This is a genomic window from Mycolicibacterium chubuense (assembly GCF_001044255.1).
Lineage (GTDB): Bacteria > Actinomycetota > Actinomycetes > Mycobacteriales > Mycobacteriaceae > Mycobacterium > Mycobacterium chubuense.
Genome location: NZ_JYNX01000017.1, coordinates 1 through 55,192, shown reverse-complemented (window position 1 = coordinate 55,192; position 55,192 = coordinate 1). Strand labels below are relative to the sequence as shown.

Below are 55,192 nucleotides of genomic sequence, written 5' to 3'. Positions count from 1 at the left end.
GGATTCGTTGGTGCCCTGCAGATCTGGCATCTGGCCGTGGCGGCGGGCGCCCTGGGCGTCGCGGCGGCGTTCTTCTTCCCCGCCTACAGCGCACTGCTGCCGAGGATCCTGCCCGCTGAGCAGTTGCTGGCCGCCAACGGCGTCGAAGGCGTGGTACGGCCGGTGTTCCAGCGCGCCGCCGGGCCGGCGATCGCCGGGCTGCTGGTCGCTGCGACGTTCCCGGCCGTGGGCGCGGTCGCGGTGGCCGCGCTCTTCGCGGTCGGCCTGGTGCTGCTGCTGGCCACCCGTCCGGCAGCGAGACCCGTTGCTGTAGAGGCTGTTCCGTCCCAGCGGCTGCTGCGCGATCTGCGGGAGGGTTTCGACTTCGTGTGGCGCACACCGTGGCTGCTGTGGACCTTGCTGTTCGCGAGCATCTTCGTGCTGGTGGTGCTGGGCCCCATCGAGGTGCTGCTGCCGTTCGTCGTCGCCGACCGGTTCGCCGACGGCGAGCGCACCTACGGGTTCGTCCTGGCGTTCTTCGGCATCGGCAGTGCGCTGGGCGCGCTGGCGGTCTCGTCGCGGCGGCTGCCGCGCCGGTACCTGAGCGTCATGATGGTGATGTGGAGCGTCGGCTCGGTCCCGCTCGCGGTCGTCGGCGTCACCTCGTCGTTCCCGGTGATGGCGTTGGCCACCTTCGTCATCGGCGTGACCGACGGGGCAGGCATGGTCATCTGGGGCACGCTGCTGCAGCGGCGGGTTCCCTCCGACATGCTGGGCCGCGTGTCGAGTCTGGACTTCTTCGTGTCGCTGGCGTTCATGCCGGTGTCGTTCGCGATCGTCGGTCCGCTGTCGAAAGTCGTTTCGATGCAGACGATCTTCCTCACCGCAGGTCTGGTCCCGCTGGTGTTGGCCGCCGTCGCGATGTGGGCGGCCGGGATGCGGCGCGACGAGGTCGCGAACCCGCTGCGCTAGACGCCGAACATCGGGGGCAGTGCGAGCACCATGACCAGACCCCAGAAGAAGTGGGTCAGCATGGGGGCGAGCACTCCCCCGGTGGCGCGGCGCTCCAGCGCGCAGACAGTGCCCAGGACGATCGCCGCGAACCCGAGCATGGGGTTGCCGGTGGTGGCGGCCGTCGCGATCACGTACAGCACGGTCGACACCAGCACCGGCCTGTACTTCCACAACGCGGTGTAGAGCGCGCCGCGGAAGAACATCTCCTCGGCCAGCCCGTTGACCACGGTGATGAACACGATCAGCCACAGCGGTCCGGTGTTGACGTACTCGAGCACGCTGGTGATGTAGTCGCGCACCGGCGGTATCTGACGGGCGATCAGCGCGCCGAGCACGAACACCGCGCCCAGGCCCAGCCCCACCCCGGTGCCGGTGATGACGGGTCGCTGGTTGCGGCCGCGGAAGCTGACGTGTCCGAAGTGCAGCGGGCCCGACAGGAACGCGCCGATGGCCCACACCGCAGCCAGCGCGAGAGTGAGCCACACGAACGAACTGTCGCCGGGCGGGCGACTCAGCGAGTATCCGAGAAGCGCGGCGCCGATCAGCAGGAACACCCCGACGACGAACTTGCGCCGGGTGATCATCGACGGTGGCTCGTTGAACGCCGGCGCCTTGGTGCGCGCGATCTGCTTGATCTCGCCCGACAGCGGCGTGTGCTCCGAGTTGTTCACGCAGGGCTTCCCTTCGGCACCAGTCCGATCACATGATCCAGTCCGGTGCGGACGGCGGCGGCAACGGGTCCCGGAACCAGACCGAGGAGGCCGAGGACCGGTTGCACGGCATTCGGGGTGACCTTGCAGGCGAGTTGGCGCAAGCGCAGCGCGTCCCCGCCCGCCCAGTCGGGGTCGGTGTCGGCGAGGTGGTGAGGATCGGCCAGCTTGTCGACGGGCCGGCGCCGCGGACTCGTCACCGCCGCGCGGATCGCGTCCTCGACGGAGGTGCGCCCGCCCGGCGGTTCGGGCACGACGCCGTCCAGTCCGTCGTTGGTGGCCATCATCGGGAAGTCCAGCGACTCGACGAGGTCCGCGGCCAGCCCGCCCGGGACTGGCAGCACCACGCCGGTGACCATCGAGACGAGGCTGGTGTCGATGCCGTAGACGGGCACCGGTGCGCGCCAGATCCCGGCGATCCGCGCGTAGGTGCGGAGCAGATCGCCGTAGGTGGTGGTCTGGGGCCCGCGGATGTCGTAGGACCCGGCCAGCACGGTCTCGTCGGCCGCGGCGACGAGGTAGTACAGCACGTCGCGGATCGAGATCGGGTCGATCGGGTTGGCCGACCATTCCGGCATCGGCAGCACCAGGAACCGGTCGGCGACGTAGCGCAACATCTCGAACGAGGTCGACCCGGCGCCCAGCACGATCGCCGCCCCCAGCCACACGACGTCGGGTCCGCCGTCGATCTGCAGCGCGCAGGCGACTTCGGCGCGGCTGGTCAGGTGTTCGGACAGCGGCCCGCCGTCGGGGCTCTCGGGGACGAAGCCACCGAGGTAGACGATGCGGCGCACGCCGGCGGCCTTCGCCGCGGCCGCGACGTTCGCGGCGGCCCGGTTGTCGGCCTCCCGGAAGTCGGGCTGTCCGATGCCGTGCACGAGGTAGTAGACGACGTCGACGGGGCCGGCGTCGGCGAACGCCTGACGCGCCGAGTCCTCGTCGTGCGCATCGAGCGCGACGGTCGAAACCCGGTCGTGCCACCCGAAATCGGCTAGCCGGCCGGGGTTGCGGCTGGCGGCGACGACGCCATGGCCGTCCGCCAGCAGAGCCGTGACGAGGCGGGAGCCGATGTATCCCGTCGCGCCGGTGACCAAAGTCCGCACGTTAACCACGGTACGGCTGTACCCCAACCGCCTCGATCAGAACCCGTCGGCGGCGTTGCCTACGTCACGGCTCCGTCACTGCCCGCGTCGCGGTGCAGCTTGACCAGCTCCTGGTAGAGCAGCGCGTTCGTGCGGATGCCCTCCTTCTCGGCGTCGCCGAGTTCGCGACGCACCTTGGCGGGCACCCCGGCGACCATGTGCCCGGGCGGGATCACCGCACCCTGGGACACCACCGCCCCGGCGGCGATCAGCGATCCGGCGCCGATCGTGGCGCCGTTGAGGATCACCGCGCCCATCCCGATGAGGCAGTCGTCGCCGACCGTGCACCCGTGCAGGACGGCGTTGTGGCCCACCGTGACACCGGCGCCCACGCTGACCGGGAAGCCGGGGTCGACGTGGACGGTCACGCCGTCCTGGATGTTGCTTCCGGCCCCGATGGCGATGGTCTCGGCCTCGGCGCGCAGGATCGCGCCGTACCAGACGCTGGCCGACTCGGCCAGCACCACCCGGCCGATCAGCGTCGCATTCGGCGCGACCCAACTCTGGGCGTCCAACTGCGGCGCGTGTCCGGCGAGGGCAAGGATCAGGGGCTCCGGCATGGCGCCATCGTAGGGCGGCCCGTCCGCGCCGCGGCGACGCGTGCGATCCTCACGTCGTGACAGCGACGTCAACCCCCACGGCTCTCGACATCGTCGAGGGCATCGACCTGACCGGCAAGACCATCGTGATCACCGGTGCCTCGTCCGGGCTGGGCCGCGAATCGGCCCGCGCCCTCGCGACCACCGGGGCGCGGATCATCCTGGCGGCGCGCAACAGCGCCGCCCTCGTCGACACCGAGGCGTGGATCCGCGAGCAGGTGCCCGCGGCGGTGCTCTCCAGCGTGCACCTCGACCTCACCTCGCTGGAGTCGGTGGCCGCGGCCGCCGCCGAGATCAGCGAGCTGACCCCCGCGGTGCATGTGCTGATGAACAACGCCGGCGTGATGTTCACCCCACCTCAGCGCACCACCGAGGGTTTCGAGATCCAGTTCGGCACAAACCATCTCGGCCACTTCGAGTTGACCCGGCTGATGTTCCCCGCACTGGTGGCCGCCGACGGTGCGCGGGTGGTGGTGCTGTCTTCGGAGGGGCATCGGCTCAGCGACGTCGATCTCGACGACCCGAACTGGGAACGGCGCGACTACGACAAGTTCGCCGCCTACGGTGCGTCGAAGACGGCCAACGTGCTGCACGCGGTCGAGCTGGACCGCCGGCTGCGCGACAGCGGCGTGCGCTCGTACGCGGTGCACCCCGGCGTGGTGGCGACGTCGCTGGCCCGCTACATGGACGAGGACGACTTCGCCGCCCTGGCGCAGCGCGGCCGCAGCAAGCTGGCGTTCACCACTCCCGACCACGGCGCGGCGACCCAGGTGTGGGCCGCGGTCAGCGATGAGGTGGCCGAGCTCGGCGGCGTCTACCTGTCCGACTGCGCGGTCCGCGACGCCGCCCCGTACGCCGTCGACGAGACCCGCGCGCTGACGCTGTGGGATCTCTCCGAACGCCTCTGCACCCCGAGCGCGACGACACTACGCTCGTCGGTGTGACCCCGGACGCGTCCGAGAACGTCGTCTATCTGCGGTCCTACGGCGAGCACGACCGCGACGACCACGAGGTGGTGCGCCGCGTGCTGGACGCGACGGCCGAGATGCTGCGCGAGCGGCCGTTCGCGGACCTGACCACCCGGCGGGTCGCCGAGCGGGCCGGCGTGCCGCACAGCGATGTGTGCGCGTACTTCCGCTCCCCCGACGCGATCGTCGCCGAGCTGTATCTCGGAGTGCTGCGCGACGCGCCGCTGTCGGTGGACGTGGAACTGCCGGCCCGGACGCGGGTGGTGGCGCTGTTCGGTCAGTTGGTGATGCTGCTGGCCGACGAACCCGGTTTCGCGGCGGCCTGCTCGAGCGCACTGATCTCCACCGAGCCGTCGGTGCGGGCGATCCGGCGCCGCATCCACGCCGAACTGCAGCGCCGCGTGCGCACCGTGCTGGGGTCGGGCGCATGGCCGGAGGTGGCCGAAACGCTCGAGTTCGGCCTCGTCGGGGCGATGGTGCAGGCCAGTTCCGGAGCGGCGACGTTCACCCAGACCGCCGACGATCTGGCCGGTGTCGTGGCCGCGGTGTTGCCTGACGAACACTGAGCGACGAAAGACCTGCTCAGAGCCGGTTCTGTAACGGTTGACCACCGGTTCGCGACACATTCTCGACTTGGTCGTGACCAATTCGTGCGCATAGCATGCCAGGCGACCTGACAAGCATGAGGAGCAGAACGTGAAGACCCGCCCCAGCAAGGCCATCGGCATCGCTGCGAGTGCCGCCGCGATCGCCCTGTCGGTTCCGCTGGCTGTGACGGCATCCGCCGAGCCGACGACGACCACCGTGACGGCCGAGATCCCCGACCCGCAGGGTCCGCAGTGCGATCCGTTCAAGAAGGCCGTGCCGAACTGGAAGAGCCTGGCCAACGTTCCCGTCAGCAAGGTGCTGGCCAGCATCCCGGACATCAGCTCGTTCAACGCCGCGGTGTCGGGCCAGCTGAACCCGGCCGTGAACATCGCCCCGGTGCTCGACAACGGGCCGTTCGTGGTGTTCGCCCCCACCAACGAGGCGTTCGCCGAGCTGCCGCCCGAGCAGCAGGAGGTGCTGCGCACCGATCCGGCCGCGCTGACCAGCCTGCTGTACTACCACGTGTTCCTCGGCCTGCTCGGCCCCGACGACGTGAAGGGTCAGCGGCCCACCCAGGAGGGCACCGAGATCGAGGTGACCGGCTCTGGCGGCGACATCAAGATCAACGAGACCACCAAGGTGCTCTGCGGTGGCATCCAGGCGCAGAACGCGCGGATCTACCTCGTCGATCACGTGCTGAACCCGGCCGAGGCGCCGGCGCCCGTGACGCCGAAGTCGACCAGCTCCACCGCCACCACAAGCGCCACGGCCACCACCGAGCCCGCGCCGCTGCCCGCGGAGACGTCGGCCGCACCGGCCGCCGAGGCTCCGATCGGCTAGTCCCTTTGCGATTTCGGTGTAGTTGGTCAACGCACGCGTGACCAACTACACCGAATTCGCGTTTACAGGCCCAGGTCGCGGCCGATGATCTCCTTCATGATCTCGGTGGTACCGCCGAAGATCGTCATGATGCGACCGTCGACGTAGTCACGGCAGACGCGGTACTCCATCATCCAGCCGTAGCCGCCGTGCAACTGCACGCACTGGTCGACGACCTTCTTGGCGACCTCGGTCGCCCACCACTTCGCCTTGGCGGCTTCGACCGCGGTCAGTTCGCCGTCGACGATGGCCTGCAGGCACCGGTCCACGTATTGCTCGGTGACGTCGAGCTCGGTGTCCATCTCCGCGAGCAGGAACCGGTTGTGCTGGAAGCTGCCGATCGGCTGACCGAAGGCCTTGCGATCCTTGGCGTATTGCAGTGTCTGACGCCATGTTTCGCGCGCCCCGGCGATCGCGGAGATCGCGATGGACAACCGCTCCGAGGGCAGGTTCTGCATCAGGTGGTAGAAGCCTCCACCCACCTTGCCCAGCACGTTGGCGTTCGGCACCCGCACGTTCTCGAAGTGCAGTTCGGCGGTGTCCTGGGCGTGCATGCCCATCTTGTCGAGCTTGCGGCCGCGGCTGAACCCGGGCATGTCCCGCTCGACCACCAGCAGCGTGAAGCCCTTGTGACCGGCCTCGGGGTCGGTGCGCGCGACGACGACGACGAGGTCGCTGTTGATTCCCGAGGAGATGAACGTCTTGGACCCGTTGAGGATCCAGTCATCCCCGTCGCGCACCGCAGAGGTGCGGATGCCCGCGAGGTCGCTGCCCGCGCCCGGTTCGGTCATCGCGACCGCGATGATCGTCTCGCCGCTGGCGATCCCTGGCAGCCAGCGTTCCTTCTGCTCGTCGGTCGTCAGATCCTTGAAGTAAGGCGCGACGACGTCGTTGTGCAGACTCAGCCCGGGTCCGGGCACGCCGGCCCTGGCGATCTCCTCGTCGATGATCGCGTTGAACCGGAAGTCGTCGGTGCCGCCGCCGCCGTACTCCTCGGGCATGTTGAACCCGATGAGACCGTGCTTGCCGGCCGCGACGTAGGCCGAGCGGTCGACCAGCCGGTCGGCCTCCCACTTCTCGGCATTCGGCACGAGTTCGCTCTCGATGTATCCGCGGACGGTGTCGCGGAAGGCCTCGTGCTCGGCGTCGTAGATGGTGCGCTTCATGGTTTCTCCCTCACTTTGGCTTACCGCGCCTTCCATACCGGCTGGCGCTTCTGCGCGAATGCCAGCGGCCCTTCCTTGGCGTCTTCGCTGCCGAACACCGCGACAGCCTCGCGCATGGTGCGTTTCCAATCGGGCTCTTCGTCGGTGACGACGCCGTCGTCGGCACCGCGGGCGACCCGCTTGCTGGCCTGCACGGCCAGCGGCGCATTGACGGCGATACGGTCGGCCAGCGCGAGCGCGGCGTCCAGCACGGTCCCGTCGGGCACGACCTCGTTGACCAGGCCCCAGCGCTGCGCGTCGGCGGCACTGATCGGCTCGCCGGTCAGCATCATCTGCATCGCGACCTTGCGCGGAATCTGCTCGACGATCCGGAACACCCCGCCGGCGCCGGCGATCAGGCCCCGTTTGACTTCGGGCAGACCGAATTTCGCGCTCTCCGCGGCGACGACGAGATCGCTGGCCAGGGCCAGTTCGGTGCCGCCGCCCAGGGCGGTGCCGTTCACCGCCGCGATGGTCGGCTTGTCGATGAAGTGGCGGACGTAGCCGGCGAACCCCCACTTGGGGTGGTCAGGGTGGCCGATGTTCTCCCCGCGCGAGAGCGCCTTGAGATCCGCTCCGGCACAGAAGGATTTGTCCCCGGACCCGGTGACCACCACGACCCACACATCGGGATCGTTCTGCGCCTCTTCAAGAGCGTCGCCGAGCCCGATCGACACGGCGGCGTTGATCGCGTTGCGCGCCTCGGGCCGGTTGATCGTCACCACCATGACGTGGCCCCGGCGCTCGACGAGGGCACCGCTCGACGACGACGAAGGAGTCGAGCCATCCGGCCCGGGGGCTTCGACTGCCGTCACAGCAGTTCCAGGATGGTGGCGTTGGCCTGGCCGCCGCCCTCGCACATGGTCTGCAGGCCGTACTGAATTCCGTTGTCGCGCATGTGGTACAGCAGCGTGGTCATGATGCGGGCGCCGGACCCGCCGAGGGGATGGCCCAGCGCGATCGCGCCGCCGTTGGGGTTGAGCTTCTTCTCGTCGGCGCCGATGTCCTTCAGCCACGCCATCGGCACGGGGGCGAACGCCTCGTTGACCTCGAACGCGCCGATCTGGTCGATCGACAGCCCGGACCGCTTGAGCGCCTTCTGCGTCGCGGGGATCGGGGCGGTCAGCATGATGACCGGGTCGGCGCCGGCCAGCACGGCGGTGTGCACCTTGGCCAGCGGCTTGAGCCCCAGCTCCTTGGCCTTCTCGGCCGACATGAACAGCAGCGCGGCCGACCCGTCGGAGATCTGCGAGCTGTTGCCGGCGTGGATCACGCCGTCCTCGCGGAACGCTGGCTTGAGCTGGGCCATCTTCTCCAGCGTGGTGCCGCGGCGGATGCCCTCGTCCTTGAGCACGGGATTTCCGTCGGCATCCTTGATTGCGACGATCTGGTCGTCGAAGGCGCCGGAATCCTGTGCTGCGGCCGCTTTTTCGTGGGAGTCGAGGGAGAACTGGTCGAGTGCGGTGCGGTCGAGGCCCCACTGCTCGGCGATCATCTCGGCGCCGATGCCCTGGTTCGGGGTCTTCTGGTAGCGGTCCTTGAAGCCGGCCGGGTACGGGTTGCCTCCACCGGCCAGCGACGAGCCCATGGGGGTCCGCGACATCGACTCGACGCCACCGGCGACGACGACGTCGTAGTGGCCGGCGACCACACCGGCGGCGGCGAAGTGCACCGACTGCTGGCTCGATCCGCACTGGCGGTCCACGGTCACCCCGGGCACCGATTCCGGCCATCCGGCGGTCAGCAGCGCGGTGCGGGCGATGTCGAGCGCCTGCTCGCCGGCCTGCATGACACAACCCCAGATGACGTCGTCGACCAGCGCGGGATCGACGCCGGCGCGCTCCACGAGGCCGTTGAGCACCTGCGCGGACAGCTCGGCCGGGTGCACTCCCGACAGCCCACCGTTGCGCTTGCCGACCGGTGACCGTACGGCTTCGACGATGACGGCTTCAGGCATGGAGATACTCCTTCATTGAGATGGTGCCTCGAACGTAAACGAACAAGGTTTACTAGGTCAACCTACTGGTTGGTAGACGTCACGACCGCGTCAGAGCACCGGTCAGCGGCCGCGCGCGGCCCGGTCGGCCGCGTCGGCCAGCTCGTCGCGGAACTGCGGATGGGCGATCGCCGCGAGCGCCTCCCCCCGCTCCCGCACCGTCAGCCCCTCGAGCTCGGCCGCGCCGTACTCGGTGACGATCACGTCGACGTGATGACGCGGTGTGGTGATCACCGCCCCGGCGTCGAAGCGCGGCACGATGCGCGACCGCGCCACCCCGCCGTCGTCGTAGGTCGATGGCAGGCAGATCAACGACCGGTCCGACAGTTCCAGGCCGACACCGGCCACGAAGTCCTCGGCGCCGCCGATGCCGCTGAACTGGTCGCCGCTGATGGTGTCGGCGACCACCTGACCGTGGACGTCGACCGCGAGCGCCCCGTTGATGGACACCATGTTCGCGTTGGCGGCGATGACCTCCGGGGCGTTCACCACGTCGACGGGCAGGAACGCGACGTCGTCGTTGTCGTCCAGCCAGGCGTAGAGGTCGGCCGATCCCAGCGCGAACGTCGTCACGCTGACCCCGTCGAACTGGCCCTTGCGCGCATTGGTCACCTTGCCCGCGCGGTGCAGCCGCAGACAGCCGTCGGTGAACATCTCACTGTGCAGGCCGAAGTCGCCGTGGTCGCCGTCGGCGAGCAGCGCGGCGATCTGACTCGGGATCGACCCGATGCCGGTCTGCAGCGTGGCGCCGGAGCCGATGTACGCGACGGCGTTGCGGGCGATCGCGGTGTCGGTGTCGGTCGGCGGCGGCGACGGAAACGCCAGCGGCGCGTCCGTCGAGGCGACCAGCACGTCGATCTCGTCGACGTGCAGCGCGTGCCGGTACCGCTCGCCCAACCCGGCCGTGCGCGGATAGGCGTCGGACACCTCGACGACGAGCACTCGGTCGGGATCGGCACCGGCACGGCGCAATTCGGCGACCGTGCCGCCGGCGTGCAGTGACAGCGAGCACCATCCGTCGGCGTCGGGCGGGGTGGCGACGGTGGTCATCACGCGCGGCGACTGGCGTTCCAGCAGCGGCCCGAAGCGGCGGAAGTCGGCGGGCATGAACTCCACGCCGGCATCGGTGTCGCGCAGCGCGCGCTCGAGTGGCCCGAAGAAGCCGGACAGGTAGCGCACGCCGGGGCGGGTGAACAGCTCGGTCCCGACGGTCAGCAGCGCACCGTAGACGCACAGCGCCGTCCAGTCGGTCCGCTCGCCGAGGGCGCGCAGGAACGCCGGCGGCTGTCCCGGGCCGAGAGGAATGCCGAGCGTGTCGGCGGGATGCAGCCGCGCCGCGGCCTCCTCGGCGGTCAGTTCCTCCGGCATGGCCGTTACCCTGCCATGCGATGTCGCGATGCCGGCACAAAAGACCACCGCGCGTCGACATGGTTTACTGAGTTGCACAGCTCACCGTGACGTTCGGTGGCCTTCTCAGGAGTTTGTCGTGACGCGGAGTACCCGGCTGGCGCCGATGATCGGCCCGGACTCGACCGGTTCGGGTACTGCCGTGCGCTCGCCGAAGACCGCGGAGCTCGTCGCGGGCACGCTGCGCCGGATGGTCGTCGAGGGCCAGCTCACCGATGGCGACTTCCTGCCCAACGAGGCCGAGTTGATGGCGCACTTCGGCGTCAGCCGTCCGACGCTGCGCGAGGCGGTGCGGGTGCTGGAATCCGAGCGGCTCGTCGAGGTCCGCCGCGGATCGCGGACCGGCGCCCGGGTGCGGGTCCCCGGTCCCGAGGTGGTCGCCCGTCCTGCGGGGCTGCTGCTCGAGTTGTCCGGCGCCACGATCGCCGATCTGCTCACGGCGAAGGCCGGCATCGAGCCGCTGGCGGCGCGCCTGCTCGCCGAGTCCGGCTCTGCCGAGGCCTTCGAGGAACTCGACGCACTGCTCGAGGGACTGGTCGCCGACGGCTGGCAGTCCGAGCGGCTGGCCGAGAACACCGGCGCGTTTCATCTGCGGGTGGTGCAGCTGTCGGGCAACGCGACGCTGGGCATCGTCGCCGGCATGCTGCACGAGATCACGGTGCGGCACACGGCTTTCGTGTTCAACGAGCGCCGCCCGGTGTCCAAGGCGGACTACGAGAAGCTGATGCGCTCCTATCGCAAGCTGATGGCGTTTCTGCGGGCCGGTGACGCCGCGGGCGCCGAGGCGCACTGGCGCAAGCACCTCGACGTGTCCCGCGAACTGTTGCTCACCGGGCTGGAGAACGTGCCCGTGCGTGACGTGATGGGGTAACTAGGACGCGTCGACATCATGGTGGTCGTGGCGTTGCCAGGTCACGTGCACCGGGACCGTGTCGTCCCACGGCTGCCGGGTGACCATGTCGGCCACCATGATGTAGCCGCGCTCGAACTCCCCGGTGGCCGCGTCGACGAGGCGGTACTCCTGGCGCTGCTTGTGGATCGGCTGCGCATCGAGCAGCAGCACCCGCACCTCCCCCGGCTCGAACCGGCAGCGCTTCTGCAGCGCGGCGATCAACTGCTCGTTGTGCATGTGACCGTCGCCGAAGTTCCAGCCGATCGCGGTGCTGCAGATGCGTTCCCCGTCGGTGAGCACGTACTCGGCCTCGTCGTGGCCGGCCATCAGCCGGTGCGCGAGCGTGAACATGGCGCGGCCGTGGGTGTTGAACGAGCGGAACGCATATCCCATGTACTGGTACATCTCGGCGGTCTCCCGGCTGCCGTAGAACTTCTCCATCTGGGCGGCGGGCATGCTGGCGATCGCGACGATGCCCGCGGCGATCTTCGCGTCCGCCGACGGCTTGATACACCACAGCGAGGTGTCCCAGTTGCCGGCGTAGTACCGCATCCCCGGCAGGAAGGAGACCTTGCGCGGGAACAGGTTTCCGATCGCGACGGTGCCGGCGGACACCGCGAAGAGCACCAGCGGCCACGGGCTGTGCAGATCGCCGAGACCGATACCGGCGTTGCCGACGAACAGCGCCAGCACGCTGAACATCATGAAGACGTTCCACTCCAGCGGCACCCCCATCGGGATCGCGGACAGGATCCCAAAGTGGAAGCACAGCATCACGACCGCCGCGACCGCGGTCACCCAGCCGCCGTGGGAGAAGAACAGCACCAGCGGCACGAGCATCTCGATGGCGGTGGACACGTGCGCGAGCCACCGCGATGCGCGGCCGGGCCGCAGATCGTCCGGGAAGTGCTCGAAGAACCGGCGCTTGATGGCCCGCGGCCGGATGACCGGGTTGTTGCTCATCATCGTCGAGATGACGAACGGGAAGTGCTTGTTGAGTTTGGACGTCGCCGCGCCCATCCAGATGACCAGGCACACCAGCTTGGCGGCGATGACGATGTCAGCGCCGGTGAACAGGAAGCACACCGCCAGGGCGCCGTAGACCTCACCGCGGGCCGCCAGGAACAGCACCTTGTCGCGCAGGCCGGCCAGCGCGAGCAGGCCGAGAATGGTCGCGGTCTGCCAGACCGGCAGTACCCCGACGTCGGAACCGAGCTCAGGAATGGGACCGGTGCCATCGGAAAAGAGAGCGACAACCAGCATCACCAGCAGCGCGCCGTAGAGCACGACGTCGAACGGTGTGCGCGCATCGCCTTTGGTCAACGGGATCCGGTTCGGCCATGGCGGCAGCCGAATGGTCTTGGGCCGCAACCAGTACAGCACCGAGCCCATCGGCGGGAAGAACCGGTTGTTAAGCGGGCCGAAGCCGCAGCCCAGGCCGACGATCTCGAACAGCATCGTGTAAAAGACGACCTTCTGGTACACGATCGGTTCGTGGTACCAGGCCGCCACGTCGGTGAACCCGTCGATGCCCCGGGTCGTCAACACCACCAGCCACGCGAACAGCACGTACAGCAGGATCTTGACGACGTAGAACAGGTGCATCACGACCGGTGTGCCGAAGCCCACCTCGGCCCAGTGCCGGGCCATCGGAACGATCCGCTCCGCGCGAGTTCCCTTGCTCCATTCGGCGTAGTCGACGACCGGCGCGTCCTGTTTGAGAAACCCCATGGGCATCAAGACTAGAACGTGTTCCAGTTCCCCTTCACCCGAATGTGCGGTTTCCTCCGCGACACGCCGCCGCGCGGGGCGTACCCCGATGCACAGTCTGCGTCACTCAGGCGCCGGTCTTGGCAGGTGGACGGTAGAAGATCACCAGTTGGCCGATACCGCCGGCCAGCCCCAAGACCAGCGCGATCAGCAGGCCCCACCACCCGTGCAGGAAGTCGTAGAACCCGGTGCCGGAGAACAGCGCGTAGTCGAGGCTGATCCTGCCCGCGCCGATGGTCGCGATGCCGACCGCCGAGGCCGCCAGCACCAGGTTGTACTCCCAGCCCTCCTTGACGATGAAGAACCCGTTCGGCTTGTGCACGGTCCACGCCGCGACGAGCATCAGCGCGACGAAGCCGGCGGCGGGGATCGGGGTGAGCAGACCGACGGCCAGACCGAGGCATCGCTGAGGGCAGCCGCGATCTCCGGCGTGGCATCCGACACCGACGGCCCCNCCCGCAGCCATCTCGGTGGTGGCCGCGATGCGGGCGTGGAACATGCCCGGCTTCATGCCCATGCTGTCGAACCAGCCGGCGGTCCCGGCCAGGCCGCCCTTGCCGAAGAACTTGTTGTAGCCGTGCGCGGCCATCGTCAGGCCGAGGACGACCCGCAGGATGAGCACTCCGACGTCGTAGGCAGTCATGCAACAAAATCTAGAACATCTGTCACGTCGGCGCGCCCGCCGGGGACCGTCAGGCAGGCACCCAGCTGCCGTGGAAGCCTGCGGGGACCCGATGCGGCAGCTTGACAGCGGCCACATCCTCCAAGGTCTGCGCGTCGAGGATCGCGAGTTCGCTGCGGTCGGCCTGCCGGTCGTAGACGAAGCCCATCAGCACGCCGTCATCCTCGTCGGCATCGGGTGAGGACGGATGAAAGACGAACTCTCCGACCGCCTTTCCGTCGCCGAACGACCGGGCCACGGAGTTGTCGCCGATCAGGTCGTGTTTGAGTAGCGTCTCGGCTCCGCTCCCGTCGCCGAAGCAGGGCGCGTACCCGTAGCGGTGCCGCTTCCCGACGAGCCGTTCGTCGACGCGGGGGAACTCCTGGGGACGGTCGTCGACGCGCGACTCCCGCACCTTGCCGTCGACGAGGTCCACGGTCCAGCGCTCGAGGGTCGGGGGGCCCTCGTTGGGCCCCAGGTGGTCGGTGTCGAACATCTTCGGATGCCGGATGACGTCGAGCACCACGGTGTCCCCCGAGTCGTAGGCGTTCATCGGGTGGAAGACGTAGCAGGGTTCGACGTCGAACCATCGCACGTCGTCGCCGGTGCCTTCACGCGGCATGACGCCGATGCGCGCGGGATAGTCCGGATCCCACGAGTACGGGAATCGTCGATCCGCCGACGCGGGAGTGGGCATCCGGGCGGCGATCGGATCGGGGATACGCACCCGGCCGATCAGGGCGCTCAGCATCAGACGGGCCGGCAGCCGGAGCCCGCGCGGCACCGTCATCTCCACCGCCTGATGGACGTCGAAGGTGACCGGCAGGTCGTAGAGGATCACGTGGCGTTCGGTCAGCGAGAAGTCGTGCATCATCGGGCTGCCCGTCACCGCGATGTCGACGGTGCGCCGTGCCCGTCCGTCGGCGCCGATCACCGAGTACTGCACGCTGTCGGCGCGATTCATGCTGTAGGAGACGGCGTGTAGTTCGCCGGTGTCGGGATCGCGCTTGGGGTGTGCGGTGTATCCCCCGGCCAGGGTGCCGTCGAAATCGCACACGCCGACGGTGTCCAGTTCGTCGGTCAGTTCGTAGTTGGCGACGCCGGACTCGATGAGGGCCAACGTCTTTCCCGCGTGACCGATGACGTTGGTGTTGGCGCCGATCGAAGACACCCGGAAATCACCGGCCGGCGCCGGCTCACCCAGCGCGCGGGCCGTGGCCGGTCCGCGGACCCACCGGTTGCGGTACCACTCGGCCCTGCCGTCGCGGATCCAGATGCCGTGCACCATGCCGTCGCCGACGAACCAGTGGTAGAGCTTCGGATCGATCTCCCCGATCGGATTGGGCCCGTTGCGCAGATATCGCCCGTCGAGGAAGTCGGGAATGGTTCCGGTGACCTCGAGGTCGGTGAGCGTGTACTCCTGCGCCAGTGGCGCGAAGGCGCCGCTCAGATAGCGGTTGTCCATGACACTCCCCTGATAACAGCGTTATAGCGCTCTCTGTATAACACCGTTATGGCAGCATGGCAATCATGAGCGCGGTGTCGGCAGAGGTGATCGCGGCAGGCGTCCGCCTGCTCGAGCGTGACGGCATCGGGGCGCTGAGCGCGCGCAACGTGGCCACCGAGGCCGGCACGTCGACCATGGCCGTCTACACCCATTTCGGTGGGATGACGGGCCTGCTCGACGCGATCGCCGTCGACGTGTTCGAGCGATTCGCCCAGGCGCTCACCGAGGTGCCCCAGACCGACGACGCGGTCGCCGACTTCCTCGCGATGGGCCTGGCCTATTACCGGTTCGCGCAGGCGAACCCGCAGCGCTATCAGTTGATGTTCGGCACGACGGCGCCTGCGTCGATCGCGCGGTTTCGGACGGACCTGACCGTCACGGGCAGCGCGAGTAACCGTACCGAGTGGGCGCTGTCGTTCGGGGCGCTGCACCGGGCGGTCCACCGGATGATGGCGGCCGGACGGATCCGGGACGACGACGAACTCGCGGTGGCCGGCCGGTTGTGGAGCCTGAACCACGGCGCGGTGATGCTCGAGATGGTGGGTTTCTTCGGGCATGAGGGCCATGGCCTCTCGCAGATCCTCGGCCCGCTGGTGATCGACACTCTCGTGGGCATGGGCGACGACCGCGGCGCAGCGATGCGGTCTCTGCAGTCAGCGCTGACCAGGGCCGCCGAAAGCGTCTAGCGCAGCGCGTGATCCAGCCGGTCGAGGTAGGCGTCGACGTCGCCGATCGCCGACTCGGCGGCGTGCACGCTGACCGCGACGGTGTCGCCGATGCCGTGCACACCGTGCGTGAGGCCCATCATCGGCGAGAGCGCGGGGAAGCCGGCGGTGAGCACGACGGGCGCGCCCGCGAACGACAGATCGGCGGCGCCGCGGTGGACGCTGGAGACGACGGTGTTACCGGTGACGGTGTCGGACCGCCGGTCCGGATCGAAATGGCCGACGCCCCAGCGCAGCACCGGCGCGGGGATCGCCGCGAATGCCGCTGCCTCGGCCGCCAGCGCCGGATGCGACGCGCGTCGCCTGCGACCCTGCAGGTCGGCAGCGATCGCCTGGGCGCGACGGTCAGCCGGCAGATGCGGGTGCAATCCGACGCCGACGTTGCCGTAGTGGTTGTTCGCCCAGCGCACACCGGGTGTGGCCATCGGCACCTCCGCACCCAACAGCGTCGGGTCGTCGCCGAGTTCGCGCAGGTACCCGGCGAGCGCCGACGAGACACCGGTCAGCACGCCGACGGTCACCGTCGGCCCGGGCACCCGGTCGCGCCGCCGGATCAGCGTGCGCACCGACAGCGCGCCGGCGGGCCGCATGTTGCTGCGCAGGGCCGGGCGCGAAAGCGATTGCGGCGGAACCAGTCCCGCATCGGTGTCGCGGACCAGCCGACGGTGCGCCCGCGCGGCGGCGAAGGACCGGCGGACGAACCCGCCCCCCGTCGGCGGTGGCACCGCCGGCACGGCGCCGGGCCGGCCGAACAGCCACGCCGCCAGCGCCGAGGACCGGGCGCCGTCGGCGAGGGCGTGCGAGATCTGCAGGATCGCAACACATCCCGCACCCGCTCCGGGTACGTCGTCCACGACGGGGAAGACGTGGAGCCGCCAGGGGTGCGTCCACGGATCGAGCTGGTCGGCGACCAGCCCCGCGACGGCGACCAGGCACCCCTCCCACGTGTCGTCCGGGTAGATCACGAACTGCTGAGCGTCGACGGCGCACCTGTCCCACACGGGGTAGCGCCCGCCGCCGGTGTCGCGCACCCGCATGGTCAGGTCGGTGCACGTGTCGGCCCGACGCCGGAGCTCGTCGAGCGCGTTGCCGGGATCGGCGACCGTGCCGCCGAACCCGTAGAGCAGGAACTGGTCGTTCGGGACGACCGCCGACATCCACAGCGTCTGCGCGTCGACCGGGGCGAGCCGGCGCATCGTCATACGGCCAAGGCTAGGCTGTGCCGCATGTCGCTGCTGCCGTCGGTGTCGAAGGCCGGGGCGGTGCTCGTCACCGGCGCCTCATCGGGCATCGGCGAGCAGATCGCCCGCGAATTCGCCCGCCGCGGCTACCCCGTCATCCTGGTCGCGCGGCGCGCCGACAAGCTCACCGAACTCGCCGCCGCGCTGGGCACCCAGGCCCATGTGCTGCCCGCCGACCTCGCCGACGCCGCCCAGCGGGCCGCGCTGCCCGACCAGGTGGCCGCGCTGGGGCTGACCGTCGACATCCTGGTCAACAACGCCGGCCTGTCCAACCTCGGTGCGGTCGCGAAGGTGGATCCGGCCGACGAACTGCGGCTGATCGAAGTCGACGTCGCGGCCGTGGTGGACCTGAGCACCCGGCTGGTGCCGGGCATGGTGGCGCGCGGGCGCGGCGCGGTGCTCAACGTCGCCTCCGTCGGGGCGTTCGGGCCGGTGCCGTTTCAGGCGTCCTACGGCGCAGCCAAGGCGTTCGTGCTGTCCTACACCGAGGCGATGCGCGAGGAGTTGCGCGGCACCGGGGTGATCGCGGCCGTGGTCTGCCCCGGCCCGGTCCGCACCGGATTCGGGGCGGCGGCAGGCATTCCCGACGAGGAGGCCGAGAAGATGCTGCCGCCGTTCCTGTGGGAGCAGGCCGATACCGTGGCCCGCGTCGCGGTCGACGGCCTCGCCGGTGGGCGCTCGGTCATCGTGCCAGGCACGCCCAACCGGGCGGCGGCCCTGCTGTACCGCTATGCCCCCCACCGGCTGCTGCTGCCGCTGCTCGGCCGCAGCCATCCCGGCCGGTCGGCGTAGCGCTACACCGGGTCGAACGCGGAGATCAGCCAGCGGTCGCCGACCTTTTCGAGGGTGACGCGCACGCTCGAGTTGGTGTCGGTCGGAGCGTCCGCGCCGACGGTCACCGTCTGGTTGACGAACACCAGCACGACGGCCTTCTGCGGGGTGGCCGACACCGACGCCGCGGCGGGCACCGTGGCGACCGCGGAGATCTGCTTCTGCTTGGCGCCGGGGATCACCACATCGTTGGTCAGCGAGGTGTACGAGTCGCGGAAGTCGCCGGTGAGCAGGTTGCGGGCCTCGCCGAGCTGCTGGTCCACCTTGTCGGGCGTGTACGACAGCAGCGCGATGGTGCTGTCCTTGGCCGCCTGCACCGACGACACGGCCGCGATCTCCCCGTCGCGCACGGTGTTGTCCCGCCACTTCAGGTATCCGGCGCCGAGGGCGAGGCCCAGGGCGATGGCCGGCAACACCGCGAACGCGACGACGCGCGTCCATGTGCTGCGCCGCTTCGGGGCATCCCCGGGCTCCTCGGCCGACTCGAAGTCCGCTGACTCGGTGTCGTCGGCGGCCTCGGTCTCCTCGGCGGTCTCGGTCTCCTCGATGGCGTCGGCCTCGGTGGCGTTCGTCGTCTCGTCGGTGACGTCCGTGCTCACGTCTGCGCTCATGTCGGTGGGCTCGCTGACCTCTGTCTTGTCCTTGCTCACGGCACGAACTCCACGTTCGACACCTTGGCCTCGTCGCCGAGCTTCTCCACCGAGATCCGCATCCGCCAGGCCCGCGGTTGCTGTTCGGGGGCGCCGGCATTGGTCGTCTTCACCGTCACCGCAACCAGCACCTGCGCCTCGTCGTCGGTCGAGGTCTCCAGGCCGGCCTCGGCGATGGTGCCCTCGGACTTCGACTTGGCCTGCTTGACGACCTCGGCGAACGGCTGGGCCCGCTTCTGGAAGTCGTCGTAGAAGGTCCCCGTCGCCGAATCGAGGATGCGCTGCACGTCGGCGTCCGCCTGCTCCCAGTTGATCGTGGTCAGGTTCAACGCGCCCTGCCTGCCCACCTGGAGGAACAGCTCGCGGGTCGACTCGGCGCGCTGCGACTCCCACGTGCGGTAGCCCAGCCAGCCCGTCAGCCCCGCCAGTGCCAGCACGCCGACCAGGCCCGCGACGAGCGCGATCTTGACGTGCGACCAGGGCGCCCGCCGCGAAGCCGCCACCTCGGCGTCGTCCGCGTCCTCCGCGTCGTCGACGTCGGTGTCCTCGGTGTCATCCGCCTCGAGGGCGGTCTCGTCGGTGGCGGTCGGCTCGACGGTGGTGTCCGGCTCCGGGGTCGTCTCCGTCAGTTCCCCTTCGGGGGCAGCAGCATCGTCTGCCATGTTTTCTCCTCTGCGGCACCGTTGGCCAGGTTGGACTGTGTGTAGACACGTCCGTCCGGTCCAACGTACGTGCCGCTCGCCGGATCGTATTCGGCGGCCGCTATGGGTGGCGGCGCGGGTCCCGGCGGCGGAGAAGACTGTGTCGGTGAGATGTTCGGCGGGATGTCCGGAACGGCCTGACCGGACGCCGTCGCGTTCGGGTCGCCCTTCCAGTTGTAGCCGTCGTTGAGCGGCACGTAGTTCTCGTTGCTCAAACACTCCTGCCACGTCGGGGCGCGCTTGCCGGGCACCTCGACACACGGCAGGTTGCGGGCACCGCGCACGTTGAACGGCGCGTCCTGGGGCACCCGGCAGTACACGTCGCCCGGCGGCCGGTCCGGGTAGTCCTCGAAGGTCGGCACCCGCCGCTGCTGGGCCGGCAGGAAGCCGGTGGTGCAGGGCGGCGGGATCGCCTGCGGGGGCAGCGGGATGGGCGCCGGCAACAACGGGATCGCCAGGTTCAGGTTGAAGTTCAGGGCATCGCCCATGTAGTCCTGCTTGGTGTTGCGCTTGTGCACACCGACCGCCTGCGTGACCGCGGTGCCCTGCGGCAACAGCACCAGTAGCTGCTCGAGGCTCGGCTGATAGGTGACCAACACCTCGCCGACGCTGACCAGGTTGGCCAGCACGATCGGCAGGGTGGGCTGCAGCCGGTCGAACAGCGCGCGCACCTCTTCGGCGGCGCCCGGACCCTTGTCGAGGATGCCCCTCAGCGCCGGATCCTGCCGCTGCAGCTGACCGGAGACGTTGGCCAGGTTCGCCGCCCACGCCTGGATCGAGTCCGCGGTGTCGATCTGGCTGTCCAGCACCGGCTTCGACTCGTCCACGAGGGTGATCAGGGAGTCGAGGTTCTTGCGGGCGTCGATGGCGAGGGTCGAGCTCCCGGTGACCAGGCGGCGCAGGTCGGGGCCGAGCCCGCCGACCGCGGTGTACGCCTCGTCGACGACCGTCTGCAGGTTCTCCTGCGGGATCGCCTCCAGTCCGCGGTTCGTGGCGTCCAGCACGGTGTTGATGTCGGTCGGCACCGTCGTGCGGTCCTCGGGGATCACGTCGCCGTTGCGCAGCATCGGGCCGTCGGCGCTGCGCGGCAGCAGTTGGACGAACTGCTCGCCCACGGCGGAGACGCTGTGCACCTCGGCGTCGACGTCGGCGGGGATCTTGACGTCGGAGTTCAGCGACAGCACCGCCGACACCCCGGTGTCGGTCAGCGAGACGCTCTTCACTTCGCCGACCTCGACTCCGCGGTAGGTGACGTTGCCGCGCGGGTACAGGCCGCCGCTCTGGGCCAGCTTCATGGTGACCTGGTACTGCCCGACGCCGAAGAAGGCGGGCAGCCGCATGTAGGCGAACACCATGATCCCCAGCGCGGTCGTCGCGATGACGCCGAAGATCAACATCTGGATGACGATTCGACGGGTTATCCGCATGTCACCGCCCCTGGTCGAATCGGTACGGAGCGACCAGCGGGTTGCCCGCCGTGCCGGGGCCACCCGCGTTGCACGGGCTGGGGAACTGCCCGATGGTCCGGCCCCACTGCAGTTCCAGCCACGTCAGGTCGCATTCCCACCGCGAGCCGGTGAAGATGCCCTGATCGATGCGGCTCAGCGTCAGGTCGAGGACCAGCGTGAGGTTGGCGTAGTCGCCGCGCATCCAGTTGGTCAGCGTCTCCTTCGGGAAGGGGAACGTCGGCAGGAAGCTGAGCGCGCGGGTGAGCGCGGGGCCGGCGTTGGCCAATTGCTCCACCGTCGGGCCGAGGGCCTTGAGTTCGGCGACGAGGGCTTCCTTGGTCTGGTTGACCGAGTCGGCGGCCAGCGCGCTGAACCTGCCCAGCTGGGTCAGCGCCTCGGCCAGGTTCTTGCGCTGGTCCTTGAGCACCGAGAGCGCATCGGGGATCGTCCTGAGCGCCTTGTCCACGACGGGCTTCTGGTCGGCGAACTGACNGCCTCGGCCAGGTTCTTGCGCTGGTCCTTGAGCACCGAGAGCGCATCGGGGATCGTCCTGAGCGCCTTGTCCACGACGGGCTTCTGGTCGGCGAACTGACCGACCAGGTTGTTCAGGCTCTCCGTCGCGGCGATGATGTCCTGCTTCTGGTCGTCGAGGTAACCGATCGCGAGGTCGAGCTGCTCGATGAGGCTGCGCAGGTCGCCTTCACGGCCGGCGAACGCGACGCTGAGCGCCTCGGTGATGTCCTGGATGTCGCCGATACCGCCGCCGTTGAGCAGCATCGCCACTGCCGACAGCGCCTGCTCGGTGGTGGGGAACGACCCCGACGACGACAGCGGGATCAGCGAGCCGTCATGCAGTCGGCCCGCGGGGGCCACGTCGGTGGGCGGCGCGAGCTCGATGTGCTGCGACCCCAGCAGGCTGGTCTGCCCCAGGGTGGCCGTCGCGTTCGCGGGCAGCACGACGTTGCCGTTGAGCTCCATCGTCACCAGCGCATGCCAGCCCTGACGCTCGATCTTGCGGACGTGGCCGACGTTGACGTCCCCGACGCGCACGCGCGAGTTCGGCTCGATCGCGTTGACGTCCGGCATCTGCGCCTCGATGGTGAACGCCCCCGGCCCGCCGCCCTCGACGCCGGGCAACGGAATCGTGTTCAGCCCTCGCCAACCCGCGCAGCCGGACAGCAGCCCGACCGACACGACCGCGACGGTCACGCCGCGCACCGCGCGCCTCATGGCTTCCCTCCCGGGGGCACCATCAGGCCCTGCAGCCCGTCAGCCGGATTGGGCGTCGTGGGCACCGCCTCGGCGGGCAGCAGGGGACCCATCGACGGCGGCAGTGGCGCGGCCTGCGCCGGCGCCGGCCCGGGGCCGGGCCCCGGACCCGAGGCCGGGGGTGGCGGGGCCGAAGCACCTTGCGGCGGAACGTAATCGGGCCGCAGCCAGTCCTCGCTGTAGGTGAGTTCGTTGGGCCGGGTACTGGCGCCGACGAAGACGTTCTGCGCCACCGGCAGGAAGTTGTACTGGCGGTTCTTGATGATCGGCGCCAGGTACTGGACGCACAACTTGGCCGACTCCTCGGCGCCCAGGCGGGAGGCCGCCTGAATGGCGCCGCACAGGAACGAGATCGGATCGGAGAAGTTGTTGATCATCGGCACACTGCTGACGGCGCCCTGGGCGGGCTGCCAGATGTTCACGTAGTTCTGCAACGTGTTCGGTCCGACGTGCAGGAACTGCTTGAGGTCTCCGAGGCTGTCGTTGAGCGCCTGGGTCACCCCGGCCAACTTGTCCGATGTGGTGCCCAGCGCTTCGCGGTTGTCGGCCACGAATGTCTGGACCTCGCCGACCACGTTGTCGAGATCGCGCACGGCGTTGGCGACCTCGTCGGGATCGTCGGCCAGCAGGTTCGTCACGCTCGCGAGGTTCTGGTTGAGCTGACGCATCACGTCGGTGCTGTCCTGCAGCGCCGAGACCAGGATCGCCAGATTCTTGACCGTGGAGAACAGGTCGGTGCTGTGATCACCGAGTGCCGAAATCGCCTGGGAGAGCTTGATGACGGCGTCGCGGATGTTGGCGCCCTGGCCCCGCAGGTTGTCCGCAGTGGTGTTGATCGCCGAGCCCAGCGGGCTGACGCCGCCCGGCTCGGTGGGCTGCAGGCTGTCGGCCAGCTTCGCCAGTTGCTCGCGAACCTGATCCCATTCGACCGGTACCGCGGTGCGTTCCCGCGGGATCACCGCGTCGTTGCCCAGCACGGGTCCATCGGTGTAGGCGGGGGTGAGCTGAATGTTGCGCGCGGTCACCAGCGTCGGGGACAGGATCGCGGCCTTGACGTCGGCCGGCACCTTGTACTTGCTGTCGTACCAGAAGGTGACCTTGACCGACTCCGGTTGCGGCTCAATGGATTCGATCCTGCCGACGGGCACTCCGACGATGCTGACGTAGTCGCCGGCGTAGATGCCGTTGGTGTTCTCGAAGTACGCGGTGACGTGGGTGCGGTTGACCCGGTCGGTGTTGCGCAGCAGCACCACCACACCGCCGGCCAGGATGACCACCAGCGCGGCGATGAGGAGGTAGCGCGGGACTCGCGTCATTGGCCTCCCTCCGTGGGTGCGACGGGCGGGGCTTCACCGGGCGCGGGCACCACCTGCGGCAGCGGGGTGGGTCCGGGAACCGACTGCAGGTTCGGCGGCGCCTCGGCGGGCGGCCCGGGCGGCGGACCGCCCGGGGGCGGCGCCGGCGGCGGCTCGCGGTACGGATAGCAGCCGGTGGGTCCGGGCAGCGGCAGCCCCGGCGGGCCGCAGCCCTGATCGCCCGGATTGCCGGTGATGGCATCCGGAATGGTCAGCCGCGGCTCGCCGCCCTGCCCGGTGCGCGGGAACGGCACCGGCAGCGCCGGGGTCCCCGGCTGACCGACCTGCGGGTCGGTCCGCTCCGACGGCAGCAGCACGTTCGGATCGAGGCCGAGGTCGGAGAACGCGGCGTCGACGAACGGCTGCACGAACTGGCCGGGCAGCAGGTTCGCCACATAGGTCTTGAAGAACGGGCCCGAGGACACCGACTCCCCCAGCGACATCGAGTACTGCTGCAGCAGGTGCAGCGACTTCTGCAGGCGCTCCTTGCGGTTGTCGATCATCGTCAGCACGCCGTTGAGCTTGTCCAGCGCAGGCCTGAGCGTCGCGCGGTTGTCGTTGATGAACCCGAGCAGCTGGTCGCTGAGCGCCGAGATGTTGCCGGAGATCTGATCCAGCGCCGCACTCTGATTCTGCAGTTCGGCCAGCAGCGCGTTGCTGTTGTTGACCAGGCCGACGATCTGGTTGCTGCGCTCGGCCAGCACCGTCGTCGCCTTGTTGGCGTTGCCGAGCAGGCCGCGCAGCTGGGCGTCGCGTTCGTCGAGGGTCTGGGAGAACCGCGCGACGCCGTCGATCGCCACGCGCAACTGCGGCGGGGTGTCGGCGAACGTGGCCGACAGCACCCGCAGCGACTCCGACAACTGGTCGGTGTTCAGGCCGCTGATCGTCGACGCCAGATCCCCCAGCGCGTCGGGCAGCTGATACGGAGACGTGGTGCGGTCCAACGGAATCTGGGTGTTCAGCTGGCCGTCGCCCCGCGAGGTGATCTCGAGCAGTTTGGTGCCCAGGAGCCCCTTGGTCTTGATCGCCGCCTCGGTGCGGTCACCGAGCCGGATGTCCTTGGCGACAGTGAACGTGATCCGGGCGCGCGAGTTGTCCAGATCGATGGACTTGACGGTGCCCACCTTGAAGCCCGACACGAGCACGTCCTGACCGGTGGTGAGGCCGCCGGCGTCGGCGAACAGGGCCGAGTACTCGCGGCCCTGGAAGAACGGCAGCCGGTCGTAGTTCAGCGAGCCGACCACGATGCCGATGGTCACCAGCAGCCCGATCGTGCCGATGACCAGCTGATTGCGTTCACTGAAGGACCTCACCGCGGCGCACACCTCCCCGTCGACTGGCCGGCCACCTTGACGTACACGGGTTGGCCACCTTTGCCGTTGAGTTTGAGCACGATGTCGCACAGGTAGAAGCTGAAGAAGTCGCCGTAGATGCCCTGGCGCGCCAGCGCCTGGTACGCGTCGGGCAGTGTGTTCAGCAGGTTGTCGAAGTAATCCTTGTCGGCCACCACGATGGCGGACGCGCGGTCGGTTTCCTTGACCGTCTTGGTGAAGGGCTCACGCGACTGCGCCAGCAGGTCCTCGATGCTCGACGCCGCCGCGTTGGTGTAGGCGAGCCCGCTGCTGATGTCCTGCCTGCGGTCCTTGAGGGTCTCCACCAGTCCGGACAGCCCGTCGACCGCCTTGCCGAGCTGGTCGCTCTGGTCGCCCAGCGAACCCAGCACCACGTTGAGGTTGGTGACGACCTGCCCGATCAGCTGATCCCGGTCGGCCAGCGTGCTGGTCAGCGCCGCGGTCTGGGCCAGGAACGAGTTGATCGTCCCGCCCTGTCCCTGCAGCGCCGAAATCAGTTGCCCCGACAGCGCATTGACCTGGTCGGGGTCCAGCGCCCGGAACAGCGGCCGGAAGCCACCGATCAGCGCGTCGAGGTCCAGCGCCGGCGCGGTGCGGGCCATCGGGATGGTGCCGCCCGGCTTCAGCGTCGCGGTGCTCCCGGCGCCCTCCTCCAACGCGAGGAACCGCCCACCGATCAGGTCGTCGTAGCGGATCACCGCCCTGCTGCCCTCGGTGAGCACCACCGTGTCGTCCGCACTGAACTCCACGAGTGCCGTCGTATCCGGTTGAATGGCAACCTTTTCGACCTTGCCCACTTCGACACCGGCGATCCGGACGAAATCGCCGTTCTCGAGTCCACTCACGTTGGTGAACTCGGCCCGGTAGGTGTGTGTCTTCTCCCCGAAGCGCATCTGCCCGAAGACGGCGAACAACCCGAACACACCGAGCAGGCACACGACCAGGAACACGGCGAGACGCCACGCGTCATGCCGTATCGAGGTCGTCAGGCCTGGCATCGCAGGTCACCTTTCCGTGCTGAGTCGATGGTGGTCATGGGGACGGCGCAGCCTCGCGCGGAAGCGGAACCGGCGGCAGCGGGGTCGGCTGCATCTGCGCCGGGTTGGCGACGATGAAGGGTTCGGAGCCCGGCGTGGGTCCCGGCTCCCGCGGCGCGCCCGGAGGCGGGGCCGGGGGCAGCCCCGGCCACAGCGGGGAGCCGTCGGGGGCGTAGAGGTCCGCACCGTAGGCGGGGGCGCCCGGATACGGAATGGGCCCGGGGGCCGGTCCGCCGAACAGGTTGCGAATGCTGGGCGGTTCGGGCACGGCGCGGGTGGTCGGCAGGTAATTGGCCCAGGCCGGGAACCCGATGCCCGGATTGGGCCGCCAGTCGATACCGGTGCCCCACCCGGTGTTGGTCACCAGGTTTCGCACCGGCCAGTTCTTGGCGACATCGGGCAGCGAGCCGCACGAGGGCTTACCGCCGGGCCCACCCTTGGCGCCGATGACCGGCAGATTGTCCGGGTAGTGGTACGGGTCGTCGCCGAGCGACAGCCCGACGTCGAGCACGAGGGTGCGGCCGTTGCCGCCCGGCCCCTCGTAGCCACCGGTGTCGAGCAGCGTCTTGGCGCCGGTCAGCAGGCAGGTGTACTCCGGGCTGTACTTGTACAGCAGGTCGGTGGTGGGCCGCAGGACGTTGATGCCCTTGATCAGGTTGGCCTGATTCGGCGCCAACAGGCTGATCCCGCTGTTGGACAAGCCGATCGTCGACATCAGCAACGTGTCCAGCTGCGTCGCCCGGTCGGAGATCGTCGTGCTGGTGGTGCTCAGCGCGTCGAGTGTGGTGACGATGTCCCCCGCCGCGGCGCTGTAGGTGTCGTTAAAGCGCTTCAGCGTGCGCCAGTCCTCGGCGATCGTGTCGCTGCGCGGATTAAGCTGCAGCAGAACCTGATTCGCGGCGGTGGTGGCCTCTCCGATCTGCGGGCCCAGACCCCGGACCCCGTCGGCGAGCGCGGACAGCGTGCTGTTGAGCTTCGCGACGTCGACGCGGTCGATGAGGGCGACCACGTTCTGGAACACCGTGTTCGCCTCGACGGTGACGTTGCGCGACCGGATCACCTGGCCGGCCTGCAACTGCCCCTTCGGATCGGAGGGATAGACCAGGTCGACGTACTTGGCGCCGAACACCGTGGTCGCCCGGATCTGGGCTTCGACGTTGCCCGGGATGTGGTCGATCTTGTCCTTGTCGATCTCGAGCTTGAGAGCCACCGGCTCGCTGCCGCCCTCGATCGCGGAGACCCGCCCGACCTGCACGCCGCGCAGCTTGACCTTCGAGTTCGTCTCCATCACCAGACCGGCGCGGTCAGAGGTCAGCGTCACCGTCTCATGTGACTTGAAGGTGCCGAAGAACAGTGCGAACGTCAGCCACAGGGCGACCGCGATCAGCAGGAGCAGGATCAGCGTGTACCACGCCGGGTGCAGTCCTTCGTCGTGAGTGTCCATGTCAGCCCGCCAGATTGAAGTTGCCGGACTGGCCGTAGACGGCCAGGGAGAGCAGCACCAGCACGGATGCCGAGATGATCAGCGAGGATCGGACGGCCCGCCCGACGGCCTCGCCCACGCCTGCCGGCCCGCCGCGCGCGGTGTAGCCGTAGTACGTGTGCACGAGCATGATGATCACCGACAGCACGATGCACTGCCCGAACGACCACATCAGGTCGGTGGGGTTGAGGAACGTCTTGAAGTAGTGGTCGTATACGCCGGTCGACTGGCCGTAGAGCACGGTGGTGCCGAAACGCGCCGCCCAGAAGGCCATCAGCACACCGACGCAGTACAGCGGGATCACCACGAGGAAGCCCGCGATCACCCTGCTGGAGGCGAGGAACGCGATACTGCGGATGCCCATCACCTCGAGGGCGTCGATCTCCTCGTTGATCCGCATGGCGCCGAGCTGCGCGGTGGCGCCGGCGCCGATGGTCGCCGACAGCGCGATGGCGGTGGTGGCGGGCGCGATGAGCCGCACGTTGAAGTAGGCCGAGACGAATCCGGTCAGTGCTTCGACACCGATGGTGGAGAAGTCGTTGTACCCCTGCACCGCAACCAGCGCGCCGGTGGTGACCGTCAGGAATCCGACGATGGCCACGGTGCCGCCGATGACGATGAGCGCGCCCGCGCCGAGGCCCATCTGGGCGATGATCCGGATCAGCTCGACGCTGTAGTGGGTGAAGACGTAGCCCACCGAGCGCAGCGTGCGGCCGAAGAACTTAGCCTGCGTGCCGATGTCGTTCCACGGACCGGCCACGCTCTGGTACCGGGCCTTGAGCCACGGGAACTGGGAATGGGGCCGCGAGACCGTCATAGCGTGATCTTGATCGCTACGGCCGTCGCGACGATGTTGATCGCGAACAGCGCCATGAAGGTGAACACCACGGTCTCGTTGACGGCGTTACCGACGCCGGCCGGGCCGCCGCGCACGGAAATGCCTTTGTAGCAGGCGATCAGACCGGCAGAGAGGCCGAACAACGCGGCCTTCGCCAACGCGATGATGACGTCGGTGGTGCCGATGAGCAGCGTCAGGCCTGCCGCGAACGCGCCCGGGGAGACGTGCTGGATGTAGACGACGAAGAAATAGGCACCCGTCAGACCGACGAGGATCACGGTCGCCGACAGCGCCAGCGACACGACCATCGCGGCCAGCACGCGGGGAACCACAAGAGCCTGAATGGGATTGATCCCCATCACCCGCAGCGCGTCAAGTTCCTCGCGGATGGTGCGGGCGCCCAGGTCGGCGCACATCGCGGTGGCCCCCGCGCCGGCGACCACCAGCACGGTGACGATCGGCCCGATCTGGCGGACCGTGCCGAGCGCGGCTCCCGTCCCGGAGAAGTCAGCGGCGCCGATCTCGGTCAGCAGGATCGTCGTGATGAACGTCAGGAGCACGGTGTAGGGAATGGTCAGCAGCAGCGTCGGCAAGATCGACACGCGGGCGACAAACCAAGACTGGGCGATGAACTCACGCCACGCGAACGGCGGCTGGAACAGCGCCACGAACGTGTCGAGGGCCATCGAGAAGAAGCCGCCGAAAGCGCGTACAGGCTTGGCGAGAGCATCGGAAGCGACCATTCAACCGGTCCTTCCTCGAATGCAGTTCACCGCCACGGCCCTCCGACTGACCAACCCCCTGTTGTGTGTGGGCTGACCGTACATCTGCGAGGACGCCGGCAGACCGTATATCACCAAAATGTGGTACGGCAACACGAACCGTTGTCGCTGCATGGCGACAAGCCACTTCACACAGCTGCCACCGCCTCCTCGAGTTCGGCGATGACGATCTTTCGCATGCGGAGCATCGCTTTCGTCGCCGCGCCGGCCCGCGCGGGATCGGGGTCGGCGGTCAGCTCCACGAGCCGGTCCGGCACGATCTGCCAACTCAGCCCGTACCGGTCCTTCAGCCAGCCGCACGCCGACTCCTCTCCCCCGTCGACGAGTCGCTCCCAGTAGAAGTCGACGTCAGCCTGATCGCGGCAGTGCACCGTGAACGACACCGCCTCGGTGAACCGGAACGCCGGGCCCCCGTTGATGCCGATGAATCGTTGACCGTCAAGGGTGAAGTAGGCCGCCAGCACGTCGCCCGGTGTGCCGGGCCCGGCGTCGGTGCAGCGGTCGACACGCTCGATCGAGGAGTTGGGGAACACGGCGGTGTAGAACGCGAGGGCGTCCTCGAGGTCGTCGTCGAACCAGAGCGACGGGGTGATGGCGGGCATGGCGGCCTCCTGTGGATCGGGTTGCTGTCCCCATGGAGACCGTCGATCCGGCGAGCAGTCATCGCGGCAGGCTCACCCACGTGGGACCGCTCCCACCGCGCGCAACGCGAAGTCGAGCAGCCGGCTCTGGGCCTGCTTGACCGCCTGCAGATCGTCGGACGTCACGCTGGTCATGATCCGGCTCACCAGCGCGCTGATCGCGACCGCGTCGTGGTCAGGGTCGGCGAGCGGGAACGAGCCGTCGGCCCGCCCGCGTCGCAGGATCTCGGTCAGCGAGCGTTCCCGGCCCGCGTGCGACTGCTCGCGCAGCTCCCGGTAGCCCTGGGCGGTCCGGACCTCCTCGGAGTCGATCACCGACATCTGCATCCGTTGCCGTGGATCGACCATCAGATCGAAGACCTCGCCGATCCACGCGGCGAGCTGATCGGCCGGACTGCCGACGGCCTCGGCGGCGACCCGGTCCACCCGGGCGGCGATGTCGTCGGCCCCCTGCCGGAGCAGAGCCAGGAACAGGTCGTCCTTCGACCGGAAGTGACGGTAGAACGCCCGGCTGGACACGCCCGCCGTCCGCAGGATCACCGACATCCGGATCGGGCCCCGGTGCGGCTCGGACAGGCACCGGTAGGCGGCCTCAATGATGCGGTGACGATCGTCGTCGTGGCCGGCATCAATTTGCACAAACGAAAATATTAGGGACATCATCGGCCATCTGGACCCGAGATCGGCGCAACTCGTGTGCTCGCCTACCCTCACATCCGGGGCCAGTGAGAGGACGCCTGTGAGCATGACCAGCAGCGATTCGACGATCGCGACGTTCCGCGGCGCCGACGGACTCAGCCTGACCGCCGACGAATGGAACCACCCGACCACGACCGACGGCTTCGATTCGTCGCAGCCCTCGGTGCTGATGCTGCACGGCGGCGGGCAGAACCGGTTCTCCTGGAAGAAGACGGGGCAGGTGCTCGCGTCCCGCGGGCTGCACGTCGTCGCCCTCGACAGCCGCGGTCACGGGGACAGCGACCGCTCCCCCGACGCCCGGTACACCGTCGAGGCGCTCTGCGCGGACACCCGGCGGGTGCTCGAGCAGATCGGCCGCCCGACCGTGCTGATCGGGGCCAGCATGGGCGGGCTGACCGGCATCCTCGCCGCCCGCGAGGCCGGCCCCGACACCGTGACCCGACTGGTCCTCGTCGACGTCGTCCCGCGGTACGAGAAGGACGGCAGCGCGCGCATCCGCGACTTCATGTTCAGCCACGTACACGGGTTCGGCTCGCTGGACGAAGCCGCCGACGCGGTGGCGGCGTATCTGCCGCACCGTCGACGGCCGAGCAATCCCGAGGGCCTGAAGAAGAACCTCCGGCACCGCAACGGCCGGTGGTACTGGCACTGGGATCCGGCGTTCCTGACCGCGCCCGACGACGATCCGTTCGTCCGGGTCGAGCTGCTCGAGCAGGCGGCCATCGAGCTGACGATCCCGATTCTGCTGATCCGGGGGAAACTGTCCGACGTGGTGAGCGAGAAGGCTGTGGCCGACTTCCTGGAAAAGGTGCCGGGCGCCGAGTTCGTCGAACTGTCCGGGGCGGGGCACACCGCCGCCGGCGACGACAACGACGCGTTCTCCGACGCCGTCGTCTCGTTCGTGCTGCGGCCGTGAGCGCGCACGACACGGCGGGCTTCAATTTCCTGCAGCAGCAGGAACTTCCCGCTCCCCAGGTCACCGAAGCGCAGGCCGAGGAACTCGTGGCCACCCACTACGGCCTCGTCGCGCGGGCCACCTCGCTGGGCAGCCAGCAGGACAAGAACTTCGTCATCAGCACCGGCAGCGACGACGATCACGCCGTGGCGGGCGTGCTCAAAATCGCCAACCCGGCGTTCACGGCGACCGAGCTGGCCGCCCAGGATGCGGCTACCGCCCACATCGTCGACGCCGAACCGACGCTACGGGTGTCGGTTCCGCTGCCCAACACGTCCGGCAAATTGTGCACTCCCGTCGAAGGATTGGTCGACGGAATCGCCTATGTGCGGCTGCTGCGTTACCTGCCCGGCGGCACGCTCGTCGACGCCGGGCATCTGACGCCCTCGGTGGTCGCGGGACTGGGCGACGTTTCGGGCCGGGTGAGCCGGGCATTGGCAGGCTTCAGCCATCCGGGTCTGGACCGAATCCTGCAGTGGGACCTGCGGTTCGCCAAAGAGGTGGTCGACAGGCTCGCCCGTTACGTCGACGACGCCGACCTGCGCGCACGGCTGGAATCCGCGGCGGATGCGGCCTGGTCGCGCATCGCACCGCTCGATGCCTCGCTGCCGCGCCAGGCGGCGCACATCGATCTGACCGATGCCAACATCGTGGTGTCGTGGGTCGACGGCGTCCCCCGCCCGGACGGCATCATCGACTTCGGCGACCTGTCGCACACCTGGGCGGTGTCCGAACTGGCGATCACCGCGTCGTCGGTACTCGGCCACGTCGGCGCCTCTGCGGCATCGATCCTGCCCGCGGCGCGTGCCTTTCACGCGGTGCGGCCGCTGTCGGAGGCCGAGTGCGACGCGCTGTGGCCGATGATCGTGCTGCGCGCCGCGGTGCTGATCGTCAGCGGGGCGCAACAGGTCGTGCTCGACCCCGGCAACGACTACCTGACCGAGCAGTCCGACGCCGAGTCCCGGATCTTCGAGGTCGCGACGTCGGTGCCGATGGACGTGATGAGCGCGACGATCAAGGCCGACCTGGGCTTCTCGCGGACGACGACGCCGCTGCCGGTGACGGTTCCGATGATCGCCGCGCCGCCGGAGCAGGTCGTCACGCTGGATCTGTCGACGACCTCGGACGTCTACGACGACGCGTTCGACACCGCCGGGGTGCTCAGGTCCGATGTCGAGGACACCGCGGCCCGCGCCGCGCTGCGCGGCGGTGCGGCACTGGCCGTCACCCGCTTCGGGGAGGCGCGACTGAGCCGCGCACCACGGCTGAGCCAGGACAGCCCCGACGTCGTCGCCACCGGGATCAGCGTGTGGACCGCCCCCGATGCCGGGGCCACCGCCCTCGTCGCGCCGTGGGACGGCGAGGTCGAGACGTCTGCCGATCGGATCACACTGCGCGGCAACGGGTTCGAACTGCACCTGATCGGAGCACACCCTGCGGCGTCGGGTAGCGTCCGCGCCGGGGACTCCCTCGCGTCCGCCGACGGCCGCACCGAGGTGAGCGTGCGGCCGCTCGGAGCACCCGATGCGCCGCCGTTCGTGAGTACGGATCTGGCGCCGGGATGGCTCGCCCAGGTCCGCGACCCGAGGCCACTGCTCGGCCTCGCGCCGCTGCAGGGCGGTGCCGACACCGGTGATCTGCTCGCCCGGCGGGATGCGAGTTTCGCTCCGGTGCAGGAGTTCTACTACCGCCGGCCACCGCAGATCGAACGCGGCCGCCGCCACTTCCTGATGTCCACGGCGGGGCGCAGCTACCTCGACATGGTCAACAACGTCACCGTGCTGGGCCACGCGCATCCCCGGATCGCCGAGGCCGCAGCCCGCCAGCTGCGCAGGCTGAACACCAACTCGCGGTTCAACTACGAGGCGGTCGTCGAGTTCAGCGAGCGGCTGGCCGGCCTGCTCCCCGACCCGTTGGACACGGTGTTCCTGGTCAACTCGGGTTCGGAGGCCAGCGATCTGGCGATCCGGTTGGCCACCGCGGCGACGGGGCGCCGCGACGTCGTCGCGGTCCGGGAGGCCTACCACGGGTGGACCTACGGTACCGACGCCGTGTCGACGTCGACCGCTGACAATCCGAATGCCCTTGCCACCCGCCCGGATTGGGTGCACACCGTGGAGTCGCCCAACAGCTTCCGCGGCAAGTACCGCGGCGCCGAGGCGACCCGCTACGCCGGCGAGGCGGTCGCCCAGATCGAGGCGCTGATCGCCGAGGGCCGGCCACCGGCGGGGTTCATCTGCGAGAGCGTGTACGGCAACGCCGGCGGGATGGCGCTGCCCGACGGCTACCTGCAGCAGGTGTACGCCGCGGTGCGCGCCGGCGGCGGACTGGCGATCTCCGACGAGGTCCAGGTGGGTTACGGCCGCCTCGGCGAATGGTTCTGGGGCTTCCAGCAGCAGGACGCGGTGCCCGACATCGTGTCGGTGGCCAAATCGGTGGGCAACGGCTATCCGCTGGGAGCGGTGATCACCAGCCGCGCGGTGGCCGAGGGCTTCGCCAGCCAGGGCTACTTCTTCTCCTCCACCGGCGGCAGCCCGCTCTCGTGCGCGATCGGCATGACGGTGCTGGACGTGCTGGCCGAAGAGGCACTGCAGGACAACGCCCGCCGCGTGGGTGCGCATCTGAAGGCGCGTCTGGAGGGGCTGCGCGACCGGCATCCGCTGATCGGCACCGTGCACGGTGTGGGGCTCTACCTGGGTGTCGAGATGATCCGCGACGCCGAGACCTTGGAGCCCGCGACGGCCGAGACGGCGGCGATCTGCGAGCGCATGCTCGACCTCGGCGTGATCATCCAGCCGACCGGCGATCACCAGAACATCCTCAAGACCAAACCACCGCTGTGCATCGACGTCGAGGGGGCCGACTTCTACGTCGACGCACTCGACCGCGTGCTCACCGAGGGCTGGTGATCCCGGCCAGTTCCGATCCCAGGTAGGTGCGCGCGATCTGCTTGGCCTCGGCTGCGGGTACCGAGCGGACGACCTTCTGCGAACCCAGCCCGTCGATGAGAGTCAGCAGGCGGCGCGCGACCGCGTCGACGGGGTCGGCGACGGTGAACTCACCGGCGGCGATGCCGGTGCCGACGATGTCGGCGAGGAGCGTCACCCACCGGCCGGTGAGTTCGTCGGCTTCGCCGGCGAGGACGGGATTGCGCCGGGTCAGGGTCCACGTCTCCAGCCACAGGGCGCTGCCCTCGTCGCCGTCGTCATCGAGCACGTAGTCGATCAGCGCCTGCATTTTCGCCGTCGCGGTGGTCTGCGCGGCGACCCGGGCGCCCGCCGCGTCGAGATCCTGCTGCGCCGCGGCGCGGAACGCGGCTGCCGTCAGATGCTCGGCCGCGGAGAAGTAGTGACTGACCAACCCCGGCGTGACACCCAGGTCGGCGGCGACGCGGCGCAGGGTGACCGCCGAGAGGCCCTCGGCGCGCGCGATCTCGACGGCCCGGCCCAGCAGTTCACTCCGCCGCTCGGCGGGGAGTTTTCGCTTCGCGTCGCGGAGGGTCACCGGACAATCTCCTCTTGACGGATGGCGGGGCTTGTTGAACACTACATCAACACTATTGATGCACCCCTCAACAAAGCGAGCCGCCATGACCGCCGTCCAGCCCGTCCCCGCCGTCGTCGGCGACACAGAAGACCGCGTCGGGGCCGTCGAGGCGGCCGGCGTCGAGTACCTGCCCGAGGAGGCGCGCGACTCGCGGCCCCGCAACGTGGGCGCGGTGTTCCTCGGCGCCAACCTCACGTGGACCAACGTGGTGTTCGGCGCGTTCGCGATCGTGTTCGGTCTGTCGTTCTGGCAGACCGTCGCCTCGATGGTGGTGGGCACCGCACTCGGCACGCTGGCCGTCGTCCCGACGGCCGTCATCAGCCCGCGCACCGGCACCAACATGACGGTGTCCTCCGGCGCGTTCTTCGGCATCCGCGGGCGGTTCATCGGGTCGGCCATCGCGCTGCTGATCGCGCTGGCGTTCGCCGCGGTCACGGTGTGGACGAGTGGCGACGCGATCGTCGCCGCCGCGCACCGGATCCTCGGCACCCCGGAGACCGCGCTCACCCGGGGGCTGTCCTACGCGGTCCTCGCGGTGCTCATGGCGGCGGTCGCGCTGTACGGGCACGCCACGATCGTCGCGATGCAGAAGATCGTGGTGCCGGTCGTCGGCGTCCTGATGATCCTCGGGGTGGCCGCCTTCGCGGGGCAGTTCGATGCCTCGACGGTCGGCGGCGACTACGCGCTGGGCGGCTTCTGGCCCACCTGGACACTGTCGGCGGTGCTGTTCGCGGCGGCGCCCATCTCCTACGGGCCGACGATCGGGGACTACACCCGCCGGATCTCCGCGCGGCGCTACGGGAACGGTCGGATCTGCGCGGCGCTGGGCGTGGGCATGTTCGTCGGCGTCCTGCTGCCCAGCCTGTTCGGCGCGTTCACCGCCGCTTCGTTCGCCGATCCGACCGAGTCCTATCTGCACGACCTGGTCACCGCGGCACCTGCCTGGTACGTCCTGCCCATCGTGGTGATCTCCGTGCTGGGCGGCCTCAGCCAGGGCGTGCTGTGTGTCTACGCCAGCGGTCTGGACCTCGAAGGGCTTGCGCCGCAACTGAAACGCACCCACACCACGGCGATCACCGCGACGGTGGCGATCGGCCTGCTGTTTCTGGGCGTGTTCGTGTTCGACGCCGTCGAGTCGGTGACCGCGGCGACGGTGGCGCTCAACGCCGTCATCACCCCGTGGGTGGCGATCCTGGCCGTCGGCGCGCTGCGCACCCCCGACTACGACCCGACCGATCTGCAGGCGTTCGCCCACGGCCGGCGCGGGGGGCGCTACTGGTTCACCCACGGCTGGAACCTGCCGGCGGTCGCCGCGTGGACGGCGGGGGCGGTGTTCGGAGTGCTCGCGGTCAACACCACGCTCTACGTCGGTCCGCTGGCCGACATCGCGGGCGGCGTCGACCTGAGCACGGTCGGCTCGGCGCTGCTGGCGGTCGGCATCTACCTCGTCATGCCAGCAGCGGGACGTCGGCGAGCGGATCGTCGGTGAGGATCTCGAACATCGCCTGCCTGCTGGTCAGCTCGGTTCGGGTGATCCCCTTGCCCGCCAACTGGATTCGGCAGCGCGCGATGGCGGAGTTGTAGCAGTACTTGGTTCCGCCGTGGGTGTCCGTGTAGGTGAGGCCGATGACGTCGGCGGGCACCGTCGTGATCTCCCCCTCGATCATCTGCTCTCCGACCCGCCCACCGAAAGCCCATGTGAACGGGCGGTACCGCCCGTGGGTCTGCAGGCTGCCGGAGATGCTGCGCACGGCGAACTCCTCGCCCCCGTGCCGGAACACGAACAGGGTCACCCCGGGCAGCAGCACCGGCCCCACGGCGGCCCGCGCGGTGACGATCTCGAGCGTCGAGTCGGGCGCGTCGTCGAAGGCGCACACCTGGCCGTAGGCGTAGGCGGGGGTGTGCCGCGTCCCCCAGTTGTGATCCACGCTGCCCGTCCAACCGTCGATGTCGAGGTCGGCGCCGTCGAGCAGGAGGCGGCCGTCGAACCGTGCCTGCGGGTGGCGCACCACGGTCTTGGCCGTCGGGATCCGCGCCCGGTAGGCCCGCTCGGACAGCACCCGCACGGGCTCCTGACCGCCGGGGGTGATCGCCAACTCCCAGTACCCGTGCCCGGGCACCGTGCCGGTGGCCGACGCGTCGTCCAGATTGGTCGGCCCGATCCGAACGTCCCATGGGTCGTCGCCGAAGGTGGCGTCCGCGACCGGATAGGACTGCTTGTGCGCGCGGTGGCCCGCCGGGTCGAACACCATCACCCAGACGTCGGCGCTGGCTTCACCGGAGGTCGGCAGCAGCAGGGTCTCCCGCAGCCAGATCGCGCGGGATCCGTCGGCGGCGTTGGCGCGCAGGAACCGGCTCTCGTAATAGGGGGCCTTCGCGTTCGTCACGCCCCCAGCATCCAATACTGGAGCCGTGACCGGGATGCAGATCGTGGCGGTGGCGCTGGCGGCGATCGCCGTGGGTGAGGCGATCGCGCTCGGCGTGATGTGGCGGCGGGTCCGGGCCGCGGAGGCCGAGGCCGACGAACTGCGCAGCCGCCTCGACACCCGGCAGATGCTGGTCTCCGGCGGAACCCGGGCGGTCAAGACGGTGTGGCAGACGGCCAACATCCTGCGCCGCGACGGCTTCGGCGCGGCGGTGCGCTCCTCGATCGAAGAGCTCGCGGACTGGGCGGAGGTGGAGCGACCGGACCTGGCCCGGCTCTCGCCGAACGGCAGGCTGGCGATCATGTTCTCCGACATCGAGGGGTCCACCGCGCTCAACGAACGCATCGGCGACCGGGCGTGGGTGCGGTTGATCGGCAAGCACGACAAGGCGGTCCGCCGTCACGTCGACCACCACCACGGTCATGTGGTGAAGAGTCAGGGTGACGGCTTCATGGTGGCGTTCGCCCGGCCCGAGCAGGCGGTGCGGTGCGCACTCGACATTCAGCAGTCGATGGCCAAGCAACGCAATGGCTTCCGAGTGCGCATCGGTATCCACACCGGCAAGTCGGTGCTGCGCGGCGACGACGTGTTCGGCCGTAACGTCGCGATGGCCGCGCGGGTCGCGGCCCAGGCCGACGGCGGGGAGATCCTGATCAGTTCCGCCGTCCGCGACGCGGTCACCCGGTGCGACGACATCACCGTCGACCAGGGCCGCGTTGCCGACCTGAAGGGCTTCTCCGGCTCGCACACCCTCTACTCCGTGGCGGCGGAACGGGACTAGTCCGGCCGGTTCTCCGCCTCGTCCAGGCGCTGGTGCAGCCGGGCGCGGATGTCGTCGGCGGTGTAGGCGTTGCGCCGCCGCTGATCGCGCGCCACCAGCACCCCGCCGGCGACGACACCGGCGACACCGGCCAGCCCCACCCACTTCCAGATTCCGCGCATGCCTGCAGTCTGCCTAAGCTGCGGGCATGAATCCAAGCACGGTGTCCCTCGATCGCGCCCTGGAAGAGACGCGCACGGGCGACATCTGGCTGTTCCGCGGCCACTCCGGACCCGACCGGGCGATCCAGTCGATGACCAACAGCCCGGTCAACCACGTCGGGATGACGGTCGCCGTCGACGATCTGCCGCCGCTGATCTGGCACGCCGAACTCGGCGACAAGCTGCTCGACCTGTGGACGGGCACCCATCACCGCGGCGTCCAGCTCAACGATCTGCGCGCGGCTGTCGAGCGCTGGGTGCACACCTACGGTCAGCATTGCTGGCTGCGTCAGCTCATCCCCCACGCCAGCCGCGAGCAGGAAGACCGCATGCTGCAAGTGATCGCCCGTATGGACGGCACCCCGTTCCCGTCCACGGCCCGCCTGACCGGCCGATGGCTGCGCGGCCGCGTCCCGACCGTCAGCGACTTCACCCGCGGAATCCCATTGCTGCACAACCGTGTTCGCCGAGCAGCCGAGCGGCGCAAGGCCGAGCAGGCGAAGGTCGGGCTGGAGACGGCCTACTGCGCCGAGACCGTGGCGATCACCTACGAGCACATGGGTCTGCTGCACACCGAGAAGCACGCGAACTGGTTCGATCCCGGTAAGTTCTGGAGCGGCGACGAGTTGCCGCTGGCGGCGGGCCACCGCCTCGGCGACGAGATCGCGGTGATTGCGTAGCCGACCGCTGCGCGAAACGCCGATCCGGATACCGGCTTTCCCGCACCGGCAGTGCTTTGCTGGTGGCGAGCACACGTGCAACGAGGGAGCGCAGGCATGCCGACCGTCACCGCCAATGCCCCTGCACACGATCCGCCGACCGGCCCGACACGGAAGTCGCGCCTGTCGGCGCTGTCCATCGTCGTCGCTTCCGTCGGCACCCTCGTCATCGTCTTCGCCCTGCTCCAGTCACGCACATCCGCGCCGACCGAGGTGCAGTCCGTTCCCGCGCAACCCGATACGGCGTCGCAGTGGGTCACCACGGCCCCCAAGCCCCTGCCCCTGCCCGCGCCCGCGCCACGGCAGCCGCAGGCCCCCGCACCGCCCACGGACAGCCAAGGCTTCGTCGACTCTGCGGCACGCTGTGACGCCACGCAGCGCGCGGTCGCCATCGCCCGCACCGAGCGCTCCGCGATCGTCGTGTGCGAGACGGCCGCAGGCGACTACAGCTACCGCGGCGTCCGACTGCAGGACGGCGCGTCGCTGCGACTCGACGACGTGCGACCGATCCCCGCCGGGTTCGAGGCCCGCAACGACGGCACCACCTACCGGCTGTCCCCCACCGAACTCGTCGTGATCTCCGGGGAGACCCTGCAGAGCCGCGACCCGGTGGTCGAGCACCGGGCCGGCTGAGCCGGACGTCCTGGCGCTGCGCCGTGCCCTCGATCACCGCCCTCCGCGACCCCGGCCTGAACGCGCCGTCGGGCATCATCGCCGCCGACGGTGACGTCTGGTTCACCAACATCGGCGACGATCGCGTGGGCCGGATACGCCACGGGACCGTCCAACTCTTCGCCGCTGCACCGGGTGCAATCCGATTCCCCGCGAACATCTTTCCCGGGCCCGACGGCCGGATCTGGTTCACCAGCCTCGGGTCGGACGCCCTCGGCGCGATCGATCCGGGCGAGGCGGATCCCTCGTCGACGATCAGTATGTACGCGCTGCCCGACGGCAGCCGCCCCGTCGCATTGAAGGCCGGCCCCGACGGGCGAATGTGGTTCTCGCTGCGCGGCATCGACGCCATCGGCTCACTCGATCCCCGCGCGGCCGATCCCGCCGCATCGCTGCACATCGTCGCCGATCCCGACATCGCCGCTCCCGCAGCGCTGTTCGTCACAACCGACGGGAAGGTGTGGTGGGTGAACTCGGCCGCGGGGACGCTCGGCACGCTCGACGTGGCCACGGATGCGGTGACGACCCTCGGCGCACTGCCCGCAATCCCGCGGGCGTGGACACAGACTCCCGACGGCCTGCTCTGGCTCACCACCCGGGACCCCCCCGGGCTGCTGTCGTTCGATGCGCGCGACCCGGCGGCCACCCTGCGGCACGCGACCGACCCCCGGCTGCGAGAGCCCGACGGCGTCTGTGCCGGGGCGGACGGTCGGGTGTGGTTCGTCGACACCGCCGCCAACAGCATCGTCGGCCACCAGCCGGAGTCGGGGTCGTGGGAGTTCTTCGGCGCACCGCCCGACGTCGACGGGCCGTTCGACATCAAGCCCGGTCCGGACCCCGCTGTGATGTGGTTCACCAACAAGACCGGTAACAGCATCGGGGCGCTGAGCGCTAAACCCTAGGGAGCGTTTGGTCGCTTTATTTTGTGGTTACTCTGAGACCCGGTACGGGGGGTCGTTTCCGGCCGGGGCCACCATTCATGGCGACCGGCGCGTTGAACAGCGACTCTGAGGAGGGTTCATGACTCAGTTCAAGAGATTCGCAGCAGGTGCGGTAGCTGCCGCAGCACTGGGATCGGCCATTGTCGGCGTCGGCGCCGGTATCGCACAGGCGAAACCGGGGCATGGCAACGACGACATCTGGTTGCCTGGCGACCCGCCGGGCCACAACCCGTTCGGCCCGCCCGGACAGGTGAAGCTCGGACCCGGCCCGCTCGCCGCGCCCGGTCACTGGGATGACCCGGTTCGCATCGGCCTGCCGCCCGTGTGGCGACCGGTGAACTGGCTCGACCTGGGGATCCGCGACCCGCAGCCGCTGGTGTGGAACCCCGGCAGCAACTCGTGGGGTATCTGGTGGAACGGATTGTTCATCGGGTACTACGCCTGAGTTCGTCCGCGTCGATGGCCGTCTGGAGAAATCCAGGCGGCCATCGGCCGTTCAGGTGTGGCGCGTTCGTGACCTGACCGCGACCCCCGTGGGGCAGGCTCGAACCTCATGGCAGCCGTCGTGGTGATCTCCCTGATGGCGGCGTCCGGGCTGCTGGGCTACCTCGTGGGGCGTCGCGCCAACCGGCGGACGCCGACCTGGCAGCAACGCATCCAGAGGCCAGCTCTGGCCCGCCAGGCGGTCACACTGGTCGCGTTGGTGGCGGCCAGCCAGTTGCACCGCTCTGCGCACCGCCTGGTGGGCGCTCGCCGGCGCGGTTACCGCTGAGCGGGCTCGGGTAGCTTGCCGGTATGCCCCTTCGCTATGTCGACCCGAACCGCCATCGCGGCCGCTCCTACCAGCGCGGTGTGCAGTTCGGCCGGTCACCGATCGGGCAGTTGTTCGCACGGCACGTCGCGCGCCGCACCGACCCCTACCTGTTCCGGTTGACGGGTGGCCGGGTCAACATGGGGCCGATCATCAACGCGCCGCTGGTGTCGACCGGCGCGAAGTCGGGCCAGCGGCGCCAGACCCAGTTGACGTACTTCCACGACGGATCCGACGTGATCCTGATCGCGTCGAACTACGGCAAGCGCCGGCACCCGTCGTGGTACTTCAACCTGACCGCGCATCCGGAGTGCGAGTTCGGCGACGAGCCGTTCACGGCCACCGAGGTCACCGACCCCGACGAGTACGCCCGCCTCTTCGCGCTGGCCGAGAAGGTGTACCCGGGGTACGACGACTACCGCGAGAAGACCTCCGGGACGGGTCGGCAGATCCCGATCATGCGACTCAGTCCGCGCTGAGGTAGTCGCCCAGGTTGGTCGCCGCGCATCGGGGGACTTACGGCTCTAGCTATCAGTGCGAGTGCATCCCGATAGTGAGAGCACAGATCGCGTGTCTTTGCGAAGGGGAAAGCATGAAGCGCGAAGCGTACAAGTTCCTCTCGGGCGCGTTCGCCGCACTGGCTTATGCACATGCCCTGTATGCGGTGCTCACCTCCCGCGGGATGATCGGGAAGACGGTCTTCCTCGGCCGACGTTGGGGGGTGGGGTTCATGTGGGCCGAGGCCGGTGTCTACTCTGCGATCAGTCTGACCCTCGGATACCTCGGCTGGTTTGCGAAACCAACCGCGCTGCAACACCGTCCGGCTAGTTCCGCGGTCACGCAGGGCGCGGCGACCGCCGCCGGGACCAACGACCCGCATCTCGTCGGCCGCTGAGCCGTGCGGGATTCCCGGGACACCGCGCGACTGTCTCTGGACCGGCTACGCGATGAGCGCGGACGCCGGGTCGTTCTCGTGTCACATTGCCTGCTCAACGAGAACACCCGGTACGCCGGCGGAGCCACCCGGTCCGGCGCGGTGACCGAAGCCATCGACGAACTGATGGCCTCCGGTTACGGCATTCACCAGCTGCCCTGCCCGGAACGGCTGGCCTGGGGCGGCGCGCTCAAGCGACACAGCCTTCTTCTCCACGATTCCAAGGGCCGCCCGCTGTATCGGGTGCGGGCCTTGCTGTTACGGGCTTTTCTGCTGTGGACCAAGGTCATCTACCGCCGTCTCGCCCGGCAGGTGTCCCGTGACGTCGCCGACTACCACCGCTCCGGGATGACGGTCGCCGGTGTCATCGGCATCGGGGCGTCGCCCTCCTGCGGGGTGACCACCACCCTCGACATGCGGGCTGCCCTCGAGGTCCTGGCATCATGCCCCACGGCAGCGCTGACTCGAGAGGTCATGAACGAGAGGGCCGTACTGGGCTGCCGCCGCCCGGGCATGGGCCTGTTCGTCAGAGCGCTCGACGCGCAACTCAGGCGCCGGCGAGAAGTCGTGCCCGCGTGGGAACACGACCTCGCCGCCGAGCTGAGCGGGCGGCATCAAGGCCTGCTCGCCACACCGCCGCGGCGGGTTCTGGGCGAGTCCCCGCCGTGAAGACGGTGACCTATCCCGCCGCCCTCTGGGACACGTTCCGGGCGGCCCGGGAGGGTCAGGCGGCTGTCGCCGCGCGCCGACAACGGCGCCTCGACGACATCGCCGGTTATGCGCGCACTCACTCGCGCTACTACGGCCGTCTGTACCATGATGTGCCCGAACGTATTTCGGAGATCGGCCAGCTGCCGGTGACCACCAAGGCCGATCTGATGGCCCACTTCGACGATTGGGTGACCGATATGTCGGTGACCCGAACGGAGGTCGAGGCCTTCCTCGCCGATCCGCGCAGCATCGGTCGCGACTTCCTCGGTCGCTACGTGGTGTGCACGACATCGGGGGCGACCGGCATTCCGGCGATCCTGCTGCACGACATGTCTGCACTCACCGTGTACAACGTGCTGGGCTACGTTCGTTCCCTGCCCGCGGTACGGCTGTCACCGAGGCAGCTGTGGGCGCTCGTGCGCGGACGTTTTCATCTGGCCGCGGTCATGGTCAGCGGCGGCCACTACCTGGGCAACGTCATGATGGCCCGGCGCCTGCGAACGATGCGGTTCCGCCGCAGGACGCAGCGGCTCTTCTCCGCGCTGGCCCCCATCGACGAACTTGTCCGCGACCTCAACGCGTTCGCACCCGTCATGGTGGCCGGTTACCCGAGTGCACTCGAAACCCTGGCACTGGAACGGCAAGCGGGTTCGTTGACGATCCACCCCGTCATGGTCACCGCCGCCGGCGAGACACTGTCCGCCGCGCAGCGGCGATTGATCGGTACCGCCTTCGGCTGCCCGGTCAGCAATTACTACGGTTCGTCCGAAGCAGTCGGTCTGACCTTCGAATGCTCCCTACAGCGACTGCACGTCAACAGCGACTGGTACATCGTCGAACCCGTGGACGACCACAACCAGCCGGTTCCGGCCGGCCGGCTCTCCGATGGCGTGCTCGTGACCAATCTGGCCAATCGCATCCAACCCGTGATCCGCTACCAGTTGGGCGACCGGGTGGCTCTGATGAGCGACCCATGTCCGTGCGGCAGCTTGTTCCCGGTCATTGACGTCGTCGGTCGCACCGATGACGTCCTCGTCTTCCGGGCGCCGAGCGGCGGCGAGGTCCGCGTCCTTCCGTTGGCCATCGCCACCGTCGCCGAGGAGACGCCGGGATTGGCACGCTGTCAGCTCATCCAGCGCACGCCGTCGACGCTCACCGTGCGTATGCGTGCGATCGACCCCGACCACGAAACTGCGGTCTGGGGGTCGTTGTCTCGACGCCTGACCGAGTACTTGTCGGCCCTGGGAGCGACGACCGTCACCGTGGAGAGATCCGACGAACCACCCACCCTGCATCCACGCAGCGGGAAGTTCCGGCAGGTGTTCTCCGAAATCCAGGATCATCAGCCGTGATCGACTGTCGATGTCGGTCACACTTCTGGCGACTGTGGGCCTTGTGCACGCAATCGGCCCGATATGCGTGCACAGGGCCCACACTCGCCAAGGACGAAACCTCGGAGTCGCGATCAGTCGTCGCCCGCGATGGCGCCCGTACGGGCCAGGATCGTGCGAGCCACCAATCGCGGGTCGTCCACCATGGGGACGTGACCGACGTCCGGTAGGACGATCACCGACGCCTGCGGGATGCGTTCGACCCTGTCGAGGACTCCGGGCGGCAGCAAGGTCTCCTTCTCCCCCCAGACGACGGTGATGGGGCAAGGCGGTGGCTCGAGGTATTCGATGAGCCACTCCGCGGCGCACAGGTCCGCGAGAACGGCGCAACCGATTCCGTCGTCGATGAACTCGAGAGCCCGGGTCGCTGAGATCCGGTCCGCACGGAAAGCCACGTCGCGCAGGATGATCCGACGCAACGTCGAGGACCTGTAGATCACGGGCAGGAGTGGACGCGTGAAACGACCGAGCGCGACACCGCGCTGCAGTCTGCCGAACGCGCGCTGCTGGAAGCCGTCGCCGGACGTCCAGAATCCGCCCGGCGAGAACGCGCATACCGTCGCTGCACGACCGCGCCGGGCCAGCTCGATGGCCACGAATCCGCCCATCGAATTGCCGGCCAGATGGGGGCGATCAAGGGCACACTCGTCCAGGTACCGCTCGGCCGCATCGACCATGTCGGTCATCGTTGCCGGGCGCCGATGCACCGCCGGGCCGCCACGGTGGCCGGGCGCGGTAGGTAGATACGTCTCGTGATGGCCGCACACGAGAGGAACGACATCGCGCCATGCCCGGCCTGTCATGGCAAGCCCATGCAGGAGGACAAGTGGGGACTTGTCGGAGGGCATAGGACAGTTTCCCACCGATGGCGCTGGATGTGCGCGGCTTCCGCCGAGCCCCCGACCTCGAGCACATCCCTTGCCTGTGGCGGGACTGCACAACGGCGTCGTCGGTGACCACCATCAGGAAAGCCGTTGAGAGAGAGACTCGTTGACAGCTAGATGCCCCAGAATCTGCACAGTCGTTCGGCAAGGAGGACGGGTGCGAGAAGCAGCGGTGCGATGTTGCCGGCCCCTGGCAGCGTCTCGGACACCGCATTCCGCATCGTGCGCGCCGCTTGTGCCGACTCGCCGGGGGTCCAGCCCTCCTGGCCGCCCTGCGCGACCAACAGCAGAGTCGGCGCTGTGACGGCGACAATCGCGTCACGTAGAGACTCTCGGTGAAGCATCAGGCACCGCATCGCGCGAAGCATCGCCTGCCGATCTGCGTTGCGAAACGCATCCATGGTGAGCTGAGCCTGATCCGGTTGCGCTGCAACGGCGTCGGCCCCGAGCAACGCTTCGGTGAGCACGCGATCCACTGCTTTGGGGCCGAACACGCGATACAGCTGAACCAGCGGCACGATCCGCGTCCATTTCTCCACCACACCGAAAGGTTCGACCGGAGTTCCGATTGTCACCAGGCTTTTCACCCGCTCGGGTCGTGTGGCCGCCAACGTGATGCCCACATGACCGCCGAGGGCGTTGCCAACCCAGTCGACCGGTTCTCGGATGCCCAAGTGGTCGAGAATCTCGCAGGAGGCGACAGCACAGTCTCCGACGGTGAAGTCATGATCGACCGGTTCACTTCTCCCGTGATTCGGCGCATCGACTGCGATCACCCGACGCCGTGATCCGAGCGCCTGGAGAACAAGCCGCCACGAATTCTGATCGACGAACAGGCTGTGCCAGAACACGGCGACGGGCCCGTTTCCCGAATCGGTCACGTGAAGACGACCGACATGAGTCGGCACCGACATCGACATGGCAGCCTCCCCAATTTACTTCGGACACCGAAGCTTCGTAATCCGAAGTATTCTCTCCGTCTATGGCCATGTCAAGGGATCTCCCCACCGAGCGGCAAGCGATCGGACAGCTGCTCGTGCGCCTGCTCCGACAGTTCAGGGCCGAGCTTGCGGCTCCGCGCACGGAGCGCGGTTACGGAGACGTGCGAGATGCCCACATGCATGTCTTCGGCGCCATTCGGACCGGACATGTTCGGCTGACCGAGATCGCCGCGCGGGCACAACTCAGCCTGTCGGCGACGTCGGAACTGGTGAACGAACTGGAGTCGTTCGGATATCTCGCACGTCGTGCCGACCCCAGCGACGGCCGCGCAAAGCTTGTCGTGCTCACCGCGCGCGGAGAGCAGTTGATGCGGGACGCCGGCGGACGCGTCGCCGAAATCGAGGCCCGATGGGCGGACATCGTCGGAGCCGACAGATTCCAGGCGGCCTGCGCGGTCCTGCAGGAACTGCTGGACACGCTGGAGCCTGCCGACGCGCGACGCTAGGCGCCGGCCGCTGACGACGTCGGCATCACCTCAAGACGGTCAGAGTGTGAACCGAAACCCCACCACGGGTGGCATCACACCGTTCCGCGGGCGGCCCAGGCGGCAGCGGTGACAGTGAACGGCCCGTCACCGAGCCGTTCGCGAGCCGCTGACTCGAGACGGGCGCGACCCTTGTCATCGAGTCGCCGGACGTAGTCACCGGCAGGACCGACACCGAACGTGTACGGCTCCCACCACTCCTCGAACGCCGGATGCACGACATCGACCGCAAGGGAATCTTCCTCCACATCGCGCAGGCCGGCAGTTTCGAACAGCTCAGTCAGGTGCCCCTTGTGCGCCCCGGACAGCAGCGCTTCATCCTCGACGTCAGGGGCGATCGCGTGAACCGCATCCCAGAACGGTGCGAGTGCACCGGTCGGCCCGTCCCACACGCAAGCCGCGACGACACCGCCACCGCGAGTCACGCGCGCCATCTGTCTGACGCCGCCTACCGGATCCGTCATGAAGTGCACCACCAATTGCGCCAGGGCCGCGTCGAAAGCGTCGCTGTCATAGGGCAGTTCCTCCGCCGTACCTCGACGCACGTCGACGCCGGGGAAGCGCACACGGATCGCGTCGACGAACGGTGGTGAAGGATCGATCGCCGCGACCTCGGCTCCCGCCGAGAGCAAGTGTGCCGTCAGCGCGCCCGGCCCACAGCCCACGTCGAGCACCTTGTCGCCGGCTCCGACGCCGGCAAACGCCGCGAACACCTCCGCGAGGGGCTCGGCATACCGGCCCATGAAACGCGCGTAGGCCTCCGGCGGGACGACGAAGCTCACCAGAAAATGCTACGTCGCGGGGGCCGTGTCCGAAGGCAGGTTCTGTCCGGTAGGGCGTCGGCACAGCAGGGGTGACCGGGCCGACGAGTCCGCGGCAATCACCTGCACGTTCTCCCGCCCAGACGTCGAAGCGGAAAGTCCACCGCGTCGCCGGTCCGAACAACCGGCCGCGGGCATGGATCGGTTACTCGAGCGTGGCGCGAACGATCTCGGCGATGCGGACGCGGCGATCGGAGAGAGCGCAGCCGTTGGCCGTGTCAGGCGTATCTCGACACCGCGTGGCGTGCGTGTGATTCGGCCTCGACAGACCTGGTCGCTCAGCTTGAGCTGACCCACCCACCTGGTGGAGGAGGACTGGGTCAGTGGTCAGTCCTTTGCGAGGAAGGCGTGGAGCTTTTCGACTGCGTGGTTGATGGTGAAGCTGGCTGGCTCGTGTCGTGGCGGGAACTGCTTGAACGTTTCGAGGAATTGCGTGCAGATGGCTGAGCCGTACATGACTAGGTAGCCGCGTCGAAGCATCCAGTCGTAGTAGGTGTTGGAGGTGATGTCGGCTCGCTCGTAGGGATCGGTGCGCAGGTTGAAGAGCTTGGGTAGCCGCAGGGGGACGAAGGGTTCGGCCCAGATTTGTAGTGTGCCGGGGCAGCGTTGTTCCTGGAACACGATCTTCCAGTTCTCGAACCGGAGTCCCAGGACATCACCGTCATCCGAGAAGTAGATGAATCCGCGGCGCGGACTGGTAGTGACCTCACCTGTCAGATATGGCACCAGATTGAAGCCGTCGATGTGGACCTTGAAGTGTTTGTCCCCGGCCTGGTAACCCTGCTTGAGCCTGTCACTGATGTCGGGTTCTCCCGCGGCGGCCAGTAACGTGGGGAGCCAGTCGTGGTGTTGGACGATCTCATTGGACACCACGCCGGCGAGTATTTTGCCGGGCCAGCGGATCAGCTCCGGTACTCGGAATGCGCCTTCCCAGTTGGTGTCTTTCTCACTACGGAATGGCGTGGTTCCCGCGTCGGGCCAGGTATTGCCGTGCGGTCCGTTGTCGGTGGAGTAGATGACGATGGTGTTCTCGGCGATACCGAGTTCGTCGAGGGTGTCCAGCAGGACGCCGACGAGTTTGTCGTGGTCGATCATGGTGTCGTGGTATTCGGACTGCCACAGTCCCGCTTGCCCAATGCTTTCTGGCTTGGGATGGGTGTAGAGATGCATGTGGGTCATGTTCATCCAGACGAAGAAGGGCGTGTTCGCCTGGTGTTGTCGTTGGATGAAATCGACACAGGCTGCGGTTGTTTCGTCGTCGATGGTCTCCATGCGCTTCTTGTCCAGCGGCCCGGTGTCGTCGATGCGCTGCTTGCCGACCGGACCCCATTTGGGGTCGTCAGGCTCGGTGGAGACTGCCTCGGTCGCCCAACTATGGATGACGCCTCGTGGACGGGCAAGGTCGTAGAGGCGGGGAAACTTGTCCTTGTGCGGATAGTCGATGTTCTCCGGCTCTTCCTCGGCGTTGAGGTGGTAGAGGTTGCCGAAGAACTCGTCGAATCCGTGGACGGTCGGAAGGTACTCGTTGAGGTCTCCGAAGTGATTCTTGCCGAACTGCCCAGTCGCATAGCCAAGGGGCTTGAGTAGTTCTGCAATGGTGGGATCTTCGGCGGCCCAGCCAATTGTCGATCCGGGTGCCCCAACTTTGCTCATCCCTGTCCGGTACACACTTTGCCCACTAATGAAGGCAGCCCTTCCCGCGGTGCAGCTTTGCTCACCGTACGAATCGGTGAACAGCATCCCTTCGCGGGCTATGCGGTCGATGTTGGGCGTACGGTAGCCCATCAGTCCTTGGCTGTAGCAACTCAAATTGGCGATCCCGATGTCATCGCCCCAGATCACCAGAATATTCGGTTTAGGTTCAGGCATCACATCACTGAACCATGGTGACCGCGACCACGCTAGGTGTTGACGGCACTAGCAGCAATGACCCGACAGACTGTTGCCCGGCTCAACCTCCGAGGCCGCCTTCGCGTGGTCGAGCGACTGGTGGCCGGTTGACGCTCGGGCATCGGACGGGGCTGCGTTGGGTGTCTGCAAAATTCATATCGTGGGTGAAGGTTCGACAGGTTCGATGTCGGGCAGCTGCCAGGTCTTGTCGAACAGGGGTTGGGTAGGGCCGTAGAAGCGGAAGAGGACTTCGAAGTGGCTGTTGGGGTCAGTCGGTATCCAGTTCGGCTCTTTACCCTCGGGCGGCTGAGGGCCGAAGTAGACATCAACGGAGTCGTCGCTGTTCGCTTCGAGGTCAGCGGAATTGGACGCGCGGCTAGCGCGCGGCATACCGAGTATGAGTCCGTGCGTGCGACGGTCATAAGCGGTTGCGGACCAGTACAACGTCACCGGTGCGCGGGGTGGAACTCTGAGTCGGTACGACTTGGCTCCCATCATCTGCTCTCCGCTGTTGTCGGTGATCGTCATGAGGTAGAACTGACCACTGCCTAGCCGCTTGGCACTGAAAAAGCCGATGCTGAACATGACGGCACGGTCATCGACCGGGTAGCAATCGGCGTCCTCGTAGAAGCTCTGTTGTCCATGGATCACGTCCGCCGGTATGGGAACAGCCCACCTGGTGTGAGAGAAATAGGGCGGCGCGAACAGCGATGCGTACCGGCCATCGAGCAACACGCGAGCGTCCTCTGCTGCTGATGTCAGAATCCCGGTCGTCGGCTCATCTGGGTCAAACGTGAGGCCCTTACCAATGCCCAGGGATGCGAGTTGGTGAATCATCGCCTTGTCCCGGATCAGCCACGGCTCGCTCTGGATGGCTGTGTTCAACGAGTCGAAAAACCTTGCATCAAAGGGGATTAGGCTGTCCAGGACAACGTCGCCGGCATCACGAAAAGCCGTGGCCTGCGGTCGGTCCGCCTCATTCAGCGGATACAGCTTGATTTGCTTTCCATACGCCACAGCCTCGGCGACATCGTCTGCGCTGCTGCTGACCACGTTCGAACGGCATAACCCATACCCGCGAAATGTGTCGCAGTGCAACGCGATGTAGCCCTCAGGAATGGGTTGTGAGTAGTCGGGCGGCAGGATCAGATAGCGGCCGCCCTTTCCCTGATCGACACCCGCGCGGCCGACATCTTCCAGAGCGCACTGCCACGCATCCATCAATGAGCCGGTTATCGACCCTCCGTCGGCTCTGGGTATCTCAACGACCACCGGGCCCCTCGTTGTGTCGAAGAAGGGCATGAAGTAGATCGTGTCGGGGTTCGGGGTCAACGTCTGGTTTCGCCAATCGGGCAGGTGCGACCAGAAGAGGACTTCGTTGGCTCCGCCGCCGACCGCCTCGACGAACGCCTGGAACATGCGTTGGAAGTTCACGACGGGCATCCCCCAAATCACTGCCTCAACAGCACGGGAATGCAGCATCGCCTCGCGCTTCACATCTAGCTGATCTGTGGACACACGAACATTTTGGCGGCTTGAGGCCACACACCGAAAGCCCGAATGCGCGTAGCGAGTGGACGGCGCACGGTGGACCACCACCGGGTTGCGGTTGGTCGCCGTCGCGAGCGGCCAGTACGCGGTAGACCGTTGCTCGGCTCACGCCGAGGGTCGCCGCGATGGTAGCGGCCGATTCTCCGCTCGCGCCCATCCTTTGCGCCAGCGCACTCTTCGACGCATCCAGCGCCTTAGGCCGTCCAATAGACTGCCCGCGCGCCCGACGGGCCTCCCGCGCCGCGAGCGGCAGGTTCAGCGGGCCGATGGCGGCGCTATCGAGATCCGCTCTCCCGAGTACGAATCAGTGCGAACCGTTCACGTGCCAGACGAAGTGCTTCACCTGCCCGACAACAACCCAGACCGGTGGGTGTTCCCCGGTCAAGGCGAGCACCCCCTGCACCAGAACTCGGTCGGCTACCTATGGCGTGGAGCTCGAAAAGGTGCGGGCGTTGACTATGTGCTCCACGATCTCCGGCACTTCTACGCCTCTGGACTCATTAGCGAGAACTGCGACGTGGTGACGGTTCACCGAGCACTCAGCGCACTCGTCACCGAGCGTCACCCTGAACACGTACGCGCACCTGTGGCCTGACGCTGACGACCGAACGGAATGCTGCTGCGAGCCTGTTTCAGGCCTCGATGAAACCTACGGACGGACAGCCAACAAACGGCTGCTGAGCTCGGCCTCTACACGTAGAAGCGGAACCTCACGACGTCCCAGCGTCAAACAACATCATGAACCAGCCGCGAGCACCTCGGTGACAACACCCAACGCCTCGTAGGTGGACCTGGCACGGCCGTCCCTCGTTGCCAAGGCAACGCCATGCTCGCGCGCTGCAAACGCGACCAAAGCGTCGTATGTCGCACCTCCCGCGATACCTCGCCGGGCGAACTCGCGATGTGCGGATCGCGAGGCACGCGCACCGAGCTGCAACGACACGGCGAAGTTCCCATCGATCAACGTCACCGCATCGGCAGCAGCTACGCGAGCGTCGCCGGGCAGCCGGGTGAGGACCGAGTACGTCTCCGCCAGGGCGTGCCCACAAAGACCCAGTGTTCGGCTCTCGGCCCACGCAGCGACCATCGCGTGGTGCCGGTGCGACGCCATCACCAGCGGCACGGCGACGCTGGTGTCGACCGCCGTCACGGACACCGCCGTCAACGTCGTCCCGAGTCGATCAGCGCGAACATCATCTCGTCGCTGACTTCAGTGTCTGCGCGGGCTATCAGACGTCCGTTGGCATCTCGCTCGACCCGAGCAGTCCTGCCGCCGGGGGTGATCTGCAATCCACCGCCGTATGCCGAGACGTCCACCTTTGATCCAGGGGTCAGCCCCAGTGCGTCGCGCAGCTGCTTGGGCAGGACGATTCGGCCGCCGGAATCGATGACAGCTTCCATGGGATCAGGCTACCAGTGAGATCCCATTCGCCGCGTGGGCGAATCCGACCCTGCCCAGGCGCTCTTGGAACCGGAACTCCACGATGAACATCTCTCCGTGCACATGGGGCGATCGGCAGTCGCGACGTCAGCCCGGCAGATCGCACACCAGAAGATGGAAGGCGCCATCACCGTCACCGATGCGCCTGTCCTCGGTCTTGCCGAAGCCCGCCTCGCGAATGACCGGCAGCAATTCGTCGACAGGGCGCAGCCGAAACCCGTGACGAGTGAAGGGCATCTTCGACATCTGACTCGGATCGCCGACCCCGAGAACCAGGCGCCCGCCCGGGCGAAGGACACGCGCGAATTCACGCAGCGCTGCGAGCAGGTCGGGAACGAAGTAGATCGTGTTCGTCGAAATGATCGCGTCCAGTGCGGAATCGTCGAGAGGCAAGCTCTCCATCCGACCGGAATGAAGGCGTAACCGCCCGCGGGCGATGCTGTCGGCGAACCGGCGCTTGGCCCCGGTGAGCATCGTCTCCGACATCTCGACGCCGTGTACGACTGCGGCGTCGCTGTCGAGCAGAATGCCGAGTCCGACGCCTCCCCCGAATCCGATGTCGGCGACTTCGGCAGCCGGCCTGCACGCGGCCGCGGCGACCGCGGCGGCGACGATCGAGCGATTGCCCCGGTTGAGGAGCCGTCCGACGATCCGGCCGGCGAACCCGCTCGGTTCACCGAGCTGGCGAGCCAGCCCGGCAAGCGCACGGTCCGCGATCGGCATGCTGCTCATTAGACCAGCCGACACCCCGTGGCGCCGCTGCTCTGAGCCGTTCTTCGCCGATATCGCGTCCGTGGTCGTGAACTCCCCCGGGTTCACAGCCCTCACCGCAATCTCGAAACGACGTGTCCAGGCCTACACGTTGAAGCGGAACTCCACCACGTCGCCGTCGGCCATCACGTAGTCCTTGCCCTCCATACGGACCTTGCCGGCCGCCTTCGCGGCGGCCATCGAGCCGGCCTCCATCAGGTCGTCGAAGGACACGATCTCGGCCTTGATGAAGCCCTTCTCGAAGTCGGAGTGGATGACCCCGGCCGCCTTCGGCGCGGTGTCGCCCTGGTGAATCGTCCACGCCCGCGCCTCTTTCGGGCCGGCCGTCAGATACGTCTGCAGCTTCAGCGTGTGAAAACCGGCCCGCGCCAACGCATCCAGGCCCCGCTCGGTCTGCCCGATCGATTCCAGCAGTTCGGCCGCCGACTCCTCGTCGAGCTCCTGCAACTCGGCCTCGATCTTCGCGTCGAGGAACACCGCGTCGGCGGGCGCCACCAACTCGCGCAACTCCGCGACGCGCGCCGCATCGGTGAGCACCGACTCGTCGGCATTGAACACGTACAGGAAAGGTTTGGACGTCATCAGGTTCAGCTCGCGCAGCAACGTCACGTCCACACCCGCCGAGAACAAGGTCTTGCCGCTGTCGAGCACCTCCTGCGCCGCGACCGCCGCCTCGTGGACCGGCTTGCGGTCTTTGTGCGTGCGGGCCTCCTTCTCCAGCCGCGGCAGCGCGCGCTCGAGGGTCTGCATATCGGCCAGGATGAGTTCGGTCTCGATGATCTCGATGTCGGACTTCGGGTCGACCCGCCCGTCGACGTGCACCACGTCGTCGTCGGCGAAGACGCGCACCACCTGACAGATCGCATCGCTCTCGCGGATGTTGGCCAGGAACTTGTTGCCCAGCCCGGCCCCCTCGGACGCGCCCTTGACGATGCCGGCGATGTCGACGAACGTCACCGGCGCCGGCACGGTCTTCTCCGAGCCGAACATCTCGGCCAGCTTGTCGAGGCGCGGATCCGGGAGCGCCACCACGCCCTCGTTCGGTTCGATCGTCGCGAACGGGTAGTTGGCGGCCAGCACGTCGTTGCGCGTCAGCGCGTTGAACAAGGTCGACTTGCCCACATTCGGCAGTCCGACGATTCCCAGATTCAGGCCCACGGAGTCCACAGTCTGCCAGATGCGGTCGGCACGCCCCCGTCCGCTGGCGGCGTGAGGTTGCCCCAGCCGGTACGGTCGACGTGTGTCAGGACAGCGTGCGCGCTCGGCGATACCGGCCGAACTCCGCTCCGCACATCCCAACATCCCGGGAGTTCCCTGGTGGGGTGCGGTTCTGATCGCGGTCGTCGGCTGCGCGATCGGCTTCGCCGTCGACGCCGGATCCGGCGGCGGCGCGCTGACATCCGTGTTCTCTGTGTTCTACGTCATGGGCTGCCTCATCGCGGTGCTCGCCGTGCGGCGCGTCGGGTTGTTCACCGCGGTCATCCAGCCTCCGCTGCTGCTGTTCGTCATTGTGCCCGGCGCGTACTTCCTGATGCACAGCAGCGAGATCGGTGGCATCAAGGACATCCTGATCAACTGCGGCTATCCGCTGATCGAGCGCTTCCCGCTGATGTTCTTCACCTCGGCGGCCGTGCTGGTGATCGGCATCGCCCGCCGCTACCTGGGCGCCTCGCCGGGCAAGGACGCCACCGCGACCGGCCGGCAGGCCCGCGGCCGGATGTCCGCCAAGCTCTCGTCGCTGGTGGCCGGCGGTACAGCCACCAAAGCCGACGAGGCCGCCGAGGCCGCGCAGGCGGTCGACGAAGCCCCCCGACGCCGCCGCACCGCCGAACGCCGCACCGGCACGGCCAAAGCCAAGGGCTCCCCGGCCCGCGGCGAGCGTCCGACCAAGC

56 protein-coding genes and 4 pseudogenes (1 of these 60 cut by a window edge) are annotated in these 55,192 nt (G+C 68.2%); 22 read left to right on the top strand and 38 right to left on the bottom strand.

Annotated features, from left to right (window positions below):
* Positions 1-951, top strand: the 3' portion of a protein-coding gene (tet(V), locus tag MCHUDSM44219_RS03790; protein WP_236695340.1) for a tetracycline efflux MFS transporter Tet(V). The gene continues 312 nt to the left of window position 1, outside the view; the window shows 951 of its 1,263 coding nt (coding positions 313-1,263); its start codon lies off the left edge, out of view; it ends in the stop codon at positions 949-951.
* On the opposite strand, the gene MCHUDSM44219_RS03785 is transcribed toward tet(V), so the two are convergent.
* The 3 genes from MCHUDSM44219_RS03785 to MCHUDSM44219_RS03775 are packed head-to-tail and all read right to left on the bottom strand — an operon-like array spanning position 948 to position 3,405.
* Positions 948-1,640 carry a CPBP family intramembrane glutamic endopeptidase gene (locus MCHUDSM44219_RS03785; RefSeq protein ID WP_236695339.1) on the bottom strand — a complete coding sequence of 231 codons (693 nt, stop codon included), beginning with the start codon at positions 1,638-1,640 and terminating at the stop codon, positions 948-950. The genes tet(V) and MCHUDSM44219_RS03785 overlap by 4 nt on opposite strands.
* Before the next feature lie 20 nt (positions 1,641-1,660).
* Positions 1,661-2,815, bottom strand: coding sequence for an NAD(P)H-binding protein (locus tag MCHUDSM44219_RS03780; protein ID WP_048416891.1), 1,155 nt, complete (start codon positions 2,813-2,815; stop codon positions 1,661-1,663).
* A 50-nt stretch (positions 2,816-2,865) separates the two neighbouring features.
* Positions 2,866-3,405, bottom strand: coding sequence for a gamma carbonic anhydrase family protein (locus MCHUDSM44219_RS03775; protein WP_048416890.1), 540 nt, complete (start codon positions 3,403-3,405; stop codon positions 2,866-2,868).
* A gap of 56 nt (positions 3,406-3,461) precedes the next feature.
* On the opposite strand from MCHUDSM44219_RS03775, the gene MCHUDSM44219_RS03770 reads away from it, so the two are divergent.
* The 3 genes from MCHUDSM44219_RS03770 to MCHUDSM44219_RS03760 all read left to right on the top strand — a co-directional run bounded on the left by MCHUDSM44219_RS03770 (position 3,462) and on the right by MCHUDSM44219_RS03760 (position 5,840).
* Positions 3,462-4,388 carry an SDR family NAD(P)-dependent oxidoreductase gene (locus MCHUDSM44219_RS03770; protein WP_048416889.1) on the top strand — a complete coding sequence of 309 codons (927 nt, stop codon included), beginning with the start codon at positions 3,462-3,464 and terminating at the stop codon, positions 4,386-4,388.
* Complete coding sequence (locus MCHUDSM44219_RS03765) at positions 4,385-4,978, top strand: TetR/AcrR family transcriptional regulator (protein WP_053081175.1); 594 nt, start codon at positions 4,385-4,387, stop codon at positions 4,976-4,978. Before MCHUDSM44219_RS03770 ends, MCHUDSM44219_RS03765 begins: the two co-directional genes overlap by 4 nt.
* Before the next feature lie 130 nt (positions 4,979-5,108).
* Complete coding sequence (locus MCHUDSM44219_RS03760) at positions 5,109-5,840, top strand: fasciclin domain-containing protein (RefSeq protein ID WP_048416888.1); 732 nt, start codon at positions 5,109-5,111, stop codon at positions 5,838-5,840.
* Between the two features lie 62 nt (positions 5,841-5,902).
* Here the strand turns inward: MCHUDSM44219_RS03760 and MCHUDSM44219_RS03755 are convergent, their stop codons facing one another.
* The 4 genes from MCHUDSM44219_RS03755 to MCHUDSM44219_RS03740 all read right to left on the bottom strand — a co-directional run bounded on the left by MCHUDSM44219_RS03755 (position 5,903) and on the right by MCHUDSM44219_RS03740 (position 10,448).
* Entirely contained in the window at positions 5,903-7,045 is a 1,143-nt protein-coding gene (locus MCHUDSM44219_RS03755; protein WP_048416887.1) for an acyl-CoA dehydrogenase family protein, read from the bottom strand.
* A gap of 20 nt (positions 7,046-7,065) precedes the next feature.
* The gene (locus tag MCHUDSM44219_RS03750; RefSeq protein ID WP_082162026.1) at positions 7,066-7,899 is read right to left on the bottom strand and encodes a crotonase/enoyl-CoA hydratase family protein; all 834 of its coding nucleotides are present in this window, start codon (positions 7,897-7,899) and stop codon (positions 7,066-7,068) included.
* Positions 7,896-9,041: a thiolase family protein gene (locus tag MCHUDSM44219_RS03745; RefSeq protein ID WP_048416885.1), complete on the bottom strand. Its 1,146-nt coding sequence runs from the start codon at positions 9,039-9,041 to the stop codon at positions 7,896-7,898. The genes MCHUDSM44219_RS03750 and MCHUDSM44219_RS03745 overlap by 4 nt, the downstream gene beginning before the upstream one ends.
* Positions 9,042-9,143: 102 nt before the next feature.
* Complete coding sequence (locus MCHUDSM44219_RS03740) at positions 9,144-10,448, bottom strand: acetyl-CoA hydrolase/transferase family protein (RefSeq protein WP_048416884.1); 1,305 nt, start codon at positions 10,446-10,448, stop codon at positions 9,144-9,146.
* 118 nt (positions 10,449-10,566) lie between these two features.
* On the opposite strand from MCHUDSM44219_RS03740, the gene MCHUDSM44219_RS03735 reads away from it, so the two are divergent.
* Positions 10,567-11,358: a FadR/GntR family transcriptional regulator gene (locus MCHUDSM44219_RS03735; RefSeq protein WP_048416883.1), complete on the top strand. Its 792-nt coding sequence runs from the start codon at positions 10,567-10,569 to the stop codon at positions 11,356-11,358.
* Here MCHUDSM44219_RS03735 and MCHUDSM44219_RS03730 read toward each other — a convergent pair whose 3' ends face one another.
* The 4 genes and pseudogenes from MCHUDSM44219_RS03730 to MCHUDSM44219_RS03720 all read right to left on the bottom strand — a co-directional run bounded on the left by MCHUDSM44219_RS03730 (position 11,359) and on the right by MCHUDSM44219_RS03720 (position 15,275).
* Complete coding sequence (locus tag MCHUDSM44219_RS03730; RefSeq protein ID WP_048416882.1) at positions 11,359-13,110, bottom strand: DUF3556 domain-containing protein; 1,752 nt, start codon at positions 13,108-13,110, stop codon at positions 11,359-11,361.
* Between the two features lie 106 nt (positions 13,111-13,216).
* Positions 13,217-13,549: pseudogene (locus MCHUDSM44219_RS03725) on the bottom strand (DoxX family protein); the annotation flags it as partial.
* A gap of 55 nt (positions 13,550-13,604) precedes the next feature.
* Positions 13,605-13,792: DoxX family protein (locus MCHUDSM44219_RS30670; RefSeq protein ID WP_236695337.1), on the bottom strand; the 188-nt coding region annotated here is incomplete at its 3' end.
* A gap of 49 nt (positions 13,793-13,841) precedes the next feature.
* Positions 13,842-15,275, bottom strand: coding sequence for a carotenoid oxygenase family protein (locus MCHUDSM44219_RS03720; RefSeq protein WP_048416880.1), 1,434 nt, complete (start codon positions 15,273-15,275; stop codon positions 13,842-13,844).
* Between the two features lie 65 nt (positions 15,276-15,340).
* On the opposite strand from MCHUDSM44219_RS03720, the gene MCHUDSM44219_RS03715 reads away from it, so the two are divergent.
* Entirely contained in the window at positions 15,341-16,003 is a 663-nt protein-coding gene (locus MCHUDSM44219_RS03715) for a TetR/AcrR family transcriptional regulator (protein ID WP_048416879.1), read from the top strand.
* On the opposite strand, the gene MCHUDSM44219_RS03710 is transcribed toward MCHUDSM44219_RS03715, so the two are convergent.
* Entirely contained in the window at positions 16,000-17,244 is a 1,245-nt protein-coding gene (locus tag MCHUDSM44219_RS03710) for a WS/DGAT domain-containing protein (RefSeq protein WP_048416878.1), read from the bottom strand. The two genes, MCHUDSM44219_RS03715 and MCHUDSM44219_RS03710, sit on opposite strands and share 4 nt — an antisense overlap.
* Before the next feature lie 24 nt (positions 17,245-17,268).
* Between MCHUDSM44219_RS03710 and MCHUDSM44219_RS03705 the strand changes: the two genes are divergently transcribed.
* Positions 17,269-18,075, top strand: coding sequence for an SDR family NAD(P)-dependent oxidoreductase (locus tag MCHUDSM44219_RS03705; RefSeq protein ID WP_048416877.1), 807 nt, complete (start codon positions 17,269-17,271; stop codon positions 18,073-18,075).
* A 2-nt stretch (positions 18,076-18,077) separates the two neighbouring features.
* Here the strand turns inward: MCHUDSM44219_RS03705 and MCHUDSM44219_RS03700 are convergent, their stop codons facing one another.
* From MCHUDSM44219_RS03700 to MCHUDSM44219_RS03645, 13 genes and pseudogenes are all read right to left on the bottom strand, one after another.
* On the bottom strand, positions 18,078-18,725 hold the full coding sequence (locus MCHUDSM44219_RS03700) for an Rv1363c family protein (RefSeq protein ID WP_082162028.1): 648 nt from the start codon (positions 18,723-18,725) through the stop codon (positions 18,078-18,080).
* Between the two features lie 35 nt (positions 18,726-18,760).
* Positions 18,761-19,426, bottom strand: a complete 666-nt coding sequence (locus MCHUDSM44219_RS03695) for an Rv1363c family protein (RefSeq protein ID WP_048416875.1) — start codon at positions 19,424-19,426, stop codon at positions 18,761-18,763.
* Positions 19,390-20,892 carry an MCE family protein gene (locus MCHUDSM44219_RS03690; RefSeq protein ID WP_048416874.1) on the bottom strand — a complete coding sequence of 501 codons (1,503 nt, stop codon included), beginning with the start codon at positions 20,890-20,892 and terminating at the stop codon, positions 19,390-19,392. Before MCHUDSM44219_RS03690 ends, MCHUDSM44219_RS03695 begins: the two co-directional genes overlap by 37 nt.
* A 1-nt stretch (position 20,893) precedes the next feature.
* A pseudogene (locus MCHUDSM44219_RS30665) lies at positions 20,894-21,405 on the bottom strand (mammalian cell entry protein); the annotation flags it as partial.
* A gap of 1 nt (position 21,406) precedes the next feature.
* A pseudogene (locus MCHUDSM44219_RS30660) lies at positions 21,407-22,143 on the bottom strand (MCE family protein); the annotation flags it as partial.
* Positions 22,140-23,498: a virulence factor Mce family protein gene (locus MCHUDSM44219_RS03680; RefSeq protein WP_048416873.1), complete on the bottom strand. Its 1,359-nt coding sequence runs from the start codon at positions 23,496-23,498 to the stop codon at positions 22,140-22,142. The pseudogene MCHUDSM44219_RS30660 and the gene MCHUDSM44219_RS03680, both read right to left, overlap by 4 nt.
* Positions 23,495-24,850: an MCE family protein gene (locus MCHUDSM44219_RS03675; RefSeq protein ID WP_048416930.1), complete on the bottom strand. Its 1,356-nt coding sequence runs from the start codon at positions 24,848-24,850 to the stop codon at positions 23,495-23,497. The genes MCHUDSM44219_RS03680 and MCHUDSM44219_RS03675 overlap by 4 nt, the downstream gene beginning before the upstream one ends.
* The gene (locus tag MCHUDSM44219_RS03670; RefSeq protein WP_082162025.1) at positions 24,847-25,887 is read right to left on the bottom strand and encodes a virulence factor Mce family protein; all 1,041 of its coding nucleotides are present in this window, start codon (positions 25,885-25,887) and stop codon (positions 24,847-24,849) included. The genes MCHUDSM44219_RS03675 and MCHUDSM44219_RS03670 overlap by 4 nt, the downstream gene beginning before the upstream one ends.
* 34 nt (positions 25,888-25,921) lie before the next feature.
* On the bottom strand, positions 25,922-27,370 hold the full coding sequence (locus MCHUDSM44219_RS03665) for an MCE family protein (RefSeq protein ID WP_048416872.1): 1,449 nt from the start codon (positions 27,368-27,370) through the stop codon (positions 25,922-25,924).
* Position 27,371: 1 nt separating this feature from the next.
* On the bottom strand, positions 27,372-28,226 hold the full coding sequence (locus MCHUDSM44219_RS03660) for an ABC transporter permease (protein WP_048416871.1): 855 nt from the start codon (positions 28,224-28,226) through the stop codon (positions 27,372-27,374).
* Positions 28,223-28,990, bottom strand: a complete 768-nt coding sequence (locus MCHUDSM44219_RS03655; RefSeq protein WP_048416870.1) for an MlaE family ABC transporter permease — start codon at positions 28,988-28,990, stop codon at positions 28,223-28,225. The genes MCHUDSM44219_RS03660 and MCHUDSM44219_RS03655 overlap by 4 nt, the downstream gene beginning before the upstream one ends.
* A 167-nt stretch (positions 28,991-29,157) precedes the next feature.
* Positions 29,158-29,631 (bottom strand): VOC family protein, encoded by a 474-nt coding sequence (locus MCHUDSM44219_RS03650; protein WP_048416869.1) that lies wholly within the window; start codon positions 29,629-29,631, stop codon positions 29,158-29,160.
* 72 nt (positions 29,632-29,703) lie between these two features.
* Entirely contained in the window at positions 29,704-30,309 is a 606-nt protein-coding gene (locus MCHUDSM44219_RS03645; RefSeq protein WP_236695335.1) for a TetR/AcrR family transcriptional regulator, read from the bottom strand.
* Positions 30,310-30,415: 106 nt separating this feature from the next.
* On the opposite strand from MCHUDSM44219_RS03645, the gene MCHUDSM44219_RS03640 reads away from it, so the two are divergent.
* Both MCHUDSM44219_RS03640 and MCHUDSM44219_RS03635 read left to right on the top strand, forming a co-directional pair.
* Entirely contained in the window at positions 30,416-31,285 is an 870-nt protein-coding gene (locus tag MCHUDSM44219_RS03640) for an alpha/beta fold hydrolase (protein WP_048416868.1), read from the top strand.
* Positions 31,282-34,233 carry an aminotransferase gene (locus MCHUDSM44219_RS03635; protein ID WP_048416867.1) on the top strand — a complete coding sequence of 984 codons (2,952 nt, stop codon included), beginning with the start codon at positions 31,282-31,284 and terminating at the stop codon, positions 34,231-34,233. The genes MCHUDSM44219_RS03640 and MCHUDSM44219_RS03635 overlap by 4 nt, the downstream gene beginning before the upstream one ends.
* Here the strand turns inward: MCHUDSM44219_RS03635 and MCHUDSM44219_RS03630 are convergent.
* The gene (locus tag MCHUDSM44219_RS03630; protein ID WP_053081174.1) at positions 34,217-34,828 is read right to left on the bottom strand and encodes a TetR/AcrR family transcriptional regulator; all 612 of its coding nucleotides are present in this window, start codon (positions 34,826-34,828) and stop codon (positions 34,217-34,219) included. The genes MCHUDSM44219_RS03635 and MCHUDSM44219_RS03630 overlap by 17 nt on opposite strands.
* A gap of 85 nt (positions 34,829-34,913) precedes the next feature.
* Between MCHUDSM44219_RS03630 and MCHUDSM44219_RS03625 the strand changes: the two genes are divergently transcribed.
* Positions 34,914-36,359 carry a purine-cytosine permease family protein gene (locus MCHUDSM44219_RS03625; protein WP_048416866.1) on the top strand — a complete coding sequence of 482 codons (1,446 nt, stop codon included), beginning with the start codon at positions 34,914-34,916 and terminating at the stop codon, positions 36,357-36,359.
* Here the strand turns inward: MCHUDSM44219_RS03625 and MCHUDSM44219_RS03620 are convergent.
* Positions 36,319-37,257 carry a hypothetical protein gene (locus tag MCHUDSM44219_RS03620; protein WP_048416865.1) on the bottom strand — a complete coding sequence of 313 codons (939 nt, stop codon included), beginning with the start codon at positions 37,255-37,257 and terminating at the stop codon, positions 36,319-36,321. The genes MCHUDSM44219_RS03625 and MCHUDSM44219_RS03620 overlap by 41 nt on opposite strands.
* Before the next feature lie 34 nt (positions 37,258-37,291).
* Between MCHUDSM44219_RS03620 and MCHUDSM44219_RS03615 the strand changes: the two genes are divergently transcribed.
* Positions 37,292-38,077 carry an adenylate/guanylate cyclase domain-containing protein gene (locus tag MCHUDSM44219_RS03615; protein ID WP_048416864.1) on the top strand — a complete coding sequence of 262 codons (786 nt, stop codon included), beginning with the start codon at positions 37,292-37,294 and terminating at the stop codon, positions 38,075-38,077.
* Here the strand turns inward: MCHUDSM44219_RS03615 and MCHUDSM44219_RS30225 are convergent.
* Entirely contained in the window at positions 38,074-38,238 is a 165-nt protein-coding gene (locus MCHUDSM44219_RS30225; protein ID WP_165762011.1) for a hypothetical protein, read from the bottom strand. The two genes, MCHUDSM44219_RS03615 and MCHUDSM44219_RS30225, sit on opposite strands and share 4 nt — an antisense overlap.
* Before the next feature lie 41 nt (positions 38,239-38,279).
* Between MCHUDSM44219_RS30225 and MCHUDSM44219_RS03610 the strand changes: the two genes are divergently transcribed.
* From MCHUDSM44219_RS03610 to MCHUDSM44219_RS03570, 9 genes are all read left to right on the top strand, one after another.
* On the top strand, positions 38,280-38,957 hold the full coding sequence (locus MCHUDSM44219_RS03610) for a guanylate cyclase (protein ID WP_109777575.1): 678 nt from the start codon (positions 38,280-38,282) through the stop codon (positions 38,955-38,957).
* 96 nt (positions 38,958-39,053) lie between these two features.
* Positions 39,054-39,629 carry a hypothetical protein gene (locus tag MCHUDSM44219_RS03605; protein ID WP_048416862.1) on the top strand — a complete coding sequence of 192 codons (576 nt, stop codon included), beginning with the start codon at positions 39,054-39,056 and terminating at the stop codon, positions 39,627-39,629.
* Between the two features lie 23 nt (positions 39,630-39,652).
* Positions 39,653-40,570 (top strand): Vgb family protein, encoded by a 918-nt coding sequence (locus MCHUDSM44219_RS28350; protein WP_053081173.1) that lies wholly within the window; start codon positions 39,653-39,655, stop codon positions 40,568-40,570.
* A 118-nt stretch (positions 40,571-40,688) separates the two neighbouring features.
* Positions 40,689-41,054, top strand: a complete 366-nt coding sequence (locus tag MCHUDSM44219_RS03595) for a hypothetical protein (protein WP_048416861.1) — start codon at positions 40,689-40,691, stop codon at positions 41,052-41,054.
* Positions 41,055-41,162: 108 nt separating this feature from the next.
* Positions 41,163-41,381: a hypothetical protein gene (locus MCHUDSM44219_RS03590; protein ID WP_048416860.1), complete on the top strand. Its 219-nt coding sequence runs from the start codon at positions 41,163-41,165 to the stop codon at positions 41,379-41,381.
* 23 nt (positions 41,382-41,404) lie between these two features.
* Entirely contained in the window at positions 41,405-41,899 is a 495-nt protein-coding gene (locus MCHUDSM44219_RS03585) for a nitroreductase/quinone reductase family protein (protein ID WP_048416859.1), read from the top strand.
* A 113-nt stretch (positions 41,900-42,012) separates the two neighbouring features.
* Positions 42,013-42,315: a hypothetical protein gene (locus tag MCHUDSM44219_RS03580; RefSeq protein WP_236695334.1), complete on the top strand. Its 303-nt coding sequence runs from the start codon at positions 42,013-42,015 to the stop codon at positions 42,313-42,315.
* 78 nt (positions 42,316-42,393) lie between these two features.
* Positions 42,394-43,023, top strand: a complete 630-nt coding sequence (locus tag MCHUDSM44219_RS03575; RefSeq protein WP_048416858.1) for a 2-thiouracil desulfurase family protein — start codon at positions 42,394-42,396, stop codon at positions 43,021-43,023.
* A complete protein-coding gene (locus tag MCHUDSM44219_RS03570) occupies positions 43,020-44,417 on the top strand; it encodes a phenylacetate--CoA ligase family protein (RefSeq protein ID WP_048416857.1) in 1,398 nt (465 codons plus the stop codon). Before MCHUDSM44219_RS03575 ends, MCHUDSM44219_RS03570 begins: the two co-directional genes overlap by 4 nt.
* Positions 44,418-44,530: 113 nt before the next feature.
* Here the strand turns inward: MCHUDSM44219_RS03570 and MCHUDSM44219_RS03565 are convergent, their stop codons facing one another.
* Positions 44,531-45,304 (bottom strand): alpha/beta fold hydrolase, encoded by a 774-nt coding sequence (locus tag MCHUDSM44219_RS03565; protein ID WP_048416856.1) that lies wholly within the window; start codon positions 45,302-45,304, stop codon positions 44,531-44,533.
* Positions 45,305-45,453: 149 nt separating this feature from the next.
* Positions 45,454-46,260: an alpha/beta fold hydrolase gene (locus MCHUDSM44219_RS03560; RefSeq protein ID WP_048416855.1), complete on the bottom strand. Its 807-nt coding sequence runs from the start codon at positions 46,258-46,260 to the stop codon at positions 45,454-45,456.
* Between the two features lie 62 nt (positions 46,261-46,322).
* On the opposite strand from MCHUDSM44219_RS03560, the gene MCHUDSM44219_RS03555 reads away from it, so the two are divergent.
* Positions 46,323-46,787 (top strand): MarR family winged helix-turn-helix transcriptional regulator, encoded by a 465-nt coding sequence (locus MCHUDSM44219_RS03555; RefSeq protein WP_172506375.1) that lies wholly within the window; start codon positions 46,323-46,325, stop codon positions 46,785-46,787.
* 74 nt (positions 46,788-46,861) lie between these two features.
* On the opposite strand, the gene MCHUDSM44219_RS03550 is transcribed toward MCHUDSM44219_RS03555, so the two are convergent.
* From MCHUDSM44219_RS03550 to ychF, 8 genes and pseudogenes are all read right to left on the bottom strand, one after another.
* Entirely contained in the window at positions 46,862-47,608 is a 747-nt protein-coding gene (locus MCHUDSM44219_RS03550) for a class I SAM-dependent methyltransferase (protein WP_048416854.1), read from the bottom strand.
* A 366-nt stretch (positions 47,609-47,974) separates the two neighbouring features.
* Positions 47,975-49,516 carry an arylsulfatase gene (locus tag MCHUDSM44219_RS03545; protein WP_048416853.1) on the bottom strand — a complete coding sequence of 514 codons (1,542 nt, stop codon included), beginning with the start codon at positions 49,514-49,516 and terminating at the stop codon, positions 47,975-47,977.
* 174 nt (positions 49,517-49,690) lie between these two features.
* Entirely contained in the window at positions 49,691-51,055 is a 1,365-nt protein-coding gene (locus tag MCHUDSM44219_RS03540; protein WP_236695332.1) for a DUF1254 domain-containing protein, read from the bottom strand.
* Positions 51,056-51,164: 109 nt separating this feature from the next.
* A pseudogene (locus tag MCHUDSM44219_RS30655) lies at positions 51,165-51,332 on the bottom strand (helix-turn-helix domain-containing protein); the annotation flags it as partial.
* A gap of 492 nt (positions 51,333-51,824) precedes the next feature.
* On the bottom strand, positions 51,825-52,244 hold the full coding sequence (locus tag MCHUDSM44219_RS03535; RefSeq protein ID WP_269084071.1) for a PIN domain-containing protein: 420 nt from the start codon (positions 52,242-52,244) through the stop codon (positions 51,825-51,827).
* A gap of 5 nt (positions 52,245-52,249) precedes the next feature.
* The gene (locus MCHUDSM44219_RS03530) at positions 52,250-52,489 is read right to left on the bottom strand and encodes an AbrB/MazE/SpoVT family DNA-binding domain-containing protein (RefSeq protein WP_048416851.1); all 240 of its coding nucleotides are present in this window, start codon (positions 52,487-52,489) and stop codon (positions 52,250-52,252) included.
* A gap of 127 nt (positions 52,490-52,616) precedes the next feature.
* Positions 52,617-53,252 carry a class I SAM-dependent methyltransferase gene (locus tag MCHUDSM44219_RS03525; RefSeq protein WP_048416922.1) on the bottom strand — a complete coding sequence of 212 codons (636 nt, stop codon included), beginning with the start codon at positions 53,250-53,252 and terminating at the stop codon, positions 52,617-52,619.
* 132 nt (positions 53,253-53,384) lie between these two features.
* Positions 53,385-54,458 carry a redox-regulated ATPase YchF gene (gene ychF, locus MCHUDSM44219_RS03520; RefSeq protein ID WP_048416921.1) on the bottom strand — a complete coding sequence of 358 codons (1,074 nt, stop codon included), beginning with the start codon at positions 54,456-54,458 and terminating at the stop codon, positions 53,385-53,387.
* 82 nt (positions 54,459-54,540) lie between these two features.
* Here ychF and MCHUDSM44219_RS30650 point away from each other — a divergent pair.
* Positions 54,541-55,192, top strand: a 652-nt coding sequence (locus MCHUDSM44219_RS30650) for a DUF6542 domain-containing protein (protein ID WP_048416850.1), incomplete at its 3' end; no start/stop codon positions are given.

Excerpts from the sequence above, each read along its gene's own strand:
- MCHUDSM44219_RS30225 (WP_165762011.1), bottom strand. The coding sequence starts at position 38,238 with ATGCGCGGAATCTGGAAGTGGGTGGGGCTGGCCGGTGTCGCCGGTGTC.
- MCHUDSM44219_RS03555 (WP_172506375.1), top strand. The coding sequence starts at position 46,323 with ATGGCCATGTCAAGGGATCTCCCCACCGAGCGGCAAGCGATCGGACAG.
- MCHUDSM44219_RS03745 (WP_048416885.1), bottom strand. The coding sequence starts at position 9,041 with ATGCCTGAAGCCGTCATCGTCGAAGCCGTACGGTCACCGGTCGGCAAG.
- MCHUDSM44219_RS03640 (WP_048416868.1), top strand. The coding sequence starts at position 30,416 with ATGACCAGCAGCGATTCGACGATCGCGACGTTCCGCGGCGCCGACGGA.
- MCHUDSM44219_RS03740 (WP_048416884.1), bottom strand. The coding sequence starts at position 10,448 with ATGCCGGAGGAACTGACCGCCGAGGAGGCCGCGGCGCGGCTGCATCCC.
- MCHUDSM44219_RS03580 (WP_236695334.1), top strand. The coding sequence starts at position 42,013 with ATGAAGCGCGAAGCGTACAAGTTCCTCTCGGGCGCGTTCGCCGCACTG.
- MCHUDSM44219_RS03590 (WP_048416860.1), top strand. The coding sequence starts at position 41,163 with ATGGCAGCCGTCGTGGTGATCTCCCTGATGGCGGCGTCCGGGCTGCTG.
- MCHUDSM44219_RS03565 (WP_048416856.1), bottom strand. The coding sequence starts at position 45,304 with ATGCCCTCCGACAAGTCCCCACTTGTCCTCCTGCATGGGCTTGCCATG.
- MCHUDSM44219_RS03720 (WP_048416880.1), bottom strand. The coding sequence starts at position 15,275 with ATGGACAACCGCTATCTGAGCGGCGCCTTCGCGCCACTGGCGCAGGAG.
- MCHUDSM44219_RS03650 (WP_048416869.1), bottom strand. The coding sequence starts at position 29,631 with ATGCCCGCCATCACCCCGTCGCTCTGGTTCGACGACGACCTCGAGGAC.
- MCHUDSM44219_RS03625 (WP_048416866.1), top strand. The coding sequence starts at position 34,914 with ATGACCGCCGTCCAGCCCGTCCCCGCCGTCGTCGGCGACACAGAAGAC.
- MCHUDSM44219_RS03690 (WP_048416874.1), bottom strand. The coding sequence starts at position 20,892 with ATGCGGATAACCCGTCGAATCGTCATCCAGATGTTGATCTTCGGCGTC.
- MCHUDSM44219_RS03530 (WP_048416851.1), bottom strand. The coding sequence starts at position 52,489 with ATGGAAGCTGTCATCGATTCCGGCGGCCGAATCGTCCTGCCCAAGCAG.
- MCHUDSM44219_RS03595 (WP_048416861.1), top strand. The coding sequence starts at position 40,689 with ATGACTCAGTTCAAGAGATTCGCAGCAGGTGCGGTAGCTGCCGCAGCA.
- MCHUDSM44219_RS03710 (WP_048416878.1), bottom strand. The coding sequence starts at position 17,244 with ATGACGATGCGCCGGCTCGCCCCGGTCGACGCGCAGACGCTGTGGATG.
- MCHUDSM44219_RS03665 (WP_048416872.1), bottom strand. The coding sequence starts at position 27,370 with ATGGACACTCACGACGAAGGACTGCACCCGGCGTGGTACACGCTGATC.
- MCHUDSM44219_RS03775 (WP_048416890.1), bottom strand. The coding sequence starts at position 3,405 with ATGCCGGAGCCCCTGATCCTTGCCCTCGCCGGACACGCGCCGCAGTTG.
- MCHUDSM44219_RS03660 (WP_048416871.1), bottom strand. The coding sequence starts at position 28,226 with ATGACGGTCTCGCGGCCCCATTCCCAGTTCCCGTGGCTCAAGGCCCGG.
- MCHUDSM44219_RS03655 (WP_048416870.1), bottom strand. The coding sequence starts at position 28,990 with ATGGTCGCTTCCGATGCTCTCGCCAAGCCTGTACGCGCTTTCGGCGGC.
- MCHUDSM44219_RS03585 (WP_048416859.1), top strand. The coding sequence starts at position 41,405 with ATGCCCCTTCGCTATGTCGACCCGAACCGCCATCGCGGCCGCTCCTAC.
- MCHUDSM44219_RS03545 (WP_048416853.1), bottom strand. The coding sequence starts at position 49,516 with ATGCCTGAACCTAAACCGAATATTCTGGTGATCTGGGGCGATGACATC.
- MCHUDSM44219_RS03525 (WP_048416922.1), bottom strand. The coding sequence starts at position 53,252 with ATGCCGATCGCGGACCGTGCGCTTGCCGGGCTGGCTCGCCAGCTCGGT.
- MCHUDSM44219_RS03695 (WP_048416875.1), bottom strand. The coding sequence starts at position 19,426 with ATGGCAGACGATGCTGCTGCCCCCGAAGGGGAACTGACGGAGACGACC.
- MCHUDSM44219_RS03560 (WP_048416855.1), bottom strand. The coding sequence starts at position 46,260 with ATGTCGATGTCGGTGCCGACTCATGTCGGTCGTCTTCACGTGACCGAT.
- MCHUDSM44219_RS03730 (WP_048416882.1), bottom strand. The coding sequence starts at position 13,110 with ATGGGGTTTCTCAAACAGGACGCGCCGGTCGTCGACTACGCCGAATGG.
- MCHUDSM44219_RS03715 (WP_048416879.1), top strand. The coding sequence starts at position 15,341 with ATGAGCGCGGTGTCGGCAGAGGTGATCGCGGCAGGCGTCCGCCTGCTC.
- MCHUDSM44219_RS03755 (WP_048416887.1), bottom strand. The coding sequence starts at position 7,045 with ATGAAGCGCACCATCTACGACGCCGAGCACGAGGCCTTCCGCGACACC.
- MCHUDSM44219_RS03680 (WP_048416873.1), bottom strand. The coding sequence starts at position 23,498 with ATGACGCGAGTCCCGCGCTACCTCCTCATCGCCGCGCTGGTGGTCATC.
- MCHUDSM44219_RS03615 (WP_048416864.1), top strand. The coding sequence starts at position 37,292 with ATGCAGATCGTGGCGGTGGCGCTGGCGGCGATCGCCGTGGGTGAGGCG.
- MCHUDSM44219_RS03605 (WP_048416862.1), top strand. The coding sequence starts at position 39,054 with ATGCCGACCGTCACCGCCAATGCCCCTGCACACGATCCGCCGACCGGC.
- MCHUDSM44219_RS03670 (WP_082162025.1), bottom strand. The coding sequence starts at position 25,887 with ATGCCAGGCCTGACGACCTCGATACGGCATGACGCGTGGCGTCTCGCC.
- MCHUDSM44219_RS03700 (WP_082162028.1), bottom strand. The coding sequence starts at position 18,725 with ATGAGCGCAGACGTGAGCACGGACGTCACCGACGAGACGACGAACGCC.
- MCHUDSM44219_RS03705 (WP_048416877.1), top strand. The coding sequence starts at position 17,269 with ATGTCGCTGCTGCCGTCGGTGTCGAAGGCCGGGGCGGTGCTCGTCACC.